Here is a 45,536-nt window from a genome sequence, read left to right on the forward strand (position 1 = left end):
CCCTGGTTCCCCTCCCTGATCATACGAATTACATCGCTAACAATCTCCCTGTGATCAAAGGCCAGATCAGGCAGTTCGTTAAGTCCGAACCACCGGAGACCGGCGGCATCACTACCCGCTTTCGGATGACCCATCTTGCTGTTCCAGATCATAATAAATACCTGGGTGATGGTGCGCCCTCTGGGATCTCGCCCGGGTTTGTCATAGGTGTCGAAACGGATCAGTTCACCGGCCCTGATACCGGTTTCCTCCATCAGCTCCCTGCGCGCAGCCTCCTTCAGTGTTTCTTCCATCTCCATAAATCCCCCTGGCAGGGCCCACATTTGTCTGAAGGGCGGATCTTTGCGCTGAATAAGCAGGATTTCGGGCAGTTCTTCAAGCCTTAGAACGGCTATGTCGACAGTCAGAGAGGGTCTGGGATAATCGTATCTGTATGCTCCGGGCATTACTGTTCTAAGGTTTTTGCTTCAGATTCTTTTAATGACTCTGAGTTTATGGGTATATCTCTCTTTTATATGGCTGTATATGCCATGATGATCCAGAAGGTCGATGCTTACAGAATCTGAACAGTGAATAAGCCTGCCACCATCCAGTATCATTCCAACATGGATAATCTCACCCTCCTCATCATCAAAGAAAGCCAGGTCCCCTTCCTCCACTTCGTAAATAAAGTTGATGGTGGTTCCCAGTTCTGCCTGCTGCCGGCAGTGTCGCGGTAAATTCTTTCCCATCATCCTGCAAAGCATCTGCACCAGTCCCGGCCCGTCAAATCCGAAGCCCGACCTTCCCCCCGGAAGGGCGGGAAGGGAAACGATTCGCCTTCCGATCCCCTCCGGACTGAATTCTTCCCCGGCCCTGATAAGGCCTTCCCCGCTCATCAGTTCGAAATCATGGCCATACCAGGAAAGTGTATTCCCGTTTTCCCTGTTCCAAACGGCTCCTGCAGGCAGGATCCGTTGTTGGCCCTGGGTCAGGTCAAGGATGGTCGTGGATGGCAGTGAAGCCAGCCTGACTGCTCTCAGTTGCCCCTTTTCCTCCTCATCAGGGGCCTCTCTGAGTTCAACCCCCTGTTCCGCAACCCAACCCTCTGTTCCGTCAAATTCAGCTCTTATATGGAGCCACTTTGCGGCTTTCTCGCGGAGAGTGAACTCCTCACCGAACAGCAGCTGAGAAATCATCCTCGATCTGAGATCCGGCTCAGACATAATGGGTATATAGGCGTGAATGGTACTTCCTTTGATCATGATGTGTTTTTTCTGTAGAGGATGCAGTTTACAAGCTTTTGAACAAAAATACAAGGGAGAGGTTAAAAGTTGGATAAGATATTTTAAATTCACTTCATGAACTGGATCAAGAGTATAGTCAGATTCTGGAAAACCATTCAGATCGTCCTCATTTACCTCCTCAGTATTGTCCTTGTCTATTTCATGTTTCCCCGGGAAGGTAAGTTCCGGTACGAGTATACCAAGAATAAGCCCTGGATGCATGAAAACCTGGTGGCCCCGTTCGATTTCCCCGTTTACAAATCAGATCAGGTCCTGCAAAGGGAAATGGACAGCCTTCAGGCAAATTCCTTTCTGTATTTCATACACGATTCACTTGTTGGCAGGCAAATGATAACTGCTTTTAAAAGTGACTACGAAAGCATTGCCAGGAATATGGGCCTGGAGGAGAAGATGAATCCGGGCTGGGCGCAGATGGCCCTGGTGATTGCCAATGTGCTGGAGGAGACCTATGTACTTGGAATTATTGAGCCTCATCCGGTCCTGGAGGGCCAGGTGGTGGAAGAGACCTCGGTGATGGTGGTTAAAGACGGTCTGGCGGAGGAACATCGACTCACGGCCATGTTTACCGGGCGTACGGCCTATGAATACATAGCTTCAGAACTGGAAGCAGCCGGATCCTCATCCCTGGCAGTTCTGAGCAGGATGAATCTGAACGACTATCTGGAGCCCAATATTATTTATGATCCGGAGATGACCCTGAAAGTGCATCAGGCTGCCCTGGATGAAATGACTCTGTCGCAGGGAATGGTGCAGTCGGGTCAGTTAATCATTGCCAGGGGTGAGCTGGTCACCCAGTCTGATTTTTTGATTATTGAATCCCTTCGTAAGGAGTACGAATCCAATCCGAATGTAGGAAAAAACTACCTGGTTGTTTATGGAGGCCAGTTCCTGTTGATCAGCCTGGTCTTTCTGGCTCTTTTCTGGTTTACCTATTACTTCAGAAAGGATTTTTCTGTCAGCATGAATCAAAGCCTCTTTACACTGGGCATGATTGTGATTATGGTGGGGCTGACCCGTGCGGCCGCCACCCATGAGGCCGTAAGTATCTATGTGGTTCCTTTTGTACTGGTGCCCATTTTCCTGAAGACCTTCTTTGATATCCGCTATGCCCTCTTTGTGCATATGATCACCCTGTTACTGGCAGGCTTCTGGGTCCCGAACAGCTACCAGTTTATACTGATGAATTTTATGGCGGGACTGGTAGGCCTGTTTAGTCTGCGTTCGTATTACAAACGTGGAATCCTCTTCTATACGGCCATTTTTGTAATGGCAGCCTATGCCTCCATCTATATTATTCTTTCGCTGCTGCAGGAGGGCGATTTCAGCCAGATCAACTGGATCGATGTCTTATGGATAGCCGGCAATGGTCTTCTGATCCTGACTGTATATCCGCTGGTGTTCCTTTTTGAGCGTGTTTTCGGCTTTCTCTCCGATGCCACTCTCTTTGAAATGTCCGATACAAATCAGCCTCTGCTGCGCGCTTTGGCTGAAAAAGCACCAGGAACTTTTCAGCACAGCATGCAGGTGGCCAGTCTGTCCGAGGAAGCAGTTATGAAGGTCGGCGGGAATTCCCTGCTGGTGCGCACTGGTGCCCTTTATCACGATATAGGAAAAATGGAAAATCCCCGCTACTTCATAGAAAATCAGCACGAAGGAGCCAATCCGCATAATGAAATGGATGAGCGTACCAGTGCCAGGGTGATCATTGCCCATGTGCACAAAGGAGTGGAGATTGCCAAAAAGCATGGATTGAATGAGAAGATCATCGCGTTTATCACCTCTCATCATGGAACAGGTACGGTGCAGTTTTTTTACCGGACCTTCATAAATACCAACCCGGGTGAAGAAGTGGATATCAGCGAGTTTACCTATCCGGGGCCCAAACCTGCAAACAAGGAGCAGGCTATCCTGATGATGGCCGATTCGGTGGAAGCCGCTTCCAGGACCCTGAAAACCTATACCCGGGAATCCATATCTGAGCTGGTCGAAAATATTATCCGCCGTCAGGAGGAGGAGCAACAGTTTGATGACGCGGATATCACCTTTGCAGATATTACTGCCATCAAAGAGATTTTCAAGAACAGGCTCTCCAACATCTATCACTCCAGGATAGAGTATCCGGAATAATACGCCTGCCTGTTGGCAGTGTTTCTACTCGACCAGTTCGATAATTTCAGTATTGGGATAAGCGGAAGGGGCAAAGTTAAAGGTACTATCCTCAATGGTCCTGTCAATTCTTATCCCGGAGAGGATCATGGTGTAGAGAATGCCTTCCTTGTGTTTTAGCTGGATCACTTCCAGTTTCAGGGAATCCGGATGAATAAACATCTTTAACATGGAGTAGGGCCCCGACCGCTCCTTTGGATAGAGCTGTATTTCGACCAGCTCCCTGCCCTGCTGGGGGGTAACTCCCATGTACATATAGTTAAAGTCCTGTTCATAGGATTTGATGATTCTGATGGGCACTGCCTGGAGATAGCCCGGCTGGCCGGGATCCGGCACACTCACATAGACTTCTTCGTTGTCTGTGTTCTGGGAGAAGAGTTTATCACCGTTGTAATAAACAATATACTCATCAACGATGATCTTGTATTTCAGTCCTTTCATCCAGATCGTTCCTTCGCCCTCAGCAGAGGTCTCCTGCATCAGATCTTCCCGGATATAGTCCATCTTGAGCTCATAGCCAGTATTCAGATCGAACTGTCGGGATACAGCCTGCAGGTATTTGTCGGCCCTGCCGTCCTGCTGGCTGTAAATGGCTGAACCTATACCCGGGAGCAGTGCAAGAAGTATCAAATATCGGATTTGAATCATAAGGGGATCTCCTTTCAGGATAAGCTCTTCAAAATCTGTTCCAAACTGAATTCATCTTTTATCAGGACCTGCCTGGCCTTGCTTCCTTCAAAGGGGCCCAGGATGCCGGCTACCTCCAGTTGATCGACGATCCGGCCTGCCCTGTTATAACCCAGGGAGAGCTTTCTCTGGATCAGTGAGGTGGAACCCTGCTGGTTTTGAACCACCAGCCTGGCAGCCTCTTCAAATTTGTCATCTCTTTTATCCAGGTCCACTTCGGGAGCGCTGCCGCCCTCTTCATCCACAGGCTTAAGCATCAGGGCTGTGGGATAGCCCTTTTGTTGCCCGATAAAATCAGTTACATCTTCAATCTCGGGACCATCCACAAAGGCACATTGCAGACGGATGGGTTCACTCCCGCTGAGGAACAACATATCCCCCCTCCCGATCAGCTGATCGGCACCCGGACCGTCTAGGATGGTCCGGGAATCGATCCCCGAGGCAACCCGGAAAGCGATACGGGCCGGGAAATTTGCCTTAATTACCCCGGTTATAATATTGGTTGTGGGTCGCTGGGTGGCAATAATCAGGTGAATGCCGATGGCCCTGGCCAGCTGGGCCAGCCTGCTGATCGGATGCTCTATCTCCCTGCCTGCCGTCATGATCAGGTCTGCAAATTCATCGATAATGACCACAATAAAGGGCAGGTAACGATGCCCCTTGTTGGGGTTCAGTTTCCGGTTGATAAATTTGCTGTTATACTCTTTGATATTTCTGACCTGGGCCGTCTTCAGCAGGTTGTACCGGTCGTCCATCTCCCCGCAAAGGCTGTTCAGGGTATGTATCACCTGTTGCGTGTCGGTGATAATCGCTTCTTCAGATTCGGGGAGCATGGCCAGGTAATGGCGCTCGATCTTGCTGTAGAGAGAAAGCTCCACTTTCTTGGGATCGATCATGACAAACTTCAGCTGGGCCGGATGTTTCTTAAAGAGGAGAGAAGCGATGATAGCATTTAATCCCACAGATTTTCCCTGACCGGTTGCACCGGCAACCAGGAGGTGGGGCATTTTGGCCAGATCAAATACAAAGGTCTCGTTGGAGATGGTTTTTCCCAGAGCAATGGCCAGATCCATCTCGGCATCCTGGAATTTCCTGGAGGATAGGATCGACTTCATGGAGACGATTCGGGGGTTCTGGTTCGGAACCTCTATGCCAATGGTCCCTTTGCCGGGGATGGGAGCAATGATCCTGATCCCCAGTGCAGAAAGACTTAAAGCAATGTCGTCCTCCAGGTTTTTTATCTTGGATATCCGGATTCCCGGAGCCGGAACGATTTCATAAAGGGTTACCGTGGGTCCGATGGTGGCCTTTATCTTATCGATCTTGATATTGTAATTGCCGAGGGTCTCCACAATGCGATTCTTGTTGGATAACAGCTCTTCGTTGGTAACCGTTGTATCCCCCTGATCGTAATCCTTCATCAGGCTCAGAGGCGGATACCTGAATTTGGGCAGATCCAGGGTAGGATCATACTCTCCCAGGGCCCCTTCACCGGGATTGTAATCATCCGGGTTGGGGCCTGAAAAATCCTCGATGGTCATCTCCACATCCTCCTTTCCGGAAGGTTCCTGATCTGTTTCAGTCAGGGTTTCTTCTTCCTGTATTTCTCTTCCGGCGGTGAGCTCTTCCCCGCTCAATTCAGTTACCTCCGGTTCAGCGCTGAACTCTGAATCTTCAGGAGTTTCTCCCGGAGGGACCAGGGGATAAGAGCGCATCCTGATCCAGTCCAGGAAGGAGGTGGAAAAAAGAATCATGGCCGTATAGCAAATAATCAGCAGGAAGACAGTACCCACAGTGCCGATGCTGGCCATGAGCCACCTGCTCAGGAAATAACCGTGCTGACCTCCGGGACCACTGCCCAGGGCGCCACCGGCATCTCCAAACAGCAGACCCAGGGTAAGCGAAAGTAAGATTATCAGGATAAGGCTGTTCCTGACTGCCTTCCCTGCCTGTACCAGCCGTATCCGGTAAAGGGCCAGGGACCAGAAAACCAGGATGGCAGGAAATAAGAAACTGGCAATTCCAAACCATTTATTAATGAGCAGGTTTGAAAGCCAAGCTCCCAGTTTTCCACCTGAATTTTCAACTTTGACCTCGGGTCCGGAGAATACTTTTTCCCATTCAAAATCCTGGTCTGTTTTCCAGTTGATCAGGTAAGAGATAAGTGCAAGGACCATAAACAGTGCGACCAGCAGGAACAGGATTCCCATGGCATATCGAAAGCGGTCGTCTTTAAAAAAGGCCACCAACGAACGCAGGAAACTGATTACTGGTTTTTTTCTCTTCTTCTTTTTTCTGGCCATTCTCCCCCGTTTGGTAAATATGATTAACGCTGATTACAACTTACTAAAGTACTAATAACGCAAGCGTACGGGCTATTCTTTTGTAAACAGCCTGTTAATAATTTCCTCCATGAAAGTACGGCTTACCGCTTCGTATTCATCAGGGATCGTAAAGCTGTCAGAATCAATTAAACGGACTTCATATTTCTCACTGGTCAGGTGCATTTTCAGGTAACTGAGCTGAATCCTGAAATCTGAAAGTGGGTAATCAATAAAACCATAAGGGGTGCTGAGATTGGGTTGTCGCACTTTGAAATCGCTGGTATAGTAGATATTGAATTTCTCCACCCCGGTATCCACCTCCATCTGCTCCGAACTAAGCCCTCCGATGACCGTTTGCTTGCCCGTGCTCCGGTAGGAGATCCGGGGAGGCGCCACAATTCCGGCCGGAAGTTCCCTCTTTTCGCCCCTGTAATAGACCTTTTTCCCAAACAGGTTCAAGAGAGTGGTGACCCTCTTTCGTTTCTGGTCGGCAATCTGAATCAGCGAAAAATGGTTGAAAAAACCCTCGATTTTCGTGAGCACATAGGAATCGGTATACCACGAACCCATCCTGGCTGGTAAGATGCGGGTAGGCACATCTCCTGCCATTGGTTCCAGATAAATGATGCGGTACTGAATATAATGTGCTTCCACGGTTTCAGGCAGGGTGCTGTTGCGGCAGCTGTAAGATAGTGGTATAGTCAGAATCAGAAGGGTGAACAGAAGTTTTCGCGACACGCTGAATGGAATAAATTTTCACCAAACCTACATATAGTTTTTTATGATTACAAAACCAGTCGGCACAAACATGAAAGCCTGTGGATGCAAACCTGAAAAAAAATCAGGACCTGATATGTTTAAGAAACTATTTTTCCTGGAAGATGAAGGTTGGGGATTGCTTAGCTTTGTTTTTCTACTAATCTAATCTCTTATGAACAGGCTAGCAGTTGTTGCACTCGGGGGTAATGCGCTTCTTCGCGACAATCAGTTGGGTGCTATTGATGAACAGGAACAGAATACCACCGATACCCTGGAGAATCTCCTCTTTTTGATCCGGGAGGGATATGACCTGGTCATTACCCATGGAAACGGTCCCCAGGTGGGGAACATACTGATGAGAAACGATGCCGGAGAGGAGAACTATGGTATTCCGCAGATGCCGCTGGATATCTGTGTGGCTGATTCTCAGGGAGGTATCGGGTATATGATCGAACGGATGCTCAGGAATATCCTGCATAAGAACGGGATCAACAGGGAGGTGGTCACCCTGGTAACCATGGTCCTGGTGGAGGAGAACGACCCCTCCTTCCTCATACCATCCAAACGTGTGGGTAAAACCTACAGTAAGGAGGAAGCCGATAAAATTGCGGCGGAAAAGTCCTGGGTTTTTAAGGAAGAAAATAAACGTGAGGGAGGTTATCGAAGGGTGGTGCCTTCTCCTGATCCTGTGGGGATTATCAATGAAAAGGTGATTGAAAAACTGGCCCGCCAGGGATCCATTGTTGTGGCCACCGGGGGAGGGGGCGTTCCTGTTTACCGGGATGAAGAAGGGCGGCTGCGCCCATCCGAGGCGGTTATTGATAAGGATCTGGCATCTGCCCTTCTGGGGGCCAGGATAGGAGCCAATGAGTTTTATATCCTTACGGATGTGCCTTTTGTCTATATCAACTACGGGACACCCCAACAAGAGGTGAAGGAGTTCCTGGATCACAGGGATACCCTGTCTTATCTGGAGCAGGGGATGTTTGGTGAGGGTGATATGGCTCCAAAAATAAGAGCCTGCCTTGAGTTTATTGAAAAGGGGGGAGATAAGAGTGTGATTACAGAAGCTTTCAAGCTGGAGGACCAGAATTTCGGGACAAAAATCACCATGAACTACGACAAATAACAATTTCTATTAATTTTATCCCTTCAATTAAAGCAAACTTACTTATTATGGCATTTAACCTGCGCAACAGACATTTTCTGACCTTGCTGGATTTTACCCCGCAGGAAATTCATTTCTTGCTGGATCTGGCATTTTCTCTAAAAAAGGCCAAGTACAGCGGAACCGAAGTTCCTACTTTAAAAGGGAAGAATATTGCTTTGATTTTTGAAAAAAGTTCCACACGCACCAGGTGTGCTTTTGAGGTGGCGGCGCTTGACCAGGGGGCAGGAGTAACTTATCTGGGACCTTCGGGATCACAGATAGGCTATAAGGAATCGATGAAAGATACTGCCAGGGTGCTGGGACGTATGTATGACGGGATCGAATACCGGGGATTCGGACAGAAAGTGGTGGAGGAGCTGGCGGAGTATGCAGGTGTTCCGGTGTGGAACGGACTTACGAATGAGTTTCATCCCACCCAGATCCTGGCCGATTTCATGACCATGATGGAACATTCCAAAAAGCCTCTCCATGAAATCAAATTCTGTTACCTGGGTGATGCCAGGAACAACATGGGAAACTCACTCATGGTAGGGGCTGCAAAAGTAGGGATGGATTTCAGGGCAGCGGCCCCTCCTTCAGTACAGCCAGACGATGCACTGTTAAGTAAGTGCCGGGCCATTGCAGCTCAGACAGGGGGAAAGATTACCATTACAGAGGATGTAAAAAAAGCAGTGAAAGATGCAGACTTTCTGTATACCGATGTCTGGGTATCCATGGGAGAGCCGGATGAGGTGTGGGGCGAGCGGATCAGGCTGCTCAGGCCTTACCAGGTGAATATGGAGGTGATCAGGGCCTGCGGCAATCCCGGTGTAAAGTTTCTTCATTGCCTGCCTGCCTTTCATAACAGGGAGACCAAGCTGGGAGAGGATATATTTCAGAAATTCGGACTGGAAGCCATGGAGGTGACCGATGAGGTGTTTGAATCGGAATATTCCATTGTTTTCGATGAGGCCGAAAACAGGATGCATACTATAAAAGCGATTCTTGTCGCTACCCTGGGTGCTTAAAAGAATATAAACCGGATATAAAAGAACAGGATGGTTCCACAAACCATCAGTTTAAGACCCACCCCCAGCAGAAAACCCATGAACGAGCCCCAGGCGGCCCTGAGGGCCTCCTTCTCTTTCTTCCCGGTGGAGATCTCCCCGATGTAAGCACCCAGGAAAGGTCCGATAATAATGCCCGGCGGACCAAAGAAAAGCCCCACAACCACCCCGATGGTTGCTCCCCAGACTCCCCGTTTGGAGCCCCCGTATTTCTTCGTACCCATGATGGGGACCACATAGTCAAGGACCGTGACCAGGATCACAAAGAAGAGAAGGATCCATAGGGTGTTTTCATAGGCCGCTCCATGGTCATGGATGTAATCGGTCCATTTTAACAGCAGCAAACCGGCCCAGCTTATCGGAGGGCCGGGGATCACGGGCAAAACTGATCCAAGAAAACCTGTCAAAACGAGTGCTGTTCCCAGGACAGCCAGGGTAAGATCCATAAGTTCTAGTTTGAAATTCCAATGATATCGTCAAAAGCGGCATAGAGCACGCAGAATGAGAATGGTATGGTTAGCAGTAATCCCACCCCCAGGGCCATCATGCCAAGAAGGTTGATACCCGCCAGAATCAGGAAAAGCAAGAGTATCTGTCCGAAATTCCCTGAAATGCATTGCCTGCTTAAACGCATGGCCTCAGAGGGATCCTTGTGATAGAACCAGACAATGAGTGGAGAAAATGCATAGGATACCAGGAAATATAATCCGGGCAGAATGAACAGGAGGAGGCCCAGGAGTACGGACAGGAAAATGAACAGGTTCAGTTTTATCAGGCTGCCGGCTTTGTCAAAACCTCTGAAAAAATCTGAAATTTCAATTCGCTGCCCCTTTTTTGCCAGCTGCGCCAGATGAAAGTAAGAGGCTATGGCCGGACCTCCCAGGATCAAACCGCTTACTGGATTGGAGAAGATGATTGCACCCAGAACAGAGAAGACGATAAATTCAGAAGGAGCTTTGCGCAAGATGTTGAATCCCACCTGCAGGGTGCTTTCAATGGATAGGCTGAAGCCAGCAGAAGTTGCTTTGACCTGGTCCTCTATGTTAAATTCCACCTCCATTGCTAATCTTTGCCCCAAATTAACAAAAAATCGTACATTTATTACAAAGCAGGGAAGAGATGGAAGAGCACGAGAACCTGTATGAGAAGATTAAAGAGATACTGGGAGAGAGCCCGGGAACCCTCAAGGTTCTCGAACAGAAGATCGATATGGATCTTCAAATGGAGTATTATGAATGCTCTATGAGGGTCAGGCAGGAAACGGACAGGAAGTGGGCTCTGGATCATATGCACTACCTTTCTGAACCGGGTCATTCTGAAGAAGTGAAAAAGGAGATACTGGCTCGTCTGGCAAGTGTTGAACATGTGGAGTGCTACCGGGCTATAGAAGCCTTTCTCAAAGACGCAGAGGAGCCTCTTCGTTCCTGGGCCGTTCTGGCCCTCAATGAGAGTGCCATGCTTCTGGAAAGCAAGATACTGGACGAGAATCAGGTATTTATTTCCACCGGCCTTGGAGGCAAGGAAGAAAAACTGCGCTATTTCGTGGTATTGATGTCCAGGACCAGGGTGGAACTGAGCAAGGCGCAGCAGATGGTTATAAAAAATGAGTTTGATTATATCCTGAAAAAATTCGACGCGGTATTGGAAGAATCAAATTTTTCCGGGTATCTGGCTACCATGCTGCTCTTATTGCCCATGAACCATTCCCTGAAATCAGTTTTCAAGGAGGCCATTGATGAATGCAACAGGTATGGCAATTTCCTGAACGAAGACTTTATTGTGACCAATGTAAGGATTCTCTCTTTCGGAGAGATTGAGGACTTTCTGGAGCGCAGGAACAGGCAGGATTAGGCGTGTTCCTCGCCAAGATCTTCAAATTCCACGTTGGTGAAATCCTTCTCCTTATCCACCTCTTCCGATTCAGGTTCTTCGTTCACTTGCTCCAACACTCCGTCTTCTTCCAGTTCGATAGGCTGGGGATTGGCTTCGCGGATAAACGCAATGATCTCGTTCAGGCTATCAGCAAATTTGTCAAAATCCTCTTTGTAGAGAAATAATTTGTGTTTCTCATAGAAAAACTTTCCGTCGCGGTTAAATCTTTTTTTACTCTCGGTAATCGTCAGGTAGTAGTCGTTTCTCCGGGTTGCTTTTACATCAAAAAAGTAGGTCCTTTTCCCGGCCCTAACGGCCTTTGAATGGATCTCTTCCCGTCCTGCTCCATCTGTGCCATACTCATCAGATTTAACATTTCCTTCATCAATCATTAGGTAAGATTTGGTTAGGGTTTACTTAGTTCATTTTCAAAAGTGTAAAATATTTTAAACATATTCAAATTTTGCTACAATTTAGCTTCATGCGAAACTTGCTGTTGAACAGATGTATTATAGAAAAAAAATTAGTGTAAATTTGCAGCGTTAATGAAAATGGTTTACGGTTCTTTTACAAATGATCAGCAGGAGACAATTACGTATTAAAGCACTGCAATCTCTCTATGCATATTACACCACTGGCAGAGAGGACATGAATCGCTCGGAAAAAGAGCTTCATTTAAATATTGGAAAAGCCTTTGAGCTCTATCATTACTTGCTTTTGCTGATGATCGATGTGACGCTTTATGCGGAATCCAGAATCGAGATAGCCAGGAAAAAGCGTATTCCCACTCATGAAGATCTCCATCCGAATACCCGGTTTATTAATAACCGGCTGCTGAACCAGCTCAGAAATAATGAACAGTTACTCAGGTTTGTCGGGCAGCATAAGCTCAACTGGGTCAACCATCCGGAATTGATCAGGGAGGTTTATACCCGCCTGGTCGAAAGTGAAGAGTATAGGGCCTATATGAATGCGGAGGAAAATGCTTACGCAGAGGATAAACGACTGATCACCTATATCTACACCCATATTATCTTCTCCAGTGAACGCCTGGATTCCATCATGGAGGAGCAGAGCATCTACTGGAACGATGACCTGGAGTTTATAACCAGTATGATAGTGAAGACCTTTAAAAAGTTTAAGGAAGAAGACGGACCGGAAAAATTGTTAATGGACCTCTATAAGAACCAGGAGGATAAAGACTATGTGGTGAAATTGTTCAGGCAGACAATTCTTCACCGGGACGAGTATGTGGAGTATATCAAAGAGAATACCAGGAACTGGGACCTGGAGCGCATTGCTTTCATGGATATCCTGATTATGCAGATTGCCATTGCAGAACTTATTGCTTTTCCCTCCATTCCTACCAAGGTTACACTGAATGAATATCTGGAAATCTCCAAATTCTACAGTACGAGTAAAAGCAATATATTTATTAACGGGGTGCTGGACAAGGTGGTGATGCAGCTGAAAGAAGAGAAGAAAATTAAAAAAACAGGGAGGGGACTGATCGGTGAGTATGATTAAGAGAATCTATCTGGTCCCGGGCGGCTTGTTTTTGGTGCTTATCCTAGGGCTGTTATCCTGCGGTGGACAAAATGGCAGTCAAAACCAGACTTTCAACTCCGAAGAAGAGACTGGACAAATTGCAACAGGCCAGGCTCTTATGCTTTTTGACACCCTGATTCATGATTTTGGAACAATCATTGAAGGTGAAAAGGTGGTTTGTTACTTCGACTTCAGGAACGGAGGAGAGGAGGATTTGCTGATCACATCGGTGGAAGCCACCTGTGGATGCACCACGCCGGATTGGAAGCGGGAACCTCTGGGACCTGGTAGCAGAGCGAGTCTTTCCGTAATCTTTGATGCCTCGGGCCGAAGCGGGATACAACGAAAGCTTATTACGGTGAGGTCTAATGCAAGTAACGGTGAGGTTCGCCTGACCATACGTGCTGTTGTAAAAACTATTGTTTAATTAAATAAATTTAAAAAGGATGAGTTTCTTATTTCAGATTTTAGCCGCACCTGCCGGAGGACCCGGAGGTGCTGCAGGCATGCAGTCATTGATTTTCCTGTTGCTGATCATTGTAGTTTTCTATTTTTTTATGATTCGCCCCCAGGTGAAAAAACAAAAGGAGGCTACCAATTTCAGGAATTCACTCAAGAAAGGCGATAAGGTGACCACAACCGGTGGTATATACGGGAAGATCAATGATGTTAAGGAGCGTACAGTAACATTGGAGATTGCTGATAACGTGCTTATTAAGGTTGATAAAACTGCGGTCACGGCCGAACCCGCAGAACAGAGCACAGCCAGGAAATAAACAATCAGCTTTGGAAAACGGTTTCCTCCAGAAATGGCCCAGGGTCCGGGAAGGCCAGAAACTCCAGTTTCGAAAACGAATTCTGTTGTTTTCTGTGTTCCTTTTGATTTCGGCAGCTATCTGGTTGCTCAATGCATTGAGCAAAAACTATACTTCCGTCATTGAGTATCCCCTGGTCTACACAGATTTTCCTGAAGATAAGGTTAAGGTGGGTGAAATGCCCGGCCACCTTCAGCTTCAGATTAATGCCCATGGTTATGCCCTTTTGCGCTATAAAATGTTTCGGAAACCGGTTCCTATCAGTTTTAAAGTATCTGCCTTCAATCTGAACAGGAGACAGGACAGCAGCAGTGCCTATATTCTGACCCGTTATCTGAGAGACGAGATTGCCAGACAGCTGCCTGCAGAATTGCAATTGCTGGGGATCCAGCCGGATACTTTACATTTCAGATTTGCTGAAAGCGTGACACGCATGGTGAAGATTCGGCCCGATTTTACCTATACAATCGAGAAGCAATTTACCATCAAGGATGAGATTTTTCTCAGTCCTGATTCCGTCGAAGTTACAGGTCCCGATCTGTTCCTGGATACTCTTTCTTATGTATACACTGATCGATATGACCTGGGAGTACTTACGCGAAATTTCAGCGACAAGGTGCGCCTGAAAAAGCAGCCCGATCTGAAATACAATATTTCCCGGGTGAACTGTTCCATCGAACTGGAGAGGTTTACAGAATTGCAGGTTACGGTTCCCATCGAAGTGCTTAACCTTCCTGACAGTATTCTCCTTCAGACTTTTCCTTCAAATGTGAAACTCAACTGCAAGGTGGGTTTAAGCAAATATGACAGGATTGAAAGCTATCCTTTCAGGGCAGTGGTGGATTACGAAAAGATTGATGAGCGGCTTACAAGCCTGAGTGTTACCATTCAGAATCTGCCCAATTACCTTCTCGGGTATGAGTATTATCCCAGGACTGTTGAATACCTGAAGTTTAGAAAGTGATGTTCATAGTTGGTATAACAGGAGGGATAGGTAGTGGTAAAAGCCTGGTTTGTAGTATTTTGAATAAATTTGGGGTGCCGGTGTACAGTGCTGATGCTGAAGCCAGAAGATTGATGAATACCGACAGCAACATTCGTAGTGCCATTTTGCAAATCTTTGGAGAGAGAGCCTATTCGGGGGCTGGTTTAAACAGGGAGTATCTGGCTGAAACGGTTTTTGGAGATGCGGATAAGCTTTCCAGGCTTAATGAACTGGTTCATCCGGCAGTGGGTGATGACTTTATCCGCTGGGCGGACATGCAAAAGGAAGCTCCTTATGTGATCGAAGAGGCAGCCATCCTTTATGAAAGCGGCGCTTACGAGAAGATGCATCTTACGGTTCTGATTTACGCACCCCGGGAGCTTAGAATCAAAAGGGTTATGGAACGCGACCAGGTGGGACGGAAGGATGTTTTGAAGCGAATGGGCCATCAGCTCAGTGAAGAAGAGAAAATGAATATGGCTGATCACATCATCCATAATGATGGAACGCAGATGCTTCTTCCCCAGGTGACAGAATTGCATCAAACGATTTTAAACAGCATAGATTAAGTTATGGCAAAATTTGGAAAATGGGTTGGACTTGGACTGGGGTGGGCCCTGGGTGGTCCTATTGGCGGCATTCTGGGTCTGGCAGTGGGTTCAATTTTTGATACCGGAACCAGTGCCGAGCCAGGCCAGGCCAGGCGTCCCGGGTCCCAGACCCTGCGTGGAGATTATGCGGCTTCTCTCCTGGTTCTTATTGCTGCTGTTATGAAAGCGGATGGCCGGGTGATGAAGAGTGAACTGGATTATGTGAAACGCTATTTCGTCACCCGTTTCGGCAGCGATACAGCCAACGAAGCCGTAGTGATGCTAAGAGATATTCTGAAGCAGGAAATACCCCTGAGGGATGTGACCAACCAGCTTTCGCAACGCCTCGACTATTCCTATCGCCTGGAGATGGTCCACTTCCTGTTTGGAATAGCCTCGGCCGACAGTTCTGTAAGTGATGACGAAAACCGGGTGATTCAGAAGATATCCGGCTACATGAGTATCACTGATTCTGATTTTCAGAGCATACGTGCCATGTTTGTGAGCCAGACCGATGCCGCCTATAAAATCCTGGAGATCGAACCTACAACCAGCGACGAAGAGGTAAAAAAAGCATACCGGAGGATGGCCATGAAGTATCACCCCGATAAGGTGAGCCATCTTGGGGAGGACTTTAAGAAGGTGGCCCATGAAAAATTCAGGAAGGTACAGGGGGCATACGACAAGATAAAGAAAGAGCGTGGTTTGAAATAGAAGTTTTATATTTGCATCACTTTAATCTGAGGTATGAAGACGATTCAACTAAAAGACATACTTTCCATTTCCGGAAAGAGCGGACTGTATAAATTTATTGCACAGGCCCGTAACGGGATTGTGGTAGAATCCCTGGAGGAGCAAAAGAGGCACGTGGCACCAGCCACTGCAGGGGTGAGTTCATTGGTGGATATCGCCATTTTTACCACTGATGAAGAGCTTCCCCTGGCAGATATTTTTTATCTGATCCATGAGAAAGCCGAAGGGAAACAGACCCTTTCTCATAAAGCTCCTGTGGATGAATTGAAAAAACTGTTTAAAGAGATTGTTCCGGACTACGATGAAAGCCGGGTATATGCTTCCGATATCAAGAAGGTGTTCCAATGGTATAACCAGCTGAATAAGAATGGGATGCTCGAGGTAATCGATAAGGAGGAAGAAGAGCAGGAAGCTGGCGGGCAGGAACAAGCGGACGGTCAGTCTGAAAAAACGGAGGACTCCTCTAAGTAGATTTGGCTTCCTGCCAGAGCTCTTCCATCTCTTCAAGAGTCATCTCCTTCAAAGACCGGTTCATTTCCCGGGCTTTTTTTTCCAGGAACTTGAATCTGCGGATGAATTTTTTATTGCTTCGTTCCAGGGCTGTTTCCGGTTCAATATCATAGAGCCGGGCCGCATTGACCAGGGAGAACAAAAGGTCTCCAATTTCTTCTTCCATCTTCTTTTGTTCCTGACCCTTATTCAGTTCGTATTTCACTTCCTGAATCTCTTCGTTTACCTTGTCCCAAACCTGTTCTCTCAATTCCCAGTCGAAACCTACTGCCCTTGCCTTATCCTGTATCCGGTGTGCTTTGATCATGGCTGGCAGTGATACGGGAACGCCCGCAAGCACACTTCGGTTTCCTTCTTTCATTTTAAGTTCTTCCCAGTTTTCCAGAACCTCAACCGCGTCTTTCACTTTCCTCTCACCGAATACATGGGGATGCCTGAAGATCAGCTTTTCACATATGCCATTCAAGACATCAGCCACATCGAAGGCCCCTTTTTCCGCGCCGATCCTGGAATAAAATACGATATGCAGCATCAGATCGCCCAGCTCCTTTCGGATCTCCTTCAGGTCCTGCTCCATAATGGCATCTGCCAGTTCATAGGTCTCTTCGATCGTCAGGTTCCTGAGGCTCTCCAGAGTCTGTTCCCGGTCCCACGGACACTTCTCCCTTAATTCGTCCATAACCAGAAGAAGACGTTCAAAGGCCTTTAACTTCTCATCCATACTATGCATACTATCCTTCTTTGAATTCAACCCTGATTGTTGAGTTTGTATTTAGTTTCAGCAAACCTGCGGCATTTCCGTTCCTGATGGCGATCTCCAGCAATCCGGCGGAATTAAATATGGCCAGCAGTTCGCCCGGATCCGTCTCATTATACCGCTGATTGATCCGGTAAATCACATAGTGCTTGCTCTGCACATAAATCTCAAATTTCTTTCCCTCTCCAATCCTTGTAAACAGGTCCCTGGAGATATTTGTGATGGCATTCTGGTAGGAGTCTATATAGATGACGCTTCCGATGATGGTTTTGTCTTCAATGGTTGCCCTCAGGGGAGTCTGCCGGTTATAATCTTTAAACGGCGGACCCAGTTCGGAAAGAGAAGTGCCTCCGGCCAGTTTGCAGGCGGCCCGTGCAAAAACAGTCAGGCTTATAAAAGTATCCGGATTATCTGCGAAATCATGAGTTAAGCTGATCACCTCCTCCGGATCGTTTCCTCCCAGGAGCCCCAGGATGCCATTATCGGCGCAGAGGAAGAAGTGCTGGTCTTTTCTTGCCGCCAGCAGCTCTCCGCCCGGCTCCGGCTCTGAGTTAACCGCTATGATGTGAATGGAATGGTCCGGGAAGTATGGATAACTGTTCCTTACAACAAAGGCGGCCTGGGAACTATTGAAGGATTTTATACGGTGATTGATGTCAATGATCTGAAGCTCCGGACAGGCCGACAGAAGTTTTCCCTTTAGAGATGCCACATAGTAATCGTTATCGTTCCAATCGGACGTCAGCGTGATAATGTGCATGGGTTTGTGACAGGGATTTTCTTATTGGAATGTTGGAAAAAACAACTTAATTTGCACATCCAAAAATAGGGATAATAATTTAATTTATGGCGGAAAAACTGATCAATTTGGAGGGTGTCGATCCCGTTGATTTCTATGGTGTGAACAACGTCCGCTTTAACAAATTCATTGAACTTTTTCCCGATTTAAAGATAGTTTCCAGGGGCAACGAGATCCGTATATCAGGCAAGAAAGAGCGGCTGGTCGATTTTGAGGAGAAGGTAGATCTGTTTTTACGATACCTGAGAAAATTCCAGAACCTCACTTTGCCAGACCTGGACGACCTTCTGAAGGGACCCTCCGATCATATTATGGATGCTCCCGGACGGGAAGGGGAGGTGTTGCTGTACGGTGAGAGCGGACGTAAGATCAGGGCATTAACGGTCAATCAGAAGCGCCTGGTTGATGAAGGGATGCTGAATGACCTGCTGATAGCAGTAGGGCCTGCCGGAACGGGAAAGACCTACACGGCCATTGCCATGGCCGTAAAAGCTTTGAAAGAGAGGGAGGTCAAACGGATTATACTCACCCGTCCGGCGGTGGAGGCCGGAGAAAAGCTGGGCTTTCTTCCGGGCGACTTTAAGGAGAAGCTGGACCCCTACCTCCAGCCTCTCTTTGATGCTCTGAGGGATATGATCCAGCCCAGGAAGCTGATTCAGTTTATGGAGGACGGTACCATACAGATAGCTCCTCTGGCATACATGAGAGGGCGTACCCTGGATGAGGCCTTCGTGATCCTGGACGAGGCGCAGAATGCCACATCCAGCCAGTTTAAGATGTTTCTGACCAGGATGGGACCCCATGCCCGCTTCATTGTTACCGGCGATGATTCCCAGGTAGATCTTTCCCGCAGGGAGGATTCCGGGCTGGTGCAGGCTATCCGGATCCTGGACGGGATCCAGGGAATATCCATCATTCGCTTTGATGACCGGGATATTCTCAGGCACCGCCTGGTTAAATCTATCGTAAAAGCCTATAACAATTCTTAGCAACCGGCTCGGGCTGCCGGCCAGTTGAAGAAAAAACTTAACTTTAAACAAAATAGATACAGTTATGGCCAATGCATTAAAGAGAACATCGTTCAGCCTGGCAGGGCAAAAGAGCCTGTATACGGGAAAGGTCCGTGATGTCTATAACATCAATGATGATTACCTGGTGATGGTGGTCTCTGACCGGATTTCGGCATTTGATGTGGTGCTTCCCAGGGGGATTCCCTATAAAGGACAGGTGCTTAATCAGATAGCCTCAAAATTCCTGGATGCGACTTCAGATATCGTACCCAACTGGAAGATCGATTCACCGGATCCCAATGTGACCGTTGGCCATATGGCGGAGCCCTTCAGGGTGGAGATGGTGATCCGTGGCTATGTGACCGGCCATGCATGGAGAGAGTACCGCGAGGGGAAAAGATTGTTATGTGGAGTTCCCATGGCCGAAGGCTTAAGGGAGCATGACCGTTTCCCCGAAGCGATTATTACTCCCACCACCAAGGCCGAGGAAGGTCATGATGAGGATATTACCAGGGAGGAGATTCTGGCCAGCGGACTGGTATCTGAACAGGATTATATTCAGCTGGAGGACTTCACCAGGGCCCTTTTTCAACGTGGTACGGAGATGGCCGCCGAAATGGGGCTGATTCTGGTGGATACGAAATATGAGTTTGGCAAAAAAGACGGAAAGATCATTCTGATCGATGAGATTCATACGCCCGATTCTTCCCGGTATTTCTATACGGACGGGTATGAGGAGCGCCAGGCCAGGGGGGAGCAGCAGAAACAGCTATCCAAGGAATTTGTGAGGCAGTGGCTTATCAGCAACGGGTTTCAGGGCAAAGAGGGTCAGCAGGTACCTTCCATGCCTGATGCCTTTGTGGAGGAGGTTTCGGAACGTTATATAGAGCTTTTCGAGAGCATTACCGGGGAGAAATTTGTGAAAGCAGATACCAGCCATATTGAAGAGCGCATCCTAAAGAATATCAATGAGTTTATATCCAAATAGAAGCTTTCTGTCTCTATTCCTGGGGATGCTCTTTTTCCAGGCGCTTCTTGTGGCTCAGGAGCCTGTCAGCGTCGGGATAAGCAATAATAAGGTGATCCTGGAGGGAACGGTCTATTACATTCACATGGTGAAGCCGGGCGAAACACTTTATGCCATCTCCAGGGCCTATCATGTTTCTCAGAAGGAGATTGCCATAGAAAACCCCGGGGTTATTTCAGGATTGAGGATCGGGCAGTCGCTTAAGATACCGGTTGAATCAAAGCTTCAGGATGAGATTGATACTTCGGAGTTGCCCGATCCGGCAGGGTCAGGAAACATTCACCTGGTTCAGCCGGGAGAGACCCTCTATGGAATCGCCCGGAAATATGACCTGGAAGAGGAAGATATTTTGGAGGCCAACGAAGGAGTTTCGCCTGAAAACCTGCAACCCGGACAGCGCCTGAGGATTCCCGAGAAAGCTGGCCTTGAGGAGGAACATGCTTATAACGAGGAAGGGCTGATATATCATACGGTGAAAAGGAAAGAAACCTTATACTCTATTGCCGGATACTATCAGGTGACCATGGAGGAAATCAAGGCTGTCAATCCGGAACTGGGTTGGGGAGGGCCTAAAGCTGGACAGAAGATCCGGATCCCGGCACCCCGGCTCACGGATCAGCAGGAGCTAAGAGATGAGCTTTCCGATGAGGAGCAAGCTCCTTATTATGAAGAAGATAAGACGGAATATTATAATTACAGCGAACTTGAGGACAGGCATGACAATATCCGTCGCACCTATCGGGTGGCTTTCTTTGTTCCTTTTGATTTCAGGGAGAAGGAACCCCTGGATTCACTTTTAAAGGATGTGATCTCCGAGAACCGGAAAAACCGGATAATCGAACGTTATATGATGGAGGAGAGAGAGCCACAGTCGGAGCCATTCATGGAATTTTTTATGGGATCGCTGATGGCGATCGATTCCATGAAGCAGACCGGAATGAAACTGGAGGTGCGCTATTATGATACCCGTAGAAGCATGGATAGAACCCGTTCCATTCTGAGGGATGAAAGTCTGGAGGATTTCGACCTTTTTTTGGGGCCCTTCCACGCCTACAACCTGGAAATTGTTGCGGAATTTGCAAGCAGGTACAGAATTCCGCTGGTTACTCCTTTTCACAACGACCTGGATCTGGTCAGGAACAATCCCTACCTGTTCCAGTTGAGTCCTTCCCTGATGAGGGGTTACAGGGAAGCTGCAAAGCTGGTGGCCAGCAAGCATGATTACAATATTGTCTACGTTCGGCAGCTGGATTCGCTGGATATTGAGAAGCATGAGCATTTCAAGGAGTTGATCTTTGATGCTTTTGATGACTATCATCCTTCCGATCCGGTGGTTTTTAAAGAGGTGATTCTTGAACTTAAACGTACGGAGGAGATTATCCACTCCCTGTCGGCCGATAAAAAAAACCTGGTGGTGGTGCCCACAGCCGATGAAGCCCTGGCCTATACCGTGATGTCTTCACTCTATTTTCAATTGGACCATTACGATATTGAGGTTATCGGGAGTCCGTTCTGGACGGAGTTTTCCAGCATTGATTTAAGACATTTTCATCAGTTAAACCTGGTGTTTTACAGTTCTTTCTGGGTGGATTATTACGACCCCAGGATTGAGGGTTTTATGAACAGATTCAGATCTCACTACTACAGTGAACCAGCCAACAGCTCCAAGAAAGGGATCAACTACGGAATCCTTGGTCATGACATGACTTTTTATTTCCTGAACGCCCTGAGAAAGTATGGATCGCGGTTCATTCTTCTTCTGGATCAGTACCGGCCCGAAATGGTGCAGGACCCCTATATATTTTCCCGTATTTCCAGGGTGGGAGGGTATGAGAATGCCCATATTTGTTTCTACCGGTTTGTACCGGATATGACCATTCAGAAGATTGAAGTTCCGGAGCTGCCGGAACGAAGGTACTTCTTTCGGCCCATGGAAGACAGAAGGAGAATGAGGTATTTGAATTTCGAGGGAGGAATCGAATAATCGTATAACGGTGGACTGATGCCGTATTATAAGGGAGGATAAATATGAGGATTACCTGGCGTGTTGTATTCCTGCTTATGCTGGTTCTGGCCAGCTCCTGCAGGAAAAAAGAGAAGGGTACACAGGACACCTATGTGGTGGTGGTTTCCTTTGACGGATTCAGGTGGGACTATACGGATCTGTATGCTACTCCCAATTTCAATGAAATGGCCAAGGCGGGGGTGAAGGCCGAATATCTGCTGTCCTCATTTCCAACCAAGACATTTCCCAACCACTATACGCTGGCTACCGGACTATATCCCGATCACCATGGAATAATCAATAATAGTTTTTATGCTTCCGATCTGGACGGTATTTATCGGATTGGAGACAGTAGCATGGTTACGGATCCTGACTCCTATTTCGGGGAACCTGTCTGGGTGACCGCGGAGAAGCAGGGGGTCCGATCGGCCTCCTATTTCTGGGTGGGCAGTGAAGCTGCAATCGGGGGAGTCATGCCCTCATACTGGTATCCATATGAGGAGTCTGTCCCTTATCTTTCCCGTGTGGATCAGCTTATTAACTGGTTGAAGTTACCCCTCCCTGAGCGTCCCGGACTGGTGTTCCTCTATTTTGATGAACCGGATGGAATTGCCCACGATTATGGCCCGGAACATCCCGAGACCGGAAAAATGGTCACGTATCTGGATTCAGTGCTGGGATATCTCCGCAGTGAGATTGCAGCACTGGAGTACGGGGAGCTTGTAAATCTCCTGGTCCTTTCCGATCATGGGATGGGACCCACATCGTCGGATAAATATGTAAACCTGGAGGAACATCTTAAGGGGGAGTGGACCCGGAGTATTGTGGGTGGGAATCCGGTATATCTCATTCAGCCTCAAGAAGCTTGTGCCGATTCCATTACTACGGCACTGAACCGCCTGGAGGGTGTCACTGCCTGGCAGAAGGAGGATATCCCGGAACGTCTTCATTATGGCAGCAGTCCCCGTTTCCCGGGTATCGTCGTGGTCGCAGACAGTTTATGGAGCATTGGGACCAGGCCCGATCCTTCCGGGTATACCGGGGGAGCCCACGGCTACGACAATGCCTTCACCGACATGCGTGCCATCTTTTATGCAGAGGGACCTGCCTTTAAGAAAGCCTGTCAGGCAGATCCATTCTCCAATGTGGAGGTCTATGGCATTATTGCTGAAGTACTGGGTCTTGACCCTGCACCAAGCGATGGAAATCCGGAGAACGTCCGGTCCATCTTCCGGTAAGAATAGCGGCAGGATACTGTTTAGGGTTGCAGACACTGCCAGGAGGAAGAAAAAGAGGCCGTATCAAAAGGTACGGCCTCTTGCTGTTTCGGGCATGTTATTCCATGCGGCTTATTTGGTGGCTCTTTCCAGCCTTTTCAGGATGGAGAAGATAAATGCAGCCGACAGCAGACAGGTAACCACGAAGATTCCCCACAGTTGCCAAAGCTGGATCCTTTCCCAGAAGAAGCTGCCGATAAATAGAAGTTTGTTCCCAACTGCAGTGGCCAGCAACCACCCGCCCTGCATCACCCCCTGGAACCTGACCGGTGCCACTTTGGATACAAAGGAGAGTCCCATAGGGCTCAGGAATAGCTCGGCAAAGGTCAGAACCAGGTAGGTCGACATCAGCCAGTAGGGCATGATCCGGGAAGTGTCGGGAACGGGATTAACCTGAATCACCTCGCCGGCCTCGTTAAGGAGCTGCAGATCCACGGGCGATATAAGTTTGATGGAACCAATGACCATGACCATAAAGCCAAAGGCTGCGATCACCATCCCGATCCCAATTTTCTTGGGTGTGGAAGGTTCCATGCCCTTTTTATTAAGCCAGGCAAAAGCCGCCATTACCACAAAGGTCAGGGAGACAATAAAGAGAGGGTTAAAGGATTGAAAGACTTCGGGTGCAATGGGATTGCTGGCTTCTCCCTGAGAGTAGAAGTAATATCCGACGGCCCCTCCTGCAATGGTCATGACAGCACCGATAATCCGTTTGTTTTTGAAGGAGTTCTTTCCCACGAGCAGTATGATACCCGCAATAAATACGATTACCGAGAGAATTCTTTCCAGGGTAAAGAACATGAAGGTGCCCGGCCCTACTGATTTTACGGTATAGTCTCTGGCAAAGAAGGTCATGGTAAGTCCGTTCTGGTGGAAACCCATCCAGAAGAAGATCACAACAAAGAAGACCAGCAGCAGAGATACCACCCGCTGTTTCTCTTCTTTGGAGGCAATCATCACGATCCAGGTAACGAAGGCGACAAAGAGGCCTATGGCAGACCCGGTAGCAATATCTTTTACGAAGCTGATCAGCACAGCAGCCACAGCTCCTGCAAAAAGGGCAATCGGGATGGCCAGTGGCTTCTCCCGGAGGGTAATGGTTCTATCTCCGGCTGCTTTCTCCCTTTTGGGAAGATGCTTGTGAAAGATCAGATAGGCCAGCAGGGAGATCACCATGGCAATGGCTGCAATCCCGAAGGCAAAATTATATCCCCGGGAAAAAACTTCAATATAGGAATTGGCAAAGGCTCCCAGATCAGCTACCGGGCCATTCAGGCTGACCGTATCGGCAAGTTGCTGAAGAACGCTTGTATCCTCGAGGATTCCGTCTTTATACTGGTGGCAGAGTGCCGGGAGACTTCCGTCGTGAAGGAAACCATTGGTTTTCAACCACCAGTTCCGGACACCCATTGCGGCAAAAGGTGCGAAGAAGGCACCCACATTGATCCCCATGTAAAAAATTAGAAAAGCATTATCACGTACCTTGTCGTATTTGGGGTCATCATAAAGCTGACCCACCACGGCCTGGAGGTTCCCTTTGAAAAAGCCATTTCCGATGGCAATGGTGAAGAGACTGATCACTGTGACAGAAAGAGGCATTCCCGGGATGGCCATCATGACATATCCCACAAACATGATCACCTGGCCCATGGAGATTACCGCCGTATATTTCCTGGTGGCATCGGCAAGTATTCCGCCTACCAGTGCCAGGGCGTAAATGGCAAAGTAGAACCAGCTGTAAATGTCACCCGCTGTCTCCGCAGCAAGGCCGAATTTTGCCTGCAGGAAAAGCACCAGGATCGCCATCATGGTATAGAAGCCAAAACGCTCCCCCATGTTCGCAAAGAAAGCTACGTAGAGTCCTTTCGGATGTCCTTTTAACATAGAGTTTAGTTTTTATGAATATTCTGATTTTCGTAATGGGGACAAATATAGAAATAGTTTTTTCTTAATTTTGATTCAAACAGCATGTTATGAAAATTTTCACGGCTGCACAGTTAAGGGAAATCGATACCTGTACCATTCAACAGGAACCCATCCGGTCGGTTGACCTGATGGAAAGAGCGGCCGGTTGTCTGACAGGCTGGTATGTGAGGCAGTTCCATACCGACCGGAAGGTGGTTATATTTGCCGGCCCGGGTAACAACGGGGGGGATGCACTGGCCATGGCCCGTATGCTGGCAGACAGGCAATTCCGGGTGGATTGCTATTTACTTCTTTTCGGGACCCTGTCTGAAGATTGCGGAATCAACCTGCAGCGACTGAAGGCCCAGGGCCGGGTTAAGCTTTTCGAACTGGGTAAGGAGGATGCCCTTCCTCCACTGGGACCCACCGATGTGGTGGTGGACGGAATATTTGGTTCGGGACTATCCAGGAAGGTTACCGGTTTTCCAGCCAGGGTCATCAGACATATAAACCAAAATGCCGGTACGGTGATTGCTGTCGATATCCCCTCGGGACTTTTCGGGGAGGATAATAGCAAAAATGATTACCGGGATGTGATCCGTGCCCGTTATACCCTCACCTTTCAGTTTCCTTTTCTCTCCTTTTTCTTTGATCTCCATGAACCGCATGTGGGAATATGGAGGGTTCACGAGATTAAGCTACATCCCGGGACCATCGCGGATAAAAAAACCGACTACTTCACCCTGGAGCCCGAAGATATCCGGGCAGCGCTGCCTGCACGGAATAAATTCGCCCATAAAGGAAGTGTGGGACATGCGCTTATGATCTCCGGATCTTATGGGATGATGGGAGCCGCCCTGCTTGCTGGAGAGTCCTGCCTCAGGTCCGGAACCGGCCTGGTGACTCTTCATATTCCAAAGTTTGGTTACAGCATTGTGCAAACTGCATTTCCGGAAGCTGTTGTAAGCATCGACCAATCCGATATTCTCTTTAGTGAACCGCCCGATCTGAGTCCTTACAGCGCCATTGGCATTGGTCCGGGTCTTGGCTGCAAACCCAATTCAGCGAAAGGCCTGAAACTGTTGCTCGAGAGGGTGGGGGTGCCCCTGGTTCTGGATGCAGACGGACTGAATATCCTCTCCCGGCATCCCGATTGGTATCCCCTGTTGCCGGCGGGGACCATTCTCACTCCGCATCCCAGGGAATTCGACCGCCTGGCAGGAGAAAGCAGGGATTCCTATGAGCGGCACCTGAAACAGCGGGAGTTTGCCCGCAGGTATCAGGTGGTGGTGGTATTAAAGGGGGCCCATACCGGGATCGCCTCCCCGGACGGCAGATACTGGTTCAATACCACGGGGAACCCGGGAATGGCCACGGGCGGGAGCGGAGATGTACTTACTGGTCTGATTACAGGTCTTCTTGCACAGGGGATCCCCTCCCTGGATGCGGCTCTTGCCGGAGTTTACCTGCACGGGCTGGCAGGCGACCTGGCTGCAGAGGCTTCCGGTGAGGAGGCCCTTATTGCCGGTGACATCATTCTCTTCCTGGGAGATGCTTTCCGGGAACTAAAAGCTTAGACTTCGTTAAATCCTAGGTTCTGCCCCTTCAGTACTCGCCGCTTTTATTCAAAAATGCGGTGGTGGACGATGCAGTGATTCCGGACGAGGAAGAAAAAAAAGTCCGGGCCCCGGATGAACAGAAACTCTTCATATGTTTTTTTGTATAACATTCACCAATGAACTAATTTCGTGCTGTATTTGAAGATCCAGGCTATGAAAAAGTTTTTTTATTATACGGTACTGGCAGCCCTGCTCAGCGGATGTGCTTCCAGTGAACCATTACAGCTCCGGGTTACTCCCCTTGGACAGGAACCACAAAAGGTAAATGAACAGTATCTCTATGCTTTGCCACAGACCGTGCTGAAGGTGGAGGTCACCCTGCGGGAACTGCGCAGCGTACCGGGCCCCTACTGGGAGTATGCGGAGAAATATCTGGGGCTTAAAGAGGTCGTTGAAAAAAAGTCGAGCCGATGGAATATCTGGGATGTGTCCATCGAACAACACCAGGAACTTGATCCGAATCACCTTTACACTCTGAATGTGCTGGAAGGAAAGTTTGATGCCGGATTACTGCTGCCATACCTGGAACAGGGGACGGTCCTGCGGGGAACAGAAATTTTACACGAGACTGTAAAGGGCAATGGACTTCATTCCACCAGCAGGGATAACTTCGTCCGGTATGAAGACATGGGGGTGAATAATAACTTTGAGGAGCGTACAGAGACTATGTACAAGACCATTGTGACCGATACTGCTTTTGTGGAAGTACCTGTTCAACGTACGGTTGTTGAACAGAAATCCTCTGCTACTAAAGCCAGGGAGGCGGCTGATTTCCTCCTGGAACTTCGAACCCGCCGTTTTGAGATGTTAACGGGTGAATATGAAGTTTACCCGGATGGGGAGGCCATGGGGGCTGCCATTCAGAAGCTGGACCAGATAGAAGCTTCTTATCTTTCCCTGTTTACCGGGAAGACCATTACCAGGGTGATGAAACGAACATGGTTCCTTATACCCGAGCCCGGTTCCGAGCCTTCTTCCTATCCACTGGATGTATTCTCAAGTGCGCTTGGTTTTGTTCCGCCTGAACTGCTGGATGGAGAAGCTCTCCGGGTGGAGATCAGGCCACTGGGTCAGATCACCAGGCTCAGAGGCTACTTCTCGGCAAACTCCGTTCCCGATAATGCTTTGCTCTACCGAATTCCCGATCTGGCCGAATTAAAGGTGCTGCTCGGTGAAGAGGCTCTGGCCACCCACCGCATCTCCATCTATCAGTCGGGACATGTGGTTAACAGCACGATCCGCTAAGCTGGACCCCGGGGCTATTTAGCCGGCATACTTTCCAGGATCGCCACCAGGAATTCCCAGAATTTTCTGACCGTATCGATTTTCACCTTCTCGTCGGGAGAGTGAGGGAAGCGGATAGTGGGTCCGAAGGAGATCATGTCAAAATTCGGATACACTCCTCCCAGTAATCCGCACTCCAGACCGGCATGGATGGCTTTGATCTTAGGAATTTTCCCGAAATTCCTATGGTAGACATCCTGGCAGGTTTTTAAGATGGGGGAGTCCATATTGGGTTTCCATCCGGGATACCCGCCGCTCAGGGTCACCTCTGCATCGATCAGCTGAAATACTGCTGCAATCTTCCAGGCAGTGGCCTCTTTGGCGGAATCCACCGACGAGCGGGTCAGGTTGTAGGCTTCAAAGCTTCCCCCTTTGATTCTGGCAATGGCCAGATTGTTGGAGGTTTCCACCAGCCCCTTCATGGATTGGCTCATGCGCTGCACCCCGTTTGGACAGGCAAAGATGGCCCGGATAAATCTGGCCTGCTCTAAAACCGGAACTACTTTGAGGGGCATGTCAGTCTTCCCGCAGGTGAAGGACAGGTCCGGTTCAGTCTCGGCAAATTCCCTTTGGTACATCTTCTGATAAGCGTCCACCAGAGCTTCCAGCCTGGGGGAATCAGCAGAGGGCACCAGGATTATGGCCCTTGATTCCCGGGGAATGGCATTCCTCAGATCGCCGCCCGCGGCCTCTGAGAGTCTGATCTTTAAATCCGATTCGGCCTGCATCAGGAAGCGGAAAAGCACCTTGTTGGCATTGGCCCTTCCCAGGGGAATATCCATTCCTGAGTGTCCGCCTTTCAGTCCCTGGACCAGTATCTGGTAGGCAACATGTTCTGCCGGGGCATCTTCTTCCGTATATTTTTTTGAGGCGGAAACATCCACACCACCTGCACAGCCCACATAGAGTTCTCCTTCGTCTTCCGAGTCCATATTGATCAGGATATCCCCATCCAGCAGTCCGGGTTTTAAACCAAATGCTCCGGTCATGCCGGTCTCTTCATCAATGGTAAACAGGGCCTCCACCGGTCCGTGTTTCAGGGTGGTGGATTCCAGAACAGCCATGGCTGCAGCCACTCCAATACCATTGTCGGCTCCCAGGGTGGTCCCCCTGGCAGTGACCCATTCCCCATCGATCAGGGCCTCAATAGGGTCCTTCTCAAAATCGAAATCCCTGTCACTGTTCTTTTGTGGCACCATATCCAGGTGACCTTGCAGAACGACCCCTTTCCGGTTCTCCAAACCGAGTGTGGCCGGCTTTTTAATAATCACATTACCCACTTCATCCACGATGGTTTCCAGCCCGAGGTCCTCTCCGAACTTCTTCATATACTCAATAATCTCAGCCTCCTTTTTGGAGGGCCTGGGGATCTGTGTAAGGGTATGGAAGTGTTTCCATACTTCCCGGGGATCCAGGTTCTTTATATCATTCATTTGAATCGAATTTTAGTTATTTAATCTTCTCAATGTTAGGGAGCTGAAGTCCGTACCCCTTCTTTTTGTCCTCGGCCTTGAGCAGCAATGAGAATACCAGTGCAAGGACTCCAAAGCTGGTAAATATCATCATCGGCAAAGTATAATTATAGGTAGCTACTTGAACGCCTCCTTTTATTTCATATCCTGTGATACAGTACTTTTGAAGCACCCATCCAATCAAAGCGGGCACTCCCATGAGACCCCAGTTCTGTACCCAGAAGATCATAGAGAAAGAAGTTCCCAGGTATTTGTACGGGATAATTTTTGGAACGGATGGCCACATGGCTGAGGGCACCAGGGAGAATCCAATACCCAGAAAAATGATCAGGATGACTGCCAGAATCGTATTGTCAAGAAAGGGAATGGAATAGAGCGCATGGACTACAATGAGTATGAGCGAACCCAGAATCATGATGGTGGCGCCCTTCCCTATTTTATCATAAACGCCTCCGAATAGCGGAGTGAGCAGGATTGCTCCAAAGGGGAGCATGGCCGGAATGGTACCGGCAACAGCATCCGCCACATGAAATTTCTGAACCATCAGATCGGATGCAAACTTCAGGAATGGAAAAACAGCTGAGTAAAACAAAACGCAAAGGAAGGCAAGATACCACCAGCCCCTGTTGCTGATGATATACCTGATATCCGACACCTTGAACTTATCCTCCTCGGGGACTGTATTATTGGCCTTGTCTGCAGCCATTTGAGAAGCGTCCAGTTTTTTGTCCATAAAGGTGTAAATGATAAAGGTGATCAGACCGATGCAGAGCATGACCAGACCAAGCAGCACAGGTTTGGAAACATGTCCCATACGAATCGCAATGGGTGCAGAGACACCGATGGCAAGGGCCGTTCCCAGTCTGGCCACAGAGACCTGCATTCCCATGGCAAGTGCCATCTCTTTTCCTTTAAACCACTTGACTATGATCTTGGAGACCGTGATGCCGGCAACTTCGACGCCTACGCCAAAAATGGCAAATCCCAGGGCAGCCATTAACACCTGAGCTTTCATATCGAACCACAGGATATGCCAGACTACTCCATCCAGCGAATGCGTGGAGACAGCCCAGAATTTTAATGCAGCACCAAGCACCATCACCGAAGCAGCACCCACCCCAGTAAAACGGACCCCCATTCTGTCAAGGACGATCCCTCCAAGGATCAGCATGATCAGGAATACATTAAACCATCCATAGGCACTGGTAAAAACACCGTATTCGGCGCTGTTCCAGGTGAGTTGCTGTTCCAGTAAACCTTTGAGAGGAGCCATTACATCGGTAATGTAATAACCTGCAAGCATGGTAAATGCTACGATGCCCAATGCCGACCATCTTGCTAACGCAGAATCCCTCAGGCTTTTTCTAATCGCTTCCATTCATTTATTTTTAGTTTAACAAGCACTAAAAATAGGAAAAATTACATGGGCGGAAGCGTTTTATAAAACATAGTGAATAAGATCAATGGCCGGATATTCAAAAAATTCCTATTTTCGTAGTCTGAGTCACCTGTATTTTGTAAGGATGTAGTTCCTGAAACGACTGTACCAGTATAATATTAAACGGATACCGATATGAAGAAGGTCTTATTGATCCTGGGAATACTTGCGCTTGGATTGTATACTCATGCCCAGGAAAAAATTAAGTGGCACTCCATGGAGGAGGCCCTTCAACTGGCCGGCAAAGAACCCCGGGTAATTGTCATTGATGTATATACCGATTGGTGTGGGTGGTGTAAACGAATGGATGCCACTACCTTCTCTGATCCTGAAGTGATTGAGATGATGAATGCGCAATTCTACCCGGTCAAACTGAATGCAGAGGGGAAAGAGGATATAATTATAGGGGATCGCACCTTTAAGTTTGTGGATAATGGCCGCAGGGGCTATCATGAGGTGGCTGCCATCGTGACCCGTGGAAGACTCTCATATCCCACTATTTCCTATGTGGATGCACAGGGTAAAGTCCTGGAAGCGGCCCCGGGCTATAAAACCGCGGATCAGTTCCGGATCTATCTGGCCTACTATTCCGATGGGGCATACAGGAATCAGACTTTTGACGAGTTCTCAGCCAGTCTGGCTGCAAAGGAGAAAACGGTGATTCAGAGCCTCTGATAATGCTTCAACATGCTTTCAAGTTCCTGCTTGATCTCTTCTCTCAGTGAGCGGGGCTCCAGGACGGCAGCATCTTTACCCAGACCAAGGACCAGGGAACGGAACTCATAGGTGGGAAAAACCCGGAAACTGAACACGACCCGTTCCTCATTTTCCTCTTCAATATTCTGTGAATCGTGCCACGGCCTGGTGATCAGGTACTGTGCCTGGGTAAGCTGAACCGCCAGCTTGATCAAAGGAGGAGTGCCTTCCGGCGCCATGATCCCGATGGCATACTTAAAATAGTCCTCCACCTTAAAATGCGGAGCTTTATAGGCGGTTCCTTTGACGACCTGCAGGTCCCGGATGCGATCCAGTGCGTAGGTGCGCATCTTCCCTTTGAAGTCGTTGAGACCGATCAGGTACCACCTGGATTCGTGCTCCTTAAGCAGATAAGGGTGCACTTCGTTAAAATAGGGTTTGTCCTCATAAAAGGGGAGGTAGTAGAGCCGCAGCACCTCCTCCTGTTCAATGGCCCGGATAATGGGATCCAGGTAGTGGATGCCCTTGATTTCCGGTGACTGGCTGTAATGAATAAATCCCTGCTTCTTTTTCGAATGATCCATATGGCTTCTTTTATCTTTTAAAAATAGTCTTTCCTGTTGAATACTTAATACGATAATCAGACTCCGGATCGGTATGGGGAAGGAAAAAATATTAACTTAAATGCTTAAATCCAATCCGGACATTATGAAGCGTTTTTTCTCCTCTGTTTTTATGCTCTTACTGATCATATCCCTGAAAGCCCAGCCCCTGGATATGGAACTTCTACAAGGGATGAAGGCCCGAAGCATCGGTCCGGGCGGAATGAGCGGACGTGTCACTGCCATTGATGTGGAGAACAGGAACAATGCTGTATTCTATATAGGAACCGCATCGGGCGGATTGTGGAAGACGGAGAATGGCGGGGTGAATTTCACGCCGCTTTTTGACAGGGAGGAGGTCTCCAGCATCGGAGCCCTGGCCATCGATCCTTCCAATGAGGATATCATCTGGGCCGGAACTGGGGAAGGCAATCCCAGGAACAGCCTGAATGGCGGTTATGGGATTTATAAGAGCCTGGACGGAGGAAGGAACTGGACCCTGATGGGGCTGGAGCGCACGCGGCATATACACCGGATCCTGGTGCACCCTTCAAATCCGGAGGTGGTCTATGTGGGAGCCATCGGCTCCCCCTGGGGGCCTCATCCCGAAAGAGGCGTCTATAAGACCACCGACGGAGGAAGGAACTGGAAGCAGATCCTGTATGCAAATGACTTGAGCGGGGTGGCCGATATGGTCATGGATCCCCGGAATCCCGATAAACTCTTTGTGGCCATGTGGGAGCACCGGCGCTGGCCCTGGTTCTTCAAATCGGGTGGCGGGGGTTCCGGTTTGCATATGACCGTGGACGGCGGTGAAACCTGGAAGCAGCTGAGCTCCGACGACGGACTTCCCCGGGGAGAACTGGGCCGGATCGGACTGGCCATTGCCCGGGGGAATAACAAATATGTTTACGCCTTGATTGAATCTAAAAAGAATGCCATTTACCGTTCCACCGACGGGGGGTATAGCTGGACGAAACGCGGCGACAGGAATATGGGCAACCGGCCCTTCTACTATTCGGAGATCTATGTCGACCCGGCCAACGAGAACCGGGTATATACCCTGTTCTCCCCGGTAAATGTGAGCGAGGACGGGGGGAAGAGCTATTCCACCCTGCTGGGACAGCAGATCCATGTGGATCATCATGCCTGGTGGATAGATCCCGGAAATCCCGACTTTATGATTGATGGAAACGACGGGGGCATGGCCATTACTTACGACCGGGGGAAAAGCTGGCGACATGTAAGCAACTTGCCTGTGTCGCAGTTCTACCATATACGCACCGATATGGAGCTGCCTTATAATGTCTATGGCGGGATGCAGGACAACGGTTCATGGAAGGGGCCCGGCTATCTCTGGAGCAGTGGAGGAATAATCAATACTTACTGGGAGTTTCTGATGGGAGGAGATGGCTTTGATGTGTTGCCGGTACCCGGCGAACCCGGCTTATGTTATGCCATGTCGCAACAGGGAAATGTTCGAAGGATCGATATCGAAACGGGTAACAGCCTGGATATTAAGCCTGCCGCTGACGGTGATACAGAGCTTCGCTTTCACTGGAACTCGGCCATCGCCCAGGACCCCTTCCACCCGAATACCATCTATTTCGGAAGCCAGTTTTTACATAAGAGTGAGGACCGGGGCGATTCCTGGATGATCATTTCTCCCGATCTGAGTACCAACGATACCGCCAAGCAGAAGTTCAATGAGAGTGGTGGTCTCACCTACGATGTGACCGGGGCCGAGAATCATACCTGTATCCTGGCCATTTCGCCCAGTCCGCTTGAAGAGGGGGTGATCTGGGCAGGTACCGATGACGGGAATATCCAGCTGACTACCGACGGGGGGGAATCCTGGACCAACTGCGCCCCGGGGATCAAAGAACTGCCGGAAGGTGCGTGGGTGCCGCAGATTACAGCTTCCGAAATAAACAGGGGAGAGGCCTGGGTAGTGGTAAATAACTACCGGCAGAACGACTATGCGCCCTATTTGTTCCATACTTCCGATTATGGAAAGCGGTGGGAGAGGGTGGTGGGGCCTTCACAGGTGAAGGGCTTTGTGCTTTCCTTTGTGCAGGATCCGGAAGAGCCACGCCTTCAGTTTCTGGGAACCGAACACGGCTTATGGGTAAGCATCGACGGAGGGGCGCAATGGACCAGGTGGACCGTGGGCTACCCCACGGTCCCCACCATGGACCTGGTGATTCACCCCCGGGAACACGATCTGGTGATAGGAACCTTTGGAAGGGCAGCCTATATCATAGATGATATCAGTCCCCTGCGCGTGATGGCCGGGAAGTTTGATCAAATCACCTCATCGGGTATATCCCTGTTCGAGCCTCCGGTGGCTTACCTGGCCGATACCAGGAATGCCCCCGGATACTATTTTTCCGGTGATGCCTACTTCGAAGGCGAAAACCGGCCCAGGGGTGCCAGGATTTCCTATTATGCCCGGGTGGAGGAGAGTTCCGGGGAGGAGAAGAAGGACAGCGTGACCCTTACCGTGATGGACCAGGAGATGAAGCCCGTACGCACCCTGAAAAGGCTTCCTGAAAACGGATTGAACCGCATGGTCTGGAACCTTGACAGGAAAGGGGTCAGGCTAAACTTCAGTGAGCGTGGGCCCGGCACTGAGAACCGCGAACCGGGCGGTGGTGGCCCGGTGCTTCCAGGCCGTTACCGCTTAGAAATCTCCTACAAAGGGGATACAGCCTGGACCTTCCTCCGTGTGGAGGCGGATCCCAGGAGGGAGTACGATATGGCCGGGATGAAAATGAAGCAGGAGAAGAGCGATCTCTTGCTGGACCGGATGCATTCCCTGAACGAGGCCCTGACATTCATCCGGGAGTGCAAAGAGAGTTATGAGCTGGTGGAAAAACTAACAGGTGATCATCCATCCGACGGCCTTAAAGAGGTAACGAAGCTGATGAAGAAGGAGCTGGACCGGATATCCGGGCAGGTTTTCATAAATGAGTCCGTGCAGGGAATCTATCAACCTCCGGATGCCCTGTTTGTAAAGATGAGAGGGACCAATGGCATCACCGCTTCGGGCCGGCCTTTGACAGAAAACCAGCTTAAGAAGCTGGATCAGTATATATCCCAGGCTGATAAGTCCATGGAGATGATCGGCCATTTTAAAGAAAATGAATGGAAACGTTACAGCGAGCAGGTGCAGGCGGATCAGATTTCATTGATCAGATGAAAATGCTATTTTTACTTAATTGATGGTGGAAAACAACAGTGGCACAGGAGTCCGGAGGATTGATCCCGGGAAAAGAGGGAAATGCAGACTGCTTATTTCTAACCGTTCCGGCAGCATACTCAACCTGGTGATTCAGGGCGCTGAGGTGAAAGTCGTCCGGGCCATGAGCATTCGAAGGAGAAAGCGGCTTCGTCTGGTCAAGGGCACCTATGTGGTTGAGGCCTGGCTCTCCACCGGGAGGATCCGGATCATTCCCGTGGATATTCCGCATATCCGTATTGAGAAAATCACCACCCGTAAAGATGTCTCCATCCGGGGCAGGAAGATTGTGGCCGATTTAATTAACAACCGGGCCAGGCTGGAGGTGGACCGTGAGCGAAATTCGGCAGACCTGGACTGAGAGCTTAGTAATTCAGGTTTGAAGCCAGCAGTTTCTCTGCCTGGGCAGGGCTCAGGTTTTTTCTCCGGGCATAGTCCTGCACCTGGTCCCTGCTGATCTTTCCCACAAAGAAATACCTGGATTGGGGATGTGCGAAAATTAGTCCGCTCACCGATGCAGCCGGCAACATGGAGTAGTTCTCTGTCAGATGTATGCCCTGTTCTTCAGCCTTCAGCAGTTCAAAGAGCACCTTCTTTTCTGAGTGGTCCGGACAGGCCGGATAGCCGTGTGCCGGCCTGATTCCGTGGTATTTTTCCCGGAACAGATCTGGCAGCTCCAGTTCTTCTCCGCTTGCATAGCCCCAGTGCTTAGTACGGATATCCTTATGAAGCAGCTCTGTAAAAGCCTCTGCCAGACGGTCGGCCAGAGCCTTCAGCATGATCGAGGAGTAGTCATCGTGATGGGCATCAAACTCCTTCAGCTTTTCTTCGATGCCGATACCGGCAGTCACTGCAAAGACCCCGAGGTAATCTTTAAGCCCTGACGATGCCGGAGCGATAAAATCAGAAAGACAAAGATTGGGCTGGCCCTCTTCTTTCAGGGTCTGGTTCCTGAGATTGCAAAAGCGGGTTCGGACCTTCTGCCTATTCTCATCCTCGTATATCAGGATATCATCCCCTTCGGCCTGGGCCGGGAAGATACCAAATACGGCATTGGCAGTAAGCCATTTTTCCCGGATGATCCGCTGCAGCATTTCCTGCGCGTCCTCATATAGTTTTCGGGCCTCTGAGCCATATGCAGGGTGCTCGAAGATCTCCGGAAATTTCCCCCTGAGTTCCCAGGTGGTGAAAAAGAAGATCCAGTTGATGTATTTACTGATCTCCTCCATGGAAAAATCAGAGAGGGTCTGTATGCCGGTCTGCCGGGGAGGTGAAATTTCACTTTCCGGCCAGGCAATGCGCAGGGCCCTGTTTCTGGCCTCTTTCAGGGAGAGGTATCGGACTTCCCTGCCGGCATCTGCATAAGTGTCTCTTAAGCTGCTGTACTCATCCCTGATTCCCCGGGTATAGGAAGCCTCCCGTTCGGGCAAGAGTAGTGAGCTGACCACAGCCACGCTCCTGGAAGCATCTTTCACATGGACGACGGCTTGCTGGTATGCAGGTTCGATCTTGACGGCAGTATGGATCTTTGAGGTGGTGGCACCACCTATTAACAGAGCCTGTTTCATCTGGCGCCTCTCCATTTCCTGGGCTACATGGATCATTTCTTCCAGAGACGGGGTGATCAGTCCGGAGAGCCCCACGATGTCCACCTGCTGTTTTTCTGCTTCGTCCAGGATCTTTTCGGTGGGGACCATCACTCCGAGATCAATCACCTCGTAGTTGTTGCATCCCAGCACCACGCCTACAATATTCTTTCCGATGTCATGTACATCCCCTTTTACAGTGGCCAGCAGCACCTTTCCGGCCGAATGGCTTTTCCCCGGATCACCGCCGGCTTTCTCCTGCTCGATGAAGGGGAGAAGGGTGGCTACCGCACGTTTCATCACCCGGGCACTCTTGACCACCTGGGGAAGGAACATTTTACCATCCCCGAAAAGGTCTCCTACCACATTCATTCCCCTCATCAGGGGGCCCTCGATAACCTTCAGTCCCAGTCCGTATTTCTGATGGGCCTCCAGGGCATCTGCTTCGATATACTCGGTGATTCCCTTAATCAGGGCATGTTTCAGCCGTTCCTCTACCGGGTTTTCCCTCCAGAGATCCTTCCGTTCTTCGACCTTTTCTACCTGTTCCAGTCCTGAGGAGTATTCTATGATCCGTTCTGTAGCATCCGGCCTGCGGTTCAGGACCAGGTCCTCGGTATATTCCAGCAACTCTTCAGGGATCTCATCATAAACCTGAAGCATGCCGGGGTTTACGATTCCCATATCAAGCCCTGCTTTAATCGCATGGTAGAGGAATACCGAGTGGATGGCTTCCCGGACCACATTGTTCCCGCGAAAGGAAAAAGAGAGGTTGCTGATCCCCCCGCTAACTCTGGCAAAGGGCAGGTTAGCCTTGATCCAGCGGGTGGCTGAGATATAGTCAAGTGCATAGTTATTATGCTCTTCCATACCGGTCCCGATGGTCAGTACATTGGGATCAAAAACGATGTCGCCTGGAGGAAAAGAAATTTTTTCAGTCAGGAGCCTGTAGGCCCTCTCACAAATCTCTATGCGTCTTTCATAGCTGTCGGCCTGACCCTCTTCATCAAAGGCCATCACGATGACTGCAGCGCCGTAGGACCTGATTTTCCCGGCCTGCTCCAGGAACACCTCCTCACCCTCCTTCAGACTGATGGAATTTACCACGGCCTTCCCCTGTATGCATTTCAGTCCGGTCTCAATCACGGAAAATTTTGAAGAGTCGATCATCAGAGGGACTTTGGAGATCTCCGGTTCGGCCAGCAGAAGATTCAGGAAGACAGGCATTTCATATCCGGCATCCAGCATGGCATCATCGAGGTTGATATCCAGTATCTGAGCGCCATCTTCCACCTGCCTGCGGGCAATCTCCAGAGCTTCTTCGTATTTTTTCTCACGGATCAGCCGGGCAAACTTCCGGCTACCGGCCACGTTGCAGCGCTCCCCGATATTGATGAAATTAGATCCTTCAAAAGCAGTAAGCGGTTCCAGTCCGCTGAGGGTCAGATAGGGCACTGTTTCAGCCGGTTGCCGGACCTTTCCCGCTGCGGTCAGTGCAGCAAGTGCTTTGATATGCTCCGGGGTGGTCCCGCAACATCCTCCTACAATATTCACAAACTCCGAATCGATAAAGTCCTTGATCTGCAAGGACATTTCTTCCGGAGATTCATCGTATTCCCCAAACTGGTTGGGAAGCCCGGCATTGGGGTGCACCGAGGTAAAAAAGCCGGATTTTCCCGACATCTCTTCCAGGTAGGGGCGCAACTCCCGGGCACCCAGGGAACAGTTCAGCCCTATGGAAAGCAGCTCCACATGACTCAGGGAGTGCATAAAGGCCTCCAGGGTCTGTCCCGACAGGGTACGTCCGCTGGCATCGGTAATGGTTCCTGAAACCATCACCGGGATTTTTCTTCCGGCCGATTCCAGGTATTCTTCGATGCCCATGAGGGCCGCTTTCGCATTGAGGGTATCGAATACGGTCTCCACCAGCAAAAGGTCCACACCACCTTCCACCAGACCACGGACCTGTTCTTTATAGGCGGCCTTCATCTGGTCGAAGGAGATGGCCCGGAACCCGGGATCATTTACATCGGGTGACAGGGAGGTGGTTTTATTGGTAGGTCCTATGGAACCTGCTACAAACCTCGGTTTGTGAGGGGTAAGCTGACTGTAGGCGGCGGCGACTTCTGCTGCGATCCGGGCCGATTCAAAGTTTATTTCATAAACGAGCCCTTCCATCTGGTAGTCGGCCTGGGAGACAGAGGTCGCATTAAAGGTATTGGTTTCAATGATATCCGAACCGGCTTCCAGGTACGCTTCATGGATCTCCCGGATCACCTGGGGCCTGGTCAGGGACAGCAGGTCATTATTGCCTTTCAGATCGCAGGGATGCTTTTGAAAACGCTTCCCCCGGTAATCCTCTTCTGTGAGCTTATAACGCTGGATCATGGTGCCCATGGCACCGTCGAGCAAAAGGATGCGCTCCTTCAGTATGCTGCTGATTTCAGTTCTGCTGTTCCTGGTCATTATCCCCCGAAATTACTCATTTTTGGAGAGAGCTGCACTATGCTTCAAGGGCCTGCCTGAAATCGGCAATGATATCATCAATATGCTCCACGCCCACCGATACCCTCAGCAGGGTGGGAGAGACTCCGGCTGCAAGCTGGGCTTCCTCCGACAGCTGCTGGTGGGTAGTGGCAGCAGGCTGGATGATAAGCGTTTTCACATCACCCACATTGGCCAGGTGACTGACCATTTTAAGCTGGTCAACCAGCCTGACAGCCTCTTCTTTCTTACCTTTCAGTGTGAAAGAAAGAACTCCGCCGGCTCCCTTTGGGAGATATTTTTTGGCATTTTTGTAATGAGGGCTCTCCTCGAGCCCCGGATAATTTACCTGATCCACCCGGGGATGTTTCTGTAACCACCTGGCCAGGGCCAGGGTATTTTCCACATGCCTTTCGACCCGGAGAGAAAGAGTTTCCAGTCCCTGAATAAACAGGAAGGAGTTGAAGGGGCTCTGGCTGGGTCCCAGATCCCGCAGGCCCTCTACGCGCGCCTTGATAATAAAGGCAATGTTTCCGAAGGGACTGTCGCTTCCAAAAGCCTCCCAGAACTTTAATCCGTGATAGCCTTCGCTGGGCTCGGTAAACTGTGGGAACTTCCCGTTTCCCCAGTTATAATTGCCACTGTCCACGATCACTCCACCGATGGAACTGCCATGTCCGCCGATCCACTTGGTAGCCGATTCCACCACAAGGGCTGCTCCATGTTCGATGGGCCTGAAGAGATAACCTCCGGCCCCGAAGGTATTATCCACGACCAGCGGAATATCATATTTTACGGAAAGCGCGGCAAACTTTTCGAAATCGGGTATATTAAATCCCGGATTACCGATGGTTTCCAGGTAGATGGCACGGGTCCTCTCATCGATCAGTTTCTCAAAATCCTCCACCTCCAGGGAGCCGGCAAATCTGGCATCCCATTGATAGTTCCTGAAAGTGACTTTGAACTGGTTGTAGGTACCCCCGTACAGATAGGGACTGCTCACAATGTTATCGCCCGGCTGCAGGATGGTACTGAAAGTAAGAAATTGTGCGGCATGTCCGGATGAAACAGCAAGTGCGGCCACCCCTCCCTCCAGGGCAGCGATCCTCTGCTCAAAAATATCATTGGTGGGATTCATGATCCGTGAATAAATATTGCCAAACTCTTTCAGGGCAAACAGCTTTGCACCATGTTCCGAGCTGTTAAAGGTGTAGGAGGTGGTCTGATAAATGGGGACCGCCCGGGCATGAGTGACCGGATCGGGGGTATGTCCTGCATGGACCTGCAGGGTCTCGAAGTTTTTATATGTTGTACTCATTAGCTTTGTTTTTAAATGCTGGAAATTGAAAGTTGCTAGCTGAAAATAAATCTTCCCATGCCCATAGGCGGAACCGGATAGATAAAAGGAATCTGTTTCATGCTTTCTCTTTTTGTTATTACTCCCTTGCGGGTTAGGTTGTGGCACCTTCGCCTGGTAGCGGGTTGCCAGGGGATCAGTGAGCCTAATCTCTTACCCCTTCTCAATAACAATCGCACATTATGCAAATTGATGGGATAAAGATATGCGGAAGTCCGGCTAAAATCAAACGGTCCTGGCGGCTTTTCCTCTTTTTATTTAGACCAGACTGACTTTATCTCTTGAATTACTGATGATTAAGCCTAAATATAATTCAGATTAGAAGGTATAGCTCAGTCCCAGTCCGAAGAGTTCCTTAAACTGCACCTTTTCACTGAAGGTGTCGAAATTCCCGTCGCCCGTGGTGTCTTCGCCGAACTTGATGTCGTAGTCGTAAATCAGCTGGGTCAGCAGGGAGGCCGACAGGTATTCATTTACTTTAAAACTGAGTATAAGATCCCAGTTTACATCCACATACTGGGGATTATCCAGGTAGTTGGAAAAGAGATTGATCTTGGTATCCAGGGTCACATTCTTCAGTACCTCCTTCTGAATGGCCATCTTCACATAGGCACCCAGTTCGGCTCTCGATTTTTGTCCCGCCACCAGGCCGAAAGAGCCGGCTGCCGAGAGATCCTCGTCCAGTACAAAGGTAAATTTACCGGAGACAGGGGAGAGGAAAAGGGAGAAAACATCCGATGGCTTGTAATCCATCCCCAGAGAGAAGCTCAGGTAAGCAGGCGACATGAAAGAGGAGATTTTCAGGCGGTCGTCTTCCCCGGGCCTGTCATATCCTTCTGCAAACTGGGTATTGAATCCCAGCAGGGCCGTATAGAACCATTTCTCACTGGCTTTTATTCCCAGTTTGGAAGCAAAATCGATCTGGTCATCGCTCTTACGGCTTGGATCATTGCCCTGTTTGACCAGGCCGAATCCAAGGACCAGTTTGTTCTCCCAGCTAGTCTTTTCTTCGGCATAGTTGGCCGACAGGTTTACCAGGGCATTTCCGGAGAGACTGTTATCACCACCGGCAGCCCAGTTTGTCAGTGAAAGCTGGGACAGGTTTAGAGAGGTGGTTCCGTTGAATTTCCATAAGGTATCAGCAGGCTCCTGCCCCTGTGCATAAGCAGCAAGGGACAGAAGAGCGATGGATATTACCAGCAGTTTGTTCTTCATGAGACAGAGTTTTTTTTTGTAATCGTATATGAAAGTTAGCGTATATCAGGATTTTCGGCAAATAGTTTAAAGCGGTCCATATGCAGCATGGTGTTGTGTATGAAGGCCTGTTTCATAAAGGGGGCCATCAGCCTCATCATGCCTCTGAAGCGGAAGCTGTTTACCGTTTGCCAGAGGGTGACCCCCGGTTCCTTTTCCGTGAACCAGTTTTCAACCCTGTTGTTCACACCGCGCGATTTATAAGTCATATGAAATTGTTCCGGAAAATTTTTCTTGAGAATGCACTCAGTCAGCACCAGATCGCCCTTCCTGCTTTCGTAGACCAGTTCACTTCGGGCCCCTTCCTCTCCGGGCTTTCCGTCCAGGTGGGTCAGACTGAGAAACCCGGGCTGCCACTTAGAAAGGTTTTCGGTATTGGAGAATAATTCAATAAGCTCTGCGCGGGGTTTATGGATCAGGATTTCGCAGGTGTATCTCATGCCGGGTAAATTTTAAATGCTATAACAAATATAATCCATAATTTGTTTGACCCTTTTTTTTAACCGTTTTCCGATTTTTTACCGATATTCTGTCGTATTTCTATCCTGGGCCGGGGAGCTTTATATATTTGTTCAGAATCAAAGAACTGTTATGCAAAAAAAAGTGATTATAATCGGTGGTGGAGTGGCCGGACTCTCCTGTGGCATATACGGGCAACTTAATGGCTACGATAACGAGATTCTGGAGATGCATTCTTTGCCCGGGGGGAAATGCACGGCCTGGAAACGAAAGGGTTATACTTTCGACTATTGCATTCACTGGCTGGTGGGCACTGCTTCCGGCCCTTTTTATGATATCTGGCAAGAAACAGGGGCACTGGATAAACAAACCAGGATCTGGGATCCGGAAACCTTTGCCACCCTGCGCATGCCCGACGGAGAAGACTTTATCATTTATGCGGATATTGACCGCTGGGAGAAGTATCTGGTGGAGATGGCCCCGGAAGACAGAGAACCTATAGGAAGGATGTGTGAGGATATGCGGAGAATGGCCACCATGGAAATGTTCGGGGATCCTTCCTTCAGAAGAGGTGTCCTGGATTATGCCCGGTTTATGCGAAGAAGTGCTTCGGCAGTAAGGCTGTTTATAAAATATGGAAGAACCTCCCTGGGAGATTATTTCAAGAAACTGAATTTCCGGAATAAAAAGTTAAACGAAGGGCTTCTGGGAATAGGTGCAGGAATGGAGGATTTTTCCGCTATAGCTTTTCTGTTTACTTTGCTTTGGTTCTCTCAGAAAAATGCAGGTTACCCCCTTGGTGGATCCATGCCCTTCACCAGGCGTATGGCGGATAAGTATAAAGCACTGGGAGGTGTTTTTACCGGCAGATCAAGGGTGGAGAAGATTATTACTCTGGGGAAACAGGCTGTGGGGGTCAGGTTGACTGACGGGACCCTCAAGTATGCGGATTATATTATTGGCGCCTGCGATCTGCATGCGCTGATGTATGATATGCTTGAGGGAAAGTATCTTACACCGAAAATTGAAAAGGCTTTTGCTGAATGGCCTCTTTTTAAGCCCATTGTCCAGGTCTCCTTTGGTATCAGGTGCAGAGTGGAGACCAAGTACCATACTTATCAGCTTATTGCACCGGGTGAATCCATTGGCAGCACCGTTCTGACCACCGGATACGGGGTTTCCAATTACAACCACGATCCCTTAATATGCCCTGCGGGCAAGTGTGTCATGAAGTTACTGTTCGATTCCCCTTTTGAGATATGGGAAGGAATGGACAAGAAGGAATACCATGCCGAGAAAGCCAGGATTGCTGCGGATGCAACCGAGAAGCTTGAAAAACTCTATCCGGATGTACAGGGAAATATTGAGGTGGTGGATGTGGCCACCCCCCCTACCAATATCCGGTATACCGGAGTCCACCGGGCAGCCTACGAGGGATTCCTGCCCACAAGCAAGAATATGACCAGGAGGCTTCCGGACAGAGTAAAAGGACTTGATAATTTCTTTCTGGCCGGGCAGTGGCTTTTTCCCGGCGGAGGATTGCCTCCATCGGCACAGTCGGGCAAGTGGCTCTTTCAGTGGATCACTAAAAAAGATAAAAAGAAATTCAGGACGGAGTAAGCAGAGCATGGCCGATTTTTTTACTTTCGGGCTATGGAAACCGGAGAGCTATACAATAATCTGAAAAAGGCTTATACCGCAGAGAACCTGGGCCTGGTATCGGGACGCATCATCGGGCTCTTCCGGGACAAGAAATATGATGCCCTTCGTGCCATGCAGAGGGTGGTCAATGAATATACCCCTTGCCAGGAGGAGAAGATCAGCAAGATATTTTCCCGGCTGATCATGCTCTATCATCCTGACCGCCTCAGTCAGAACCTGGAGCAGCTGGAGAAGGCGCGTAACAGTGAAGATTTTGAGGCCCTCTATTCCATGTCCCATATACTCACTGTGCAGAACCTGGAGCCCGGTCATGTGATCCTGAGTTCTGTGATTACGGATGAGGATCTGGCCGAGGAGTTCGGCTGGGACGATAGTGCCGATGGTTACTCTTACTTCATGGCCGGCGAGGAATTTGAAGGGGAGGAGGATGAAGATTCAGGAATGGACCCCCGAAGCTTTGTTTCTGTGTTGAAAAGAAGGGTGTATGGCAACCTGAACGTGGACTTCCCCATGTACCTGCTGGAGGATATGGAGGAGATCGAAATGGCCGATTATGAGCTGGAGGATCTGGACGGTATTTCGGCCTGCCATTATGCCAGGGCTGTGGACCTTTCCAACAATAACCTGACTGATATCACTGAACTGGGAGAGCTCCGTCAGGTGGAGCGCCTGTATCTTTCCAACAACCAGATTGGCCTTATCGATGCTCTGTACAACCTGACTGTCCTGCAGGTGCTGGATATTTCCTATAACGATGTGGATGATCTTTCCCCCCTGTTTGAGCTGTCCCATCTGACCTACCTGAATGTCATGGGAAACCGGATTCCCGCCTGGCAGCTGGAAAAGCTGCAGCTTCAGGGGGTAAGCATTGTTGTCTAGAAGTTTCAGGGTGCCGGTCCTTAATAGCGTGCCGGCCCTTAATAGCGTGCAGGTCCTTAAAAGTGTGCAGGTCCTTCATATTATAAGTGCTAACTTGTAGTAAGGGCTTTCCGCTTAAAGAGGAGCGGGTCCATATTGATCTTCAATCCGAAATTGCTCTTTATTTCTGCATGATGTATTTAGCCACAAGGTTTCTATCGGGAACATAGGA

At 49.3% G+C, this 45,536-nt stretch carries 40 protein-coding genes and 1 riboswitch; of the genes, 22 read left to right on the forward strand and 18 right to left on the reverse strand.

The features are described from left to right. The coding region (locus tag P1P86_13385) for an NUDIX hydrolase (GenBank protein MDF1576175.1) at positions 1 to 446 on the reverse strand (446 nt) is incomplete at its 3' end. A gap of 21 nt (positions 447 to 467) precedes the next feature. After that, positions 468 to 1,244 (reverse strand): NlpC/P60 family protein, encoded by a 777-nt coding sequence (locus tag P1P86_13390; protein MDF1576176.1) that lies wholly within the window; start codon positions 1,242 to 1,244, stop codon positions 468 to 470. A 96-nt stretch (positions 1,245 to 1,340) separates the two neighbouring features. Here P1P86_13390 and P1P86_13395 point away from each other — a divergent pair, with 96 nt between their 5' ends. Then, positions 1,341 to 3,413, forward strand: a complete 2,073-nt coding sequence (locus tag P1P86_13395) for an HDIG domain-containing protein (GenBank protein MDF1576177.1) — start codon at positions 1,341 to 1,343, stop codon at positions 3,411 to 3,413. A 24-nt stretch (positions 3,414 to 3,437) separates the two neighbouring features. Here P1P86_13395 and P1P86_13400 read toward each other — a convergent pair whose 3' ends face one another. The 3 genes from P1P86_13400 to P1P86_13410 all read right to left on the reverse strand — a co-directional run bounded on the left by P1P86_13400 (position 3,438) and on the right by P1P86_13410 (position 7,201). Beyond that, positions 3,438 to 4,082 (reverse strand): outer membrane lipoprotein carrier protein LolA, encoded by a 645-nt coding sequence (locus P1P86_13400; GenBank protein ID MDF1576178.1) that lies wholly within the window; start codon positions 4,080 to 4,082, stop codon positions 3,438 to 3,440. A gap of 32 nt (positions 4,083 to 4,114) precedes the next feature. Beyond that, a complete protein-coding gene (locus P1P86_13405) occupies positions 4,115 to 6,442 on the reverse strand; it encodes a DNA translocase FtsK 4TM domain-containing protein (GenBank protein MDF1576179.1) in 2,328 nt (775 codons plus the stop codon). A 72-nt stretch (positions 6,443 to 6,514) separates the two neighbouring features. Next, positions 6,515 to 7,201, reverse strand: coding sequence for a hypothetical protein (locus tag P1P86_13410; GenBank protein ID MDF1576180.1), 687 nt, complete (start codon positions 7,199 to 7,201; stop codon positions 6,515 to 6,517). A gap of 193 nt (positions 7,202 to 7,394) precedes the next feature. Between P1P86_13410 and P1P86_13415 the strand changes: the two genes are divergently transcribed. Together P1P86_13415 and argF are read left to right on the forward strand one after the other, a co-directional pair. Beyond that, a complete protein-coding gene (locus P1P86_13415; protein ID MDF1576181.1) occupies positions 7,395 to 8,351 on the forward strand; it encodes a carbamate kinase in 957 nt (318 codons plus the stop codon). A gap of 47 nt (positions 8,352 to 8,398) precedes the next feature. Beyond that, entirely contained in the window at positions 8,399 to 9,400 is a 1,002-nt protein-coding gene (gene argF / locus P1P86_13420; GenBank protein ID MDF1576182.1) for an ornithine carbamoyltransferase, read from the forward strand. Here the strand turns inward: argF and P1P86_13425 are convergent. After that, positions 9,397 to 9,885, reverse strand: a complete 489-nt coding sequence (locus tag P1P86_13425; protein ID MDF1576183.1) for a DUF456 domain-containing protein — start codon at positions 9,883 to 9,885, stop codon at positions 9,397 to 9,399. The two genes, argF and P1P86_13425, sit on opposite strands and share 4 nt — an antisense overlap. Positions 9,886 to 9,890: 5 nt before the next feature. Further along, on the reverse strand, positions 9,891 to 10,499 hold the full coding sequence (locus P1P86_13430; GenBank protein ID MDF1576184.1) for a hypothetical protein: 609 nt from the start codon (positions 10,497 to 10,499) through the stop codon (positions 9,891 to 9,893). Between the two features lie 59 nt (positions 10,500 to 10,558). Here P1P86_13430 and P1P86_13435 point away from each other — a divergent pair, with 59 nt between their 5' ends. Beyond that, on the forward strand, positions 10,559 to 11,290 hold the full coding sequence (locus P1P86_13435; protein ID MDF1576185.1) for a hypothetical protein: 732 nt from the start codon (positions 10,559 to 10,561) through the stop codon (positions 11,288 to 11,290). Here the strand turns inward: P1P86_13435 and P1P86_13440 are convergent. Then, positions 11,287 to 11,703, reverse strand: a complete 417-nt coding sequence (locus P1P86_13440; protein ID MDF1576186.1) for a DUF3276 family protein — start codon at positions 11,701 to 11,703, stop codon at positions 11,287 to 11,289. The two genes, P1P86_13435 and P1P86_13440, sit on opposite strands and share 4 nt — an antisense overlap. A 181-nt stretch (positions 11,704 to 11,884) precedes the next feature. Between P1P86_13440 and nusB the strand changes: the two genes are divergently transcribed. From nusB to P1P86_13475, 7 genes are read left to right on the forward strand one after another with little or no spacing between them, the layout of a single operon-like run. Further along, positions 11,885 to 12,838, forward strand: coding sequence for a transcription antitermination factor NusB (gene nusB / locus P1P86_13445; protein MDF1576187.1), 954 nt, complete (start codon positions 11,885 to 11,887; stop codon positions 12,836 to 12,838). Then, on the forward strand, positions 12,831 to 13,286 hold the full coding sequence (locus P1P86_13450; GenBank protein ID MDF1576188.1) for a DUF1573 domain-containing protein: 456 nt from the start codon (positions 12,831 to 12,833) through the stop codon (positions 13,284 to 13,286). The genes nusB and P1P86_13450 overlap by 8 nt, the downstream gene beginning before the upstream one ends. Positions 13,287 to 13,305: 19 nt before the next feature. Continuing rightward, a complete protein-coding gene (gene yajC / locus P1P86_13455; protein MDF1576189.1) occupies positions 13,306 to 13,635 on the forward strand; it encodes a preprotein translocase subunit YajC in 330 nt (109 codons plus the stop codon). Between the two features lie 10 nt (positions 13,636 to 13,645). Then, positions 13,646 to 14,638 (forward strand): YbbR-like domain-containing protein, encoded by a 993-nt coding sequence (locus tag P1P86_13460; GenBank protein ID MDF1576190.1) that lies wholly within the window; start codon positions 13,646 to 13,648, stop codon positions 14,636 to 14,638. Next, positions 14,638 to 15,228, forward strand: a complete 591-nt coding sequence (gene coaE / locus P1P86_13465) for a dephospho-CoA kinase (GenBank protein ID MDF1576191.1) — start codon at positions 14,638 to 14,640, stop codon at positions 15,226 to 15,228. The genes P1P86_13460 and coaE overlap by 1 nt, the downstream gene beginning before the upstream one ends. A gap of 3 nt (positions 15,229 to 15,231) precedes the next feature. Then, positions 15,232 to 15,963, forward strand: a complete 732-nt coding sequence (locus tag P1P86_13470; protein ID MDF1576192.1) for a TerB family tellurite resistance protein — start codon at positions 15,232 to 15,234, stop codon at positions 15,961 to 15,963. A 33-nt stretch (positions 15,964 to 15,996) separates the two neighbouring features. Next, complete coding sequence (locus tag P1P86_13475) at positions 15,997 to 16,473, forward strand: DUF5606 domain-containing protein (protein ID MDF1576193.1); 477 nt, start codon at positions 15,997 to 15,999, stop codon at positions 16,471 to 16,473. On the opposite strand, the gene mazG is transcribed toward P1P86_13475, so the two are convergent. Together mazG and P1P86_13485 are read right to left on the reverse strand one after the other, a co-directional pair. Beyond that, positions 16,466 to 17,242: a nucleoside triphosphate pyrophosphohydrolase gene (mazG, locus tag P1P86_13480; protein ID MDF1576194.1), complete on the reverse strand. Its 777-nt coding sequence runs from the start codon at positions 17,240 to 17,242 to the stop codon at positions 16,466 to 16,468. The two genes, P1P86_13475 and mazG, sit on opposite strands and share 8 nt — an antisense overlap. Before the next feature lies 1 nt (position 17,243). After that, positions 17,244 to 18,029: an SAM-dependent chlorinase/fluorinase gene (locus P1P86_13485; GenBank protein ID MDF1576195.1), complete on the reverse strand. Its 786-nt coding sequence runs from the start codon at positions 18,027 to 18,029 to the stop codon at positions 17,244 to 17,246. An 86-nt stretch (positions 18,030 to 18,115) separates the two neighbouring features. Between P1P86_13485 and P1P86_13490 the strand changes: the two genes are divergently transcribed. The 4 genes from P1P86_13490 to P1P86_13505 all read left to right on the forward strand — a co-directional run bounded on the left by P1P86_13490 (position 18,116) and on the right by P1P86_13505 (position 23,348). After that, complete coding sequence (locus tag P1P86_13490) at positions 18,116 to 19,057, forward strand: PhoH family protein (GenBank protein ID MDF1576196.1); 942 nt, start codon at positions 18,116 to 18,118, stop codon at positions 19,055 to 19,057. A gap of 64 nt (positions 19,058 to 19,121) precedes the next feature. Then, positions 19,122 to 20,066: a phosphoribosylaminoimidazolesuccinocarboxamide synthase gene (locus tag P1P86_13495; protein MDF1576197.1), complete on the forward strand. Its 945-nt coding sequence runs from the start codon at positions 19,122 to 19,124 to the stop codon at positions 20,064 to 20,066. Continuing rightward, the gene (locus tag P1P86_13500; GenBank protein ID MDF1576198.1) at positions 20,047 to 22,089 is read left to right on the forward strand and encodes a LysM peptidoglycan-binding domain-containing protein; all 2,043 of its coding nucleotides are present in this window, start codon (positions 20,047 to 20,049) and stop codon (positions 22,087 to 22,089) included. Before P1P86_13495 ends, P1P86_13500 begins: the two co-directional genes overlap by 20 nt. 44 nt (positions 22,090 to 22,133) lie before the next feature. Then, complete coding sequence (locus tag P1P86_13505) at positions 22,134 to 23,348, forward strand: ectonucleotide pyrophosphatase/phosphodiesterase (GenBank protein MDF1576199.1); 1,215 nt, start codon at positions 22,134 to 22,136, stop codon at positions 23,346 to 23,348. Positions 23,349 to 23,459: 111 nt separating this feature from the next. On the opposite strand, the gene P1P86_13510 is transcribed toward P1P86_13505, so the two are convergent. Further along, positions 23,460 to 25,271, reverse strand: coding sequence for a peptide MFS transporter (locus tag P1P86_13510; GenBank protein ID MDF1576200.1), 1,812 nt, complete (start codon positions 25,269 to 25,271; stop codon positions 23,460 to 23,462). Between the two features lie 89 nt (positions 25,272 to 25,360). Here P1P86_13510 and P1P86_13515 point away from each other — a divergent pair, with 89 nt between their 5' ends. Further along, positions 25,361 to 26,869 (forward strand): NAD(P)H-hydrate dehydratase, encoded by a 1,509-nt coding sequence (locus P1P86_13515; protein ID MDF1576201.1) that lies wholly within the window; start codon positions 25,361 to 25,363, stop codon positions 26,867 to 26,869. A gap of 195 nt (positions 26,870 to 27,064) precedes the next feature. Continuing rightward, positions 27,065 to 28,156: a DUF4831 family protein gene (locus P1P86_13520; protein MDF1576202.1), complete on the forward strand. Its 1,092-nt coding sequence runs from the start codon at positions 27,065 to 27,067 to the stop codon at positions 28,154 to 28,156. 14 nt (positions 28,157 to 28,170) lie between these two features. Here the strand turns inward: P1P86_13520 and P1P86_13525 are convergent, their stop codons facing one another. Together P1P86_13525 and P1P86_13530 are read right to left on the reverse strand one after the other, a co-directional pair. Next, positions 28,171 to 29,628 (reverse strand): aminoacyl-histidine dipeptidase, encoded by a 1,458-nt coding sequence (locus tag P1P86_13525; GenBank protein MDF1576203.1) that lies wholly within the window; start codon positions 29,626 to 29,628, stop codon positions 28,171 to 28,173. 16 nt (positions 29,629 to 29,644) lie between these two features. Further along, positions 29,645 to 31,045: an MFS transporter gene (locus tag P1P86_13530; GenBank protein MDF1576204.1), complete on the reverse strand. Its 1,401-nt coding sequence runs from the start codon at positions 31,043 to 31,045 to the stop codon at positions 29,645 to 29,647. Between the two features lie 195 nt (positions 31,046 to 31,240). Between P1P86_13530 and P1P86_13535 the strand changes: the two genes are divergently transcribed. After that, positions 31,241 to 31,780, forward strand: coding sequence for a DUF255 domain-containing protein (locus P1P86_13535; protein MDF1576205.1), 540 nt, complete (start codon positions 31,241 to 31,243; stop codon positions 31,778 to 31,780). On the opposite strand, the gene P1P86_13540 is transcribed toward P1P86_13535, so the two are convergent. Next, complete coding sequence (locus tag P1P86_13540; GenBank protein MDF1576206.1) at positions 31,768 to 32,385, reverse strand: WYL domain-containing protein; 618 nt, start codon at positions 32,383 to 32,385, stop codon at positions 31,768 to 31,770. The two genes, P1P86_13535 and P1P86_13540, sit on opposite strands and share 13 nt — an antisense overlap. 100 nt (positions 32,386 to 32,485) lie before the next feature. Here P1P86_13540 and P1P86_13545 point away from each other — a divergent pair, with 100 nt between their 5' ends. Both P1P86_13545 and P1P86_13550 read left to right on the forward strand, forming a co-directional pair. Further along, positions 32,486 to 35,605: a hypothetical protein gene (locus tag P1P86_13545; GenBank protein ID MDF1576207.1), complete on the forward strand. Its 3,120-nt coding sequence runs from the start codon at positions 32,486 to 32,488 to the stop codon at positions 35,603 to 35,605. A gap of 22 nt (positions 35,606 to 35,627) precedes the next feature. Continuing rightward, positions 35,628 to 36,005 (forward strand): hypothetical protein, encoded by a 378-nt coding sequence (locus P1P86_13550; GenBank protein MDF1576208.1) that lies wholly within the window; start codon positions 35,628 to 35,630, stop codon positions 36,003 to 36,005. A 4-nt stretch (positions 36,006 to 36,009) separates the two neighbouring features. On the opposite strand, the gene metH is transcribed toward P1P86_13550, so the two are convergent. The 4 genes from metH to P1P86_13570 form a co-directional block, all read right to left on the reverse strand. Next, positions 36,010 to 39,696, reverse strand: coding sequence for a methionine synthase (metH, locus tag P1P86_13555; GenBank protein ID MDF1576209.1), 3,687 nt, complete (start codon positions 39,694 to 39,696; stop codon positions 36,010 to 36,012). 37 nt (positions 39,697 to 39,733) lie between these two features. Then, a complete protein-coding gene (locus P1P86_13560) occupies positions 39,734 to 41,032 on the reverse strand; it encodes an O-acetylhomoserine aminocarboxypropyltransferase/cysteine synthase (protein ID MDF1576210.1) in 1,299 nt (432 codons plus the stop codon). Positions 41,033 to 41,144: 112 nt separating this feature from the next. Beyond that, positions 41,145 to 41,244, reverse strand: a riboswitch (SAM riboswitch). A 145-nt stretch (positions 41,245 to 41,389) separates the two neighbouring features. After that, positions 41,390 to 42,286, reverse strand: coding sequence for a DUF3078 domain-containing protein (locus P1P86_13565; GenBank protein ID MDF1576211.1), 897 nt, complete (start codon positions 42,284 to 42,286; stop codon positions 41,390 to 41,392). 35 nt (positions 42,287 to 42,321) lie between these two features. Continuing rightward, complete coding sequence (locus tag P1P86_13570) at positions 42,322 to 42,765, reverse strand: SRPBCC family protein (GenBank protein ID MDF1576212.1); 444 nt, start codon at positions 42,763 to 42,765, stop codon at positions 42,322 to 42,324. Positions 42,766 to 42,916: 151 nt separating this feature from the next. Between P1P86_13570 and P1P86_13575 the strand changes: the two genes are divergently transcribed. Together P1P86_13575 and P1P86_13580 are read left to right on the forward strand one after the other, a co-directional pair. Then, positions 42,917 to 44,404 (forward strand): NAD(P)/FAD-dependent oxidoreductase, encoded by a 1,488-nt coding sequence (locus tag P1P86_13575; protein ID MDF1576213.1) that lies wholly within the window; start codon positions 42,917 to 42,919, stop codon positions 44,402 to 44,404. A gap of 33 nt (positions 44,405 to 44,437) precedes the next feature. Beyond that, a complete protein-coding gene (locus P1P86_13580; GenBank protein MDF1576214.1) occupies positions 44,438 to 45,325 on the forward strand; it encodes a hypothetical protein in 888 nt (295 codons plus the stop codon). Positions 45,326 to 45,536: the final 211 nt, after the last annotated feature.

This window comes from Bacteroidales bacterium, assembly GCA_029210725.1.
Classification (GTDB): domain Bacteria; phylum Bacteroidota; class Bacteroidia; order Bacteroidales.

Bases quoted from the DNA above. Each gene is read 5' to 3' on its own strand.
- P1P86_13540 (MDF1576206.1), bottom strand. From the start codon at position 32,385: ATGGATCATTCGAAAAAGAAGCAGGGATTTATTCATTACAGCCAGTCA.
- P1P86_13565 (MDF1576211.1), bottom strand. From the start codon at position 42,286: ATGAAGAACAAACTGCTGGTAATATCCATCGCTCTTCTGTCCCTTGCT.
- P1P86_13425 (MDF1576183.1), bottom strand. From the start codon at position 9,885: ATGGATCTTACCCTGGCTGTCCTGGGAACAGCACTCGTTTTGACAGGT.
- P1P86_13550 (MDF1576208.1), top strand. From the start codon at position 35,628: ATGGTGGAAAACAACAGTGGCACAGGAGTCCGGAGGATTGATCCCGGG.
- P1P86_13530 (MDF1576204.1), bottom strand. From the start codon at position 31,045: ATGGAAGCGATTAGAAAAAGCCTGAGGGATTCTGCGTTAGCAAGATGG.
- P1P86_13545 (MDF1576207.1), top strand. From the start codon at position 32,486: ATGCTTAAATCCAATCCGGACATTATGAAGCGTTTTTTCTCCTCTGTT.
- P1P86_13515 (MDF1576201.1), top strand. From the start codon at position 25,361: ATGAAAATTTTCACGGCTGCACAGTTAAGGGAAATCGATACCTGTACC.
- P1P86_13395 (MDF1576177.1), top strand. From the start codon at position 1,341: ATGAACTGGATCAAGAGTATAGTCAGATTCTGGAAAACCATTCAGATC.
- P1P86_13510 (MDF1576200.1), bottom strand. From the start codon at position 25,271: ATGTTAAAAGGACATCCGAAAGGACTCTACGTAGCTTTCTTTGCGAAC.
- nusB (MDF1576187.1), top strand. From the start codon at position 11,885: ATGATCAGCAGGAGACAATTACGTATTAAAGCACTGCAATCTCTCTAT.
- P1P86_13440 (MDF1576186.1), bottom strand. From the start codon at position 11,703: ATGATTGATGAAGGAAATGTTAAATCTGATGAGTATGGCACAGATGGA.
- P1P86_13475 (MDF1576193.1), top strand. From the start codon at position 15,997: ATGAAGACGATTCAACTAAAAGACATACTTTCCATTTCCGGAAAGAGC.
- P1P86_13500 (MDF1576198.1), top strand. From the start codon at position 20,047: ATGAGTTTATATCCAAATAGAAGCTTTCTGTCTCTATTCCTGGGGATG.
- yajC (MDF1576189.1), top strand. From the start codon at position 13,306: ATGAGTTTCTTATTTCAGATTTTAGCCGCACCTGCCGGAGGACCCGGA.
- argF (MDF1576182.1), top strand. From the start codon at position 8,399: ATGGCATTTAACCTGCGCAACAGACATTTTCTGACCTTGCTGGATTTT.
- mazG (MDF1576194.1), bottom strand. From the start codon at position 17,242: ATGCATAGTATGGATGAGAAGTTAAAGGCCTTTGAACGTCTTCTTCTG.
- P1P86_13470 (MDF1576192.1), top strand. From the start codon at position 15,232: ATGGCAAAATTTGGAAAATGGGTTGGACTTGGACTGGGGTGGGCCCTG.
- P1P86_13560 (MDF1576210.1), bottom strand. From the start codon at position 41,032: ATGAGTACAACATATAAAAACTTCGAGACCCTGCAGGTCCATGCAGGA.
- P1P86_13505 (MDF1576199.1), top strand. From the start codon at position 22,134: ATGAGGATTACCTGGCGTGTTGTATTCCTGCTTATGCTGGTTCTGGCC.
- P1P86_13430 (MDF1576184.1), bottom strand. From the start codon at position 10,499: ATGGAGGTGGAATTTAACATAGAGGACCAGGTCAAAGCAACTTCTGCT.
- P1P86_13390 (MDF1576176.1), bottom strand. From the start codon at position 1,244: ATGATCAAAGGAAGTACCATTCACGCCTATATACCCATTATGTCTGAG.
- P1P86_13575 (MDF1576213.1), top strand. From the start codon at position 42,917: ATGCAAAAAAAAGTGATTATAATCGGTGGTGGAGTGGCCGGACTCTCC.
- P1P86_13520 (MDF1576202.1), top strand. From the start codon at position 27,065: ATGAAAAAGTTTTTTTATTATACGGTACTGGCAGCCCTGCTCAGCGGA.
- P1P86_13490 (MDF1576196.1), top strand. From the start codon at position 18,116: ATGGCGGAAAAACTGATCAATTTGGAGGGTGTCGATCCCGTTGATTTC.
- P1P86_13415 (MDF1576181.1), top strand. From the start codon at position 7,395: ATGAACAGGCTAGCAGTTGTTGCACTCGGGGGTAATGCGCTTCTTCGC.
- P1P86_13450 (MDF1576188.1), top strand. From the start codon at position 12,831: ATGATTAAGAGAATCTATCTGGTCCCGGGCGGCTTGTTTTTGGTGCTT.
- P1P86_13495 (MDF1576197.1), top strand. From the start codon at position 19,122: ATGGCCAATGCATTAAAGAGAACATCGTTCAGCCTGGCAGGGCAAAAG.
- metH (MDF1576209.1), bottom strand. From the start codon at position 39,696: ATGACCAGGAACAGCAGAACTGAAATCAGCAGCATACTGAAGGAGCGC.
- P1P86_13525 (MDF1576203.1), bottom strand. From the start codon at position 29,628: ATGAATGATATAAAGAACCTGGATCCCCGGGAAGTATGGAAACACTTC.
- P1P86_13535 (MDF1576205.1), top strand. From the start codon at position 31,241: ATGAAGAAGGTCTTATTGATCCTGGGAATACTTGCGCTTGGATTGTAT.
- P1P86_13405 (MDF1576179.1), bottom strand. From the start codon at position 6,442: ATGGCCAGAAAAAAGAAGAAGAGAAAAAAACCAGTAATCAGTTTCCTG.
- P1P86_13570 (MDF1576212.1), bottom strand. From the start codon at position 42,765: ATGAGATACACCTGCGAAATCCTGATCCATAAACCCCGCGCAGAGCTT.
- coaE (MDF1576191.1), top strand. From the start codon at position 14,638: ATGTTCATAGTTGGTATAACAGGAGGGATAGGTAGTGGTAAAAGCCTG.
- P1P86_13435 (MDF1576185.1), top strand. From the start codon at position 10,559: ATGGAAGAGCACGAGAACCTGTATGAGAAGATTAAAGAGATACTGGGA.
- P1P86_13485 (MDF1576195.1), bottom strand. From the start codon at position 18,029: ATGCACATTATCACGCTGACGTCCGATTGGAACGATAACGATTACTAT.
- P1P86_13580 (MDF1576214.1), top strand. From the start codon at position 44,438: ATGGAAACCGGAGAGCTATACAATAATCTGAAAAAGGCTTATACCGCA.